The organism is Streptomyces sp. NPDC026575, from assembly GCF_055567415.1.
In genome coordinates this window covers 222,525-277,984 of record NZ_JBVHQM010000001.1, presented here as the reverse complement: position 1 = coordinate 277,984, position 55,460 = coordinate 222,525, and the positions used below count along the sequence as shown (strand labels likewise).

The window sequence follows — 55,460 nt, the reverse complement described above, 5'->3', positions numbered from 1 at the left end:
GGCCCGCGCCATGGTGCAGTGCCGCGAGACCGGGTCGTAGACCGCGTACAGGCAGGTCACGCCGGTGGCGACATCGTCCGGGGCGGCAGCGGTGCCGACCCGGTCCGCCCGGTCCTCGGCCGTCTGCCCCACCAGGTCGTCGAGCCGGCTCAGCAGCTCGTCGGGGGAGAGGTCGAGCCGGGCCAGGGCGCGTACGGTCGTCCTCAGCCGCCCCATGGTGGCGGCCGCCTCCAGGCCGTGGCCGACCACGTCCCCGACGACCAGCCCGACCCGGGTGCCGGAGAGCTCGATGACGTCGAACCAGTCGCCGCCGACGCCGGTCCGTTCGTCGCTGGGCAGATAGCGGTAGGCCAGATCGACCGCGGACTGCTCGGGCAGATGCTTCGGCAGCAGATTGCGCTGGAGGGTCAGTGCGGCGGTGTGCTCCCGGGTGAAGCGGCGGGCGTTGTCCAGGCACACCGCCGTTCGGGTGACCAGCTCGTCGGCCAGCTCGACCTCGCCCTTGTCGAAGAGCGACGGCGGCTCCCGGCGGCTGAAGGCCACCAGGCCCATCGGAGCCCCGCCGGACCGCAGCGGCACGACCATACTGCTGTCCCCGCGCACCATCCCGCCCGAGGACAGGCTGCGGTACGGCAGCGAACCGGGCGGGTAGGCGACGCGGTACGGCGGGTGCGGCGTGGCGCCGGGCGGGTCGTCGGCGCAGCGCGTGGCGACCCGGGTCAGCTGGGGCAGGGTGCCGTTGCCCGGAACCGGTTCCGCACCCTCCAGCACGGACTGCACCAGGTCGACGGTGACCACGTCGGCGAAGTCCGGCACCGCCACCTCGGTCATCTCCCGAGCGGTGACGGCCATGTCGAGCGTGGTGCCGATCCGGGTGCCGGCCGCCACCAGGAGGTTCAGCCGGCGCTGCGCCCGATAGCGGTCGGTGATGTCGAAGGCGTCCTCACACACCCCGATCACCTGCCCGCGGGCGTCCTGGAGCCGGTAGTAGGAGCACGACCAGACGTGATCGGGGCCCGGGTCGGAGGGCTGCTGGCCGACGAAGTGCAGGTCGAGGATCGGTTCGCCGGTGTCGAGGACGTTGTTCATCACCGCTTCGAGGGTGCGCGGATACCCCTCGGTCACGAACTCGCCGTCGGGGTACAGATCGTCGGCGCGGGTGCCCAGGAACTCCCGCAGCGGCTGCCCGATCTCCCGCACAAACGCGCTGTTCGCCCAGGTCAGCCGCAGGTCGGTGGCGTAGATGCCCAGGCCGACCGGGGACTGGGTGGCGAGCCCGTGCAGCATCGACTGCTGGGAGTCCCACACCAGTTGTTCGTCCATCGCGGCCGCCACCAGGATGCGGGCCGGGGCGGCACCCGCGTCGGCGGGGGCGCTCAGCGAGCAGCTGGTGATCGCCACCGGCAGCAGCCGGCCGTCCCGGTGCCGCGCCGTACGGGGCTCGCTCCCGCTGAGCGACGCCTCCGGGGCACGTTCGGCCCACGCGGGACCGGCCGCCTCGGCGGCCGGCAGGAAGGTCTCCAAGGGGCGGCCGATGATCTCGTCCGGCCCGTACCCCAGGAGCCGCCGGGCCGCCGGACTCCAGCCGATGACCAGGTCCCGGGCATCCAGAACCACTGTGGCCGCCCTGGTGACGTCGAGGGGACCACGGAAGTCGGCGCTCTCGGCCGCGTTCCATGCGTTCATGGCATCAACCCAGCCCGGTTCAATACCTACAGCATCGAGCCTGATCAAGACCGGCACAACCGCGCTGCCCGACGGGATGCGCCCTTGGTGCGGCCCCGCGGAGTCGCTGGCACAGTGGGAGAGGGTGCGAGCGACAGGAGGCAGATGTCATGTCGGCCCATCGGCCCACGCCCCCGGTACGGGGCGCTCCGTGCTGGGTCAGCCTGCTGGCCCGCGATCTGGAGGCAGCGCAGGGTTTCTACTCCGCGGTCCTGGACTGGCGGTTCCGCCCGGCCAGCCTCGGCGACGAGTTCTCCATCGCCCTGCTGGACGGTGAGCCGGTGGCCGGTATCGGCGCCCTCGCCCAGAGCCTCCAGATCGGCGTGGCCTGGACCGCGTACTTCGCGGTGGAGGACGCCGACGACACCGCGGGCCGGATCCGCGAACGCGGTGCGACCGTCGCGGTCGGCCCGATCAAGATCGGCCCCGGACGGGCCGCGCTCGCCGCCGACCGGGACGGCGCCACCTTCGGCTTCTGGGAGGGCCAGACGCTGGCCTGGTCGGTCGGACAGGGCAACGCGCCCGCCTCTCTGGAACTGCGCACCCGGGACGCCTTCGAAGCCGCCATCTTCTACGCGGAGGTCTTCGGCTGGGCCTCGAAGGAGCCCGGCGGCTGCGATGTGACCTACGAACACGACCAGGTGATCGTCCGCGACGGTGCGCACACCGTCGCCACCCTGCACGGCGGTGCCGTGGAGTCCGCCCCGGACCCGCGGGTGCGCCCCCGCTGGCACGTCCACTTCCCGGTCCGCGACATCGAGAAGGTGACGGCCGCCGCGGTCGCCGCCGGCGGCACCGTCACCCCCGTGGCCCCGGGCGTCGAGGGCGCGGGCCGGCAGGCGGTGATCCGCGACCCCGACGGCGGCATCTTCACCGTCACCGCGGCCTGACGCCGGCACCTCAGCGGCCCTGCTCGGGCTCCAGCGGCGGGCACCACGCCGACTGCCGCTTTCCGCCGACCCGGCCGCAGAACCCGGCCTGGGTCGGCCGGCCCACGCCGTCGATGCGCTGCACCGACAGCAGCTTGTCCAACGGCACCTGGCGGTCCACATCGCCGCCGAAGCTGATGATCCCGCTCTCCCCGTCCAGCGCCGCGTCGCCGTGGACGCCGCTGATCGCATGCCACACCGCGGGCGGTGTCAGCGGCATCTGGGCGGCCTCCTCGCGCAGCTGCTTGACCGCGTTGACGTACAGCTTGACGGCGTCGAAGCCGAGCGCCGCATGGCCGTCCAGGGAGGAGTTGGGGACCTTCGCGCACTCGTCGGGGAAGAGCCGGCCCATCTCCGCGTACAGCTCGCTGGTGCCGTCGCAGTGCGCCGAGCCGAGGGTGAAGTCCAGGAAGTCGTAGGGGATTCCGGGGTAGTGCTCGCGCCGCTCCGCGTCGGCGGCCAGCCGCGCCACGTCGTCGCCGCCGATGAGCGTGGGCGGATCCGAGTTGCAGGACTCGTTGATTCCGCCGAGCAGCGCCTCGAAGTCCTCCGAGCGCCCCGCGTAGAACACCACCCCCTGGTAGGAGCAGCTCCGCTGGCCCACCGCCCCGGGGCCGGGGGCGTCGGACGAGGGCTCCGCGCCCGGTGGCGGGGGCGGGGTGAACACCGTCTTCTCGACCTGGAATCCGCGGGCCCGGAAGCGCTTGGCGACATCGTCGCTGAGCGTCCGGCTGTAGGTGTCGCTGGGATCGGCGGAGGCGATGATCCGCACCTGCCGGGCCGGCTTGTCCGTGCCCGGTCCCACGAGGTGGTCGAGGTACGCGGCGGCGACCTGAGCCTCACGGGAGTTCTGCGGCGACACCTGGAAGTACATGGGGGACTGCCGCACCAGCGTGTCCGCGGACAGCGTGGTGGCCACCATCGGCAGCCCCACCGCGGTCAGCCGCCGAATCGTCCGGTTGGTCGCCTCCCGGCTCTGGTCGAGCCCGGTGACGCCGACGAGGGAGGGGTCCTGCTCCTTGAGCCGCTCCAGGATGTCCACCACCCGCGTGCCGAAGCGCATCCCCGATCCGGCGTTGGCGGGGAAGATCCGCAGGATCGGCTCGGTGGCGCCGGTGCTGCGCAGCTGCCGGGACTGGGCGCTCGCCGCGCCCTGCAGCGCCTCGCGCCCGTAGGCGAGCTGCCCGGAGGACTTGCCCGAGACGCTGAGCAGCGCGGAGAGATGGACGAGGGTGACGAAGGGGCGTTCCGGCGCCGCCTTGTGCGCCTCCTCGGCGCGGGTGTTCTGGGCGTAGATGGTCTGCAGGGTCCGGTCGAGCGACGGGTCGGGGGAGTGGAAGGTGAAGCCGTGTCGGGCGACTCCGATGCACTCGCCGGTCTCCGCGGTGAGCAGCGTGTCGGCGTCGTCGTCGAACCGGTTCAGACCGCAGTGCGTCTGGCGGTAGCCGCTCTCGGTGCCCAGCACCAGCGCGCCCGCCCCCAGCAGCGCCAGGGCCGTCGAGCAGGCCGCCACGACGGAGACCACCCGGCGGGCCCACAGCGGTGGTTCGGGGATCCGCAGCCGGGCGTCCTGGGCGACCTCCAGCCGCCGCGTCAGCTCGTAGGTCTCCTCGGTGGGCGGCATCAGCCGGGGCACGCTGACCGGCAGGTACCAGGGCGCGCGGTTGCGGGCCCGGCCCTGGTGCAGAAAGGTGTCCCGCCAGCCGCCGTAGAGCCGGTCGGAGAGCCGCCACAGCTCGCTGCGGCCCCAGTCGGCGCGGACGCCGGTGCCCTCGGCGGGCGGCTCGGCGCCGCAGGCCAGGACCAGCAGCGGGTCGAACGCGCCGGTCTCGTTGCGTACGTCGATGATCGTCCGGAGCAGCGTATAGCCGCAGTTGTCCGGGCCCAGGCCGTCCAGCAGCGCCACGCAGTACGCGGTGCGCCGGGCCGTCCCCGGACGCCAGATGCGGCGGCGGAAGGCGCTGCGCAGATCCTCCAGGAACGCGTTGACCATCAACTTCCGCAGCTGTTCGGGGTCTTCGACCTCGTTGTGGGGCGCGGTCAGCCGCTCGGCGAAGCCGGTGAAGGTGCCCGGGTCGCGCGGTGCGAGATAGGGCTGGTTGAGCAGCCAGCGGTAGTCGCGGCCCAGACCGCGGCGGATCCGGAACCAGGCGAGCGGCAGGACGTGGACCGCGAACAGCCACACCCACCACGGCACCTTGCCGTCCACCGCCAGCTCGGTCTCCGGGGCGCGCAGCAGCCCGAACACCCGCCGGCGCCGGAACTCCCGCTCCCGCAGGCCCTGCAGCAGGGTGAGGTCGTTGCCCTCCACATCGCCCGGGTGGCTCCGGCCGCTGTCGGCGCCGACCTGGACCAGCCAGTTGACCAGTCCGAACCGGCGGAAGCGGACCCGTCCGTCGCTGCCGTTGACGCTGAGGGCGAGGCCCTGCGCCAGCCGCTCCAGGGTGCGGCGCACCGCGTCGACGGACTCCGGGTCGGCGGGCCGCGCGCCGGCCTGCAGATCGTGCAGTACGTGCGGTACCCGGTGCGGGTCGGCGTGGCCGAGGAAGTGGCTGATGCCCCTGGCGAGTTGGGCGTGGTCGTCGCCGCCGACCAGGCAGACCACCGGCAGGCCCTCGCGGCCCTGGGCCACTCCGCGGTGCCGTACCGGCTCCGGGCACTCCCGGCGGCGCGGCCTGCGCACCAGATCGGCTATCAGGCGGAGCAGATGCCCGGCACCGTGGAAGACCGGGATCACGGGGGTGACGGGGGTATGGGAATCGAGTTCGTTCGACGCCATGGTGCCCCTGAGGAAGGGTCGGAGTAGGGCCGGTCATTCTGGCACCGCTCCGTCGGCGGTCGCTATGGTTCCGCCTCGCCCAGGGGTCTCGTGATGCTCAGTGGCCCCGCCCACAGGGGATAAGGGGGGTGGGCGGGGCCGATGCGGAAGGCGAACCTCCGGGAGTGTGTGGTCAGTTCAGGGAATCACCACCGTTCATGCCGGGGTCGGCGCCCGGGTCGTCCATGCCCGCGCCGGGGTCTTCGGTGGCCGTGCCCGGGTCCTGGGCACCGGTACCGGTGCCCGGATCCTCGGTGCCGGTTCCGGGGTCCTGCGCACCCGTGCCGGGGTCCTGCGCACCGCTGCCGGGGTCTTCCGTCCCGGTGCCCGGGTCCTGTGCTCCGGCGTCCGCGGCGCCTCCGCCTCCGGCGCCGATCTCGGCCCCCGTGGCCTCCAGGGCGTCGGTGACCGGCTGGAAGAAGGTCTCGCCGCCCTGGGTGCAGTCGCCGCTGCCCCCGGAGGTCAGTCCGACGGCCGCGTCGCCGGCGAACATCGAGCCGCCGCTGTCGCCGGGCTCCGCGCAGACATCCGTCTGTATGAGGCCGTTGACGATGTCGCCGTTGCCGTAGTTCACCGTGGCGTCCAGACCGGTGACGGTGCCGTCGTGCAGCCCGGTCGTGGAGCCGGAGCGCTGCACCTTCATACCGACGGCGGCCTCCGCGGCCTTGGTGATCTGCTGCGTGCTGCCGTTGCCCAGGTCGACCGCGCTCTGCGGCTGTGCGGCCGTGTCGTCGTAGGTGACCAGCGCGAAGTCGGTCTTGGGGAACTTCGAGTCGGCCACGGTGCCCAGCGGCTGGCCGCCGCCCTGGTCCGCCGACCAGGTCGGCGAGTCGTTGCCGCAGTGCCCCGCCGTGAGGAACGCCGGGGCGCCCTTGACCGTGACGTTGAAGCCCAGGGAGCAGCGGGCGTTGCCGCCGAAGATGGCGCTGCCGCCGACCGGCCCGGCGGCCGCCCCGCCGTCCCCGCCGCCCGCGGCACCACCGGCGTTCCCCCCGCCCGCGTTGCCGCCGCTCGCGGCACCGCCCGCGTTCCCGCCTCCGTTCCCGCCTCCGTTCCCGCCCGCGCCTCCGCTTCCCGCGGCGCCGCTCGCGCCCTCGCCGTCGTACCGCTGGAACTCGCCCTGGGACCGCTTGACGGTGACCAGCTCGCGCATCCCGCCGGCGGCCTTGGCCAGCCGGGCCATCTTTGCGCCGGTGACCGTTCTGTCGGCCAGCACCACGATCTTGTTCGTCTTCGGGTCGATCGACCACGCCGTGCCGGGCACCGAGGCCGTCTCGCGCAGGGTCCGCGTGCCGGACTTCAGGGCGGTCATGCTGTTGCGGACGACCTTGGCGACCGCGCCCTTGGCCCGGACGCTCTCGGCGTCGTCCTCCGACAGGACGTTCATGACGAGGTGGCCGTTCGCACCGTCCAGGTACCAGCCGGCGGTCTGGTCCCCGAGGTCCGCCTTGAGGGACGTCGCCAGCTGGGTGGCCGCGTGGGCGCCGAACGTCCGGGGGACCACTGGCCGGTCCGTGCTCGCATTGGCGTCGGGGAGCAGGATCGCCGCGGCCGCGATGGCGGCCGCGGCCGCCCCGGCGACGGCGCCCGTCCGCTTGTTCACATGTCGGTGGCTCAATTCACTGACCTCCAGGGACGCACAGGGACGAAGCACACGGGAGGCCGCGGTGCGTCGCGTCAGCACCCGTGCGAGTTGCTCACCCAGTCCTACGTAGCGCCGCCCACCCCGGTCTCACGGCCACTCAAGCTGTGATGAATTCCGCCGTTCGCGGTGGCGAACCCCTACACTCCCCGGGCTCCGCGACCGCCGGGAGCCCTGGGACCACCGGGGCGTAAAGGGCAGCTGTGGCCACGCTTAAGAAAACCTCGATGGACCAGAAGCCCGGCATACGGAAGGTTTCTCGATCGAGACCGGGTGGCCGATATACGCCTCCCGGCAGGTCACAGCACTCTTACCTACCCACGGGAGCCGGCGCGGTGAAGGCACTGGTCAAGCAGAAGGCGGAGCCGGGACTGTGGCTCACGGAGGTCCCCGAGCCGGACTGTGGGCCGGGTGACGTACTGATCAAGGTCCTGCGCACCGGTATTTGCGGCACCGACCTGCACATCCGGGCCTGGGACGGCTGGGCGCAGCAGTCGATCGCCACCCCGCTGACCATCGGCCATGAATTCGTCGGCGAGGTGGTGCGGACCGGCCGCGAGGTGGCCGACATCAAGCCGGGCGACCTGGTCAGCGGCGAGGGCCACCTCGTCTGCGGCAAGTGCCGCAACTGCCTGGCCGGCCGCCGCCATCTGTGCCGCGCCACCGTCGGCCTCGGCGTCGGCCGGGACGGCGCCTTCGCCGAGTACGTGGCGCTGCCCGCCGGCAACGTGTGGGTGCACCGCAGCCCCGTCGACCTCGATATCGCCGCCGTCTTCGACCCGTTCGGCAACGCCGTGCACACCGCGCTGTCGTTCCCGCTGGTCGGCGAGGACGTGCTGATCACCGGCGCCGGGCCGATCGGCATCATGGCCGCGGCCGTCGCCCGGCACGCCGGCGCCCGCAATGTCATGATCACGGACGTCAGCGAGTCCCGCCTGGCGCTCGCCCGCAAGGTCGGCGTCAGCCTCGCCCTCAACGTCGCCGACGCGACCATCGCCGAGGGACAGCGCGCGCTGGGCCTGCGCGAGGGCTTCGACATCGGCCTGGAGATGTCCGGCCGCCCCGAGGCGATGCGCGACATGATCGCCAACATGACGCACGGCGGCCGGATCGCCGTACTCGGCCTGCCCGCCCAGGACTTCCCCGTCGACTGGGCCCGGATCGTCACCTCCATGATCACGATCAAGGGCATCTACGGCCGGGAGATGTTCGAGACCTGGTACGCGATGTCGGTGCTGCTGGAGGGCGGTCTCGACCTCGCGCCCGTGATCACCGGCCGCTACCCGTACCAGGACTTCGACGCCGCCTTCGACGACGCCGCGAGCGGCCGCAGCGGCAAGATCATCCTCGACTGGACTGCCTGAGTTCTTGGCTCGGTTCGCCTCCGGGGCGCAGAGCCGGTGTCGAGAGACCGGCGCGCCCCTCTGGCTCACTCGCCCACCGCACCCTCAAGGAGCACCCTGATGTTCGACTCCGTACGCGACGAACTGCGCGGCACCCTCGACGAGATCCGCGCCGCCGGACTGCACAAGCCCGAGCGCGTCATCGGCACCCCGCAGTCCGCCACCGTCGCGGTCACTGCAGGCGGCAACCCCGGCGAGGTCCTCAACTTCTGCGCCAACAACTACCTCGGCCTCGCCGACCACCCCGAGGTCGTCGCGGCCGCCCACGGAGCGCTCGACCGCTGGGGCTACGGCCTCGCCTCGGTCCGCTTCATCTGCGGCACCCAGGAGGTCCACAAGGAGCTGGAGCAGCGGATCTCCGGCTTCCTCGGCCAGGAGGACACCATCTTGTACTCCTCCTGCTTCGACGCCAACGGCGGCGTCTTCGAGACCCTGCTCGGCCCGGACGACGCGGTCATCTCCGACGCCCTCAACCACGCCTCCATCATCGACGGCATCCGGCTGAGCAAGGCCCGCCGCTTCCGCTACGCCAACCGCGACATGGCCGATCTGGAGCGCCAGCTGAAGGAGGCCGAGGACGCCGGTCGCAAGCTGATCGTCACCGACGGTGTCTTCTCCATGGACGGCTATGTCGCGCCGCTGCGCGAGATCTGCGACCTGGCCGACCGCTACGGCGCCATGGTGATGGTCGACGACTCCCACGCGGTGGGCTTCGTGGGCCCCGGCGGCCGCGGCACCCCCGAACTCCACGACGTGATGGACCGCGTCGACATCATCACCGGCACCCTGGGCAAGGCCCTGGGCGGTGCCTCCGGCGGCTATGTCGCGGCCCGCGCCGAGATCGTCGCGCTGCTGCGCCAGCGCTCCCGCCCGTACCTCTTCTCCAACTCGCTCGCCCCGGTCATCGCCGCCGCCTCGCTCAAGGTCCTCGACCTGCTGGAGTCGGCCGGCGACCTGCGCGAACGGCTGCACGCCAACACCGCGCTGTTCCGCTCCCGGATGACCGAGGAGGGCTTCGACGTCCTCCCCGGCGACCACGCCATCGCCCCCGTCATGATCGGTGACGCGGCCGAGGCGGCCCGGCTGGCGGAGCTGCTCCTGGAGCGCGGGGTGTACGTCATCGGCTTCTCCTACCCCGTGGTCCCGCAGGGTCAGGCGCGCATCCGCGTACAGCTGTCGGCCGCCCACTCCACCGAGGACGTCCACCGCGCCGTGGACGCTTTCGTGGCGGCGCGGTCCGACCTGGCGGCCGAGGCGGAGCCCGCCTCCGGCGTGTGAAGACCAGGGGGCGCGGCCTGCGAAAATAGCCCCATGATCGAAGCACGACGGCTGCACATCCTGCGGGCGGTGGCCGACCACCGCACGGTCACCGCCGCGGCCGCCGCGCTCTATCTCACGCCCTCGGCGGTCTCCCAGCAGCTGGCCGCCCTGGAGCAGGAGACCGGCCACCGCCTGGTGGAGCGCGGCGCCCGCGGCGTACGGCTGACCGCCGCGGGCGACATCCTCCTCACCCACGCCAACGCGGTCCTGGCCCAGCTGGAGCGCGCCGAGTCCGAGCTGGCCGCGTACGGCTCGGGCGCGGCGGGCACGGTGACCGTCGCGGCCTTCGCCACCGGCATCGGCCTGGTCGTCGCGCCCGCGCTCACCGCGCTCGCCCGCTCCGCGCCCGGCATACAGGTCCGCGTCCAAGACGCCGAGGGCGACGCCAGCCTGCGGATGGTCCTCGACCGGCAGGTCGATGTGGCGGTGGCCGTCGAATACCGGGGCGCGCCCCGCGCGGACGATCCACGGCTGACCCGCCTGCCGCTGTACGCCGAGCCGTTCGACGCCGTACTGCCGACCGGCCACCGCCTCGCACAGGCCGAACAGGTGGCGGTCGCCGAACTCGCCGAGGACCCCTGGATCGGCCCGTACCAGGGCAACCCCTGCCATGACGTGGTCGTCCTGGCCTGCGAGTACGCCGGATTCCAGCCGCGCCTGGAGCACTCCTCCGACGACTTCCGGGCGGTGGTCGCCCTCGCCTCCGCCGCGGCCGGCGTGGCCCTCGTGCCCCGCTCGGCGCTGCGCGACGTGGACCTGACGGGGGTGGTGGTCCGGCCGGTCGACGGGGTGGTGCCCACCCGCCGGGTCTTCGCCGCGGTACGCCGCGGAGCCGAGGAGCACCCGCTGTTCCGCCCGGTCCTGGCCGCCCTCCAGGAGGCGGCGGCCGCGCAGGGGTGACATCGCGGCGTTCGGGTGTCCGGCCCCGCGTCGTTCGCGGTCAGGGGGGCGGGCCGTGGCAGGCTCGTCGCGGCGGCGGCGAGGAGGCGAGGCGATGTCGGTCGGCCCCACCGGCCCGGTCGGCGAGGCGCCGGCCACGGTGCCGCAGGACCCCTACGCGCTGCTGCGCACCCGCGGATATCTGAAGCTTCTGCTGGTGGCGGCGGTGATCGGCGTCCCGGTGTGCGCCGCCTCCTTCGGCTTTCTCGCGCTGATCCATGCGCTGGAGCCGCTGATCGAGCACGATCTGCCGCGGGCGCTGGGCTTCGCCGGGACACCGCTGTGGTGGCCGGTGCCGATGCTCGCGGTGGCCGGTCTGCTGGTCGGGCCGGTCGTCCGCTACCTCCCCGGCAACGGCGGCCATGAGCCGGCCGACGGACTGGCGCTCGGCGGCGCACCGCCGCCCTCCGCCCTGCCCGGCATCGTGCTCGCCGCCCTGGCGTCCCTCAGCTTCGGCGTGGTGCTGGGCCCGGAGGCGCCGCTGATCGCCCTCGGCGGCGGGCTGGCCATGTGCGCCGTACGGCTGATGAACCTGGGTCTGCCGAAGCGGGCGCTGCCCGTGGTGGGCGCCGCCGGCAGTTTCGCGGCGATCAGCGCCCTGCTCGGCTCCCCGCTCCTGGGCGCCTTCCTGCTGATGGAGGTGGTGGGGCTGGGCGGTCCGATGCTGGGGATGGTGCTGCTGCCCGGCCTGCTGGCGTCCGGCCTGGGGGCGCTGATCTTCACCGGGCTGGGGGACTGGACCGGCCTCGGTACGTACTCGCTCGCGCTGGACGACGTCCCCACGGCCGCGGAGCCGATGGTCGGGGAGTTCGGCTGGGCCGTGGTGATCGGGCTGGCGGCCGCGTTCCTCGGGACCGGTGTACGGCGGCTCGCGCAGTCGCTGAAGGCGCGCGTCGCGCGGCACCGGGTGCCCGCGACGGTGCTGATGGGCCTGGTGGTCGGCGCGCTGGCGGTCGGATTCCAGGCGGTCAGCGGCAAGCCCGCCACCGAGGTGCTCTATTCGGGGCAGTCGGCGCTGGGGTCGCTGGTGCACGGCGGCGCCGGCTATTCGGCGGCGGCGCTGGTGCTGCTCGTGGTGTGCAAGAGCCTGGCGTACTGCGCCTCGCTCAGCGCCTTCCGGGGCGGCCCGATCTTTCCGGCGCTGTTCATCGGGGAGGCGGGCGGGGTGGCGCTGTCGCATCTGCCGGGTCTGTCGCTGACCCCGGCGTTCGCGATGGGGGTCGGGGCGATGGCGGTGGCGATGCTCCGGCTTCCGATGAGCTCGGTGCTGCTGGCCACGCTGCTGATGGGCACCAACGGGCTCACGGTCATACCGCTGGTGATCGTCGCGGTGGTCGTGGCATACGTCGTGGTGCTGCGGCTCAGTCCAGTCGTACCCGCCGCGCCCGCCGCCGCGCCGTCGACCGCCTGACCGGCCGTCGGCTCACCGGCGCGGGGTGCGGCCGGTCGTGGTCCAGGTGGCCAACTGGCGCCGTGTCCAGGTGTTGATGACCCGGTCCGCCGGGACGCCGCACTCCTCGGCGCGGGCGCAGCCGTAGATCTGCCAGTCCAGTTGGCCCGGTGCGTGCGCGTCGCTGTCGACGGCGAACAGGGTCCCGGCCGCCAGCGCCTGGCGGAGCAGCCGGCGCGGGGGATCGAAGCGGTCGGGACGGCAGTTGATCTCCACGGCCGTGTGGTGCTCGGCGCAGGCCGCGAACACCGCCTCGGCGTCGAACTGCGACTCCGGGCGCAGCTTGCCGGTGATCTGCCGCCCGGTGCAGTGGCCGAGGACGTCCACCAGCGGATTGCGGACCGCGGCCAGCAGCCGCCGGGTCATCGGCGCCCTGTCCATGCGCAGCTTGGAGTGCACCGAGGCGACCACCACATCGAGCCGGTCCAGCAGCTCCGGCTCCTGGTCGAGGGTGCCGTCGTCGAGGATGTCGCACTCGATCCCGGTCAGCAGCCGGAACGGCGCCAGCCGCTCGTTGACCTCCGCCACCAGCGCCAATTGCCGGCGCAGCCGCTCGGCGGTCAGCCCGCGGGCCACGGTGAGCCGGGGGGAGTGGTCGGTCAGCGCACACCACTCGTGGCCGAGGTCCCGGGCGGCCCTGGCCATCGCCTCGACCGGGCTGCCGCCGTCGGACCAGTCCGAATGCAGATGGCAGTCGCCGCGCAGCGCCTGCCGCAGCCGCTGTCCCCCTTCCCCCTCGACCAGCGGGCCGCCCACCTCGTCCTCCAGGTGGGCGAGATATTGGGGCCGCACGCCCACGAGGGCCTCTTCGACCACCCGGGTGGTTTTGGGCCCGAGCCCCTTCAGGCGCCCCAGCGAGTGGTCGTGCGCGCGGGTGCGCACCTCGTCGTCCGGCAGGGCGGCGATCGCCGTGGCGGCCGTGCGGAATGCCTGTACGCGGTAGGTCCCCGCCCCCTGGCGCTCCAGGAGGAAGGCGATGCGCTCCAGCGCCTCGACGGGCTCCACGTCTGCGGCTCCTTCCCGGCGTGCCCGGCCCTCAGGTCCCCGTCGCCGGGTCCCCTTCACGGTGCCCCACCCCGAGGCGGGCTGCCACCGGGGTGATACCGGCGGTAAATCGCCCTTTTCCGCCGAGTCGGAAGCCGTGCCGTTATGCGGTTATGTCCGTTCTCGGTGCGGTCGATCCGATTGCTTCGGAATGGCGTACGGATAGTGCTGATATTCCGTTCAATACGTTCTACAGCCTCGATACCGGACCGAGAAATCTGGGTGAATCGGGCGCAGTTAAAGCTCTTGCAACATTCGGCGGGGTTCGTTGGAGGTGTGCCCTGGAGTTCTCGATCTGGCGGGTGGTCAAGTGCCGTAAAAATTGACCGCCTTCAAGGAATCTGCACACCGAATGTGCAGTCGGCACACGGACTGAGGCGCCAGGAACCCGTGCTGACCTGCACGTAAGCGGTTTGATGGGGGAATGTCCCGTTCGTCGAACGAGGTCCCGGCGAATCTCCGGAGAGGAAACTGCAGGAGTTGTGAAGAAGCTGCCACCGATTCATGGATGTGCGTGCACGACACGTAATTTGGCGGAGCTTCGACGTCCGGTTCGGCGGCCTTCGGATTAGCCGCACAACGCGCCTGCATGCTTTGATCCTTCGCACTGCGGGAGTCACACCAACGGTTCCCGATTTCGGGCCCCGGACTCCTGCTGCCGTGGTCGGACCAGCCCACCGGACGGTTCGGCCGCAGCTTTTTCGAGATATTCATCCGAAGGGAAACATCATGAACTCCACCCCCCAGGTTCAGACCCAGGAAATCTCCGACGCCGACCTGGACAACGTGTCCGGTGGCCTCGTCGGCGGCGTCGTCGGTTCCGTGACCGGCACCGTTGACTCCGTTGCCCCGGTCTCCCCCCTCGTCGGCGAGGTCACCGGCCTGGTCCAGGGCACCACCGGCGTGAACACCGGCGCCGTCACGGGCCTCGTCTCCGGTCTCTGAGCCCCTCTGTGCCGCTGAGCGGCACGGCCGGCTTTGAACGGTGACAACGGCAGGTCGGCGCCCCCTCCTTGCCGACCTGCCGGGCCGTGTGCCCCGGACCCGCCCGGTTCGTCCGGGCTCCCGGGGCACCCGGCCGCCATCCGTCTGACAGCACACCGCAGTTGAGGGAAGAGTGTCGTGCAGTTCCGCCAACAGGCCCTTTCCAAGCTGCAGTCGCCCGAGGAGATCGATCTGCCGGTGCGCTTCGCCCGGCCCCAGGGCTGGCTCGTGCTCATCGTCACGGTCCTCGTCGTGATCGCCGCGGCCGTCTGGGCGGTGACCGGAACCGTCTCCGCCACCCTCAACGCCCCCGGAATCCTCACCCACGGCCAGGGCAGCTACATCCTGCAGAGCCCCGTCGCGGGCCAGGTCACCGCCGTGTTCGCCGAGGAAGGCCGGCAAGTGGCCGCCGGCAGCCCCGTCCTGAAGGTCCGTACCGCACAGGGCACCACCGTCGTACGCTCCCTCGCCGCCGGACGGCTGACCACGATGGTCGCCGCGATCGGCTCGGTCGTCACCACCGGCGCGGACGTGGCCTCCGTGGAACGCGTCGCGCACACCGGCGACCCCCTGACGGCGACGCTGTACGTACCGGCCGAGAGCGGCGCCACCGTCCCCGTCGGCGCCCCGGTGGACCTCACCGTCCAGTCCGTGCCCAACCAGCGGTACGGCGTACTGCGCGGCCGGGTCAAGGCCGTCGGCCGGATGGCCCAGACCCGCCAGCGGATCGGCGCCTACCTGGGCAGCAGCCAGCTCGGCGAGCAGTTCTCGAAATCCGGCCCGCCCGTCGCGGTCCTGGTGCAGCTCGACGCCGCCCCGCAGAACAAGTCCGGCTACGCCTGGTCGACCTCCGACGGCCCGCCCTACGCCGTCGACTCCATGACGCTGGCCACCGGAGCGGTCCACCTGACCGCGCAGCACCCGATCGATTGGCTGCTGCCATGACCGCACTCCACGACTCCGCGCCCGCCCCGCAGCAGCAACTCCCGCCGCCCGGCCGCGGCCGGCACCGCCCCGAGCCCGCGCCCGGCGCCCGCCGTACCCGGCGCGCCGCGCCGCCCGCACCGAAGACCAAGAAGCCCGGGTCCGTCCGCACGCCCACCGTGCTGCAGATGGAGGCCGTGGAGTGCGGGGCCGCCTCGCTGGCCATGGTCCTCGCCCACTACGGAAAGCACGTCCCGCTCGAAGAGCTGCGGATCGCCTGCGGCGTCTCCCGCGACGGCTCCCGCGCCAGCAACCTGCTCAAGGCGGCCCGCTCCTACGGCCTGACGGCCAAGGGCATGCAGATGGAACCGGCCGCGCTCGCCGAGGTCACGGCACCGGCCATCCTCTTCTGGGAGTTCAACCACTACGTCGTCTACGACGGCATGGGCCGCCGCCTCGGCCGCCGCGGCGTCCACATCAACGACCCCGACAAGGGCCGCCGCTTCGTGGCGACGGAGGACTTCGACACCAGCTTCACCGGCGTCGCCCTGGTCTTCGAGCCGTCCGAGTCCTTCCGCAAGGGCGGCCGCAGACCCGGCGTCCTGAGCGCCGTGCCCGCCCGGTTGCGCGGTACCACCGGCACCCTGCTGGCCGCGCTGCTCGCCAGCCTGCTGCTGGTCGCGGTCGGCGCCGCGGTGCCCGCGCTGAGCCGTACGTACATCGACATGTTCCTGATCGGCAACCAGACCTCGCTGCTGGGGCCGCTGTTCGCGTCGATGGCGGCGATGGTGGCGCTGACCGCCGTACTGACCGGGCTGCAGCAGGCGAACCTGCTGCGCGGCCGGATCATCTCCGGAGCCCTCACCAGCGCCCGCTTCCTGCGCCATCTGCTCAGGCTGCCGGTCACCTTCTTCGCCCAGCGCAGCCCCGCCGACCTGGTCCAGCGGCTGCAGTCCAACGACGCGGTCGCCGAGACCCTGGCCCGTGACCTCGCCGCCGCCGGCGTGGACGGCATCGTCGTCGTCCTCTACGCGGTCCTGCTGTGGAGCTACGACCCCCAGCTGACCGTCATCGGCATCGGGATCGCGCTGCTCAACGTCGTCGCGATGCGGATCGTCGTCCGGCTGCGCGCCACCCACACCCAGAAGCTGCGCGCCGACACCGCCCGGCTCACCAACACCTCCTACACCGGCCTGCAGCTCATCGAGACGATGAAGGCCACCGGCGGGGAGAACGGTTACTTCCGCCGCTGGGCCGGCCAGCACGCCGCCACGCTGGAGGTGCAGCAGCGGCTCGGGGTGCCGAGCGCCTGGCTGGCCGTCGTCGCCCCCACCCTCGCCACCCTCAACAGCGCGCTGATCCTGTGGATCGGCGGCATGCGGGCCGTCGAGGGCCATATCTCCATCGGCCTGCTGGTCGCCTTCCAGGCGCTGGTCACCCGCTTCACCGCGCCCCTCACCCGGCTCAACGGCGTGGCCGGCCGGATCCAGGACTTCGCCGCCGACGTGGCCCGCCTCAAGGACGTCGAGTCCTTCCCCGCCGACACCCTCTACTCGCGCCCGGGCACGGCGGGCGGCACCCGCCGGCTCACCGGCCACGTGGAGCTCTCGGACATCACCTTCGGCTACAGCCCGCTGGACAAACCGCTGCTCACCGGCTTCTCCCTCGCGGTGGGCCCCGGCCGGCAGGTCGCCCTCGTCGGCGGCTCCGGCAGCGGCAAGTCCACCGTCTCCCGGCTGATCTCCGGCCTCTACAGCCCCTGGGAAGGCACCATCCGCATCGACGGACAGCGCCTGGAGGACCTCTCCCGCAGCGCGCTGGCCGCCTCCGTCTCCTTCGTCGACCAGGACGTCTTCCTCTTCGAGGGCACCGTCCGCGACAACGTGGCGCTGTGGGACCCCTCCATCCCCGACGACGCGGTCATCGCCGCCTTGAAGGACGCCGCCCTCTACGACGACGTCATCGCCCGGCGCCCCGACGGCATCCACAGCCGCGTCGAACAGGACGGCCGCAACTTCTCCGGCGGGCAGCGGCAGCGGCTGGAGATCGCCCGCGCCCTGGTCCGGCGCCCCAGCATCCTGGTCCTCGACGAGGTCACCAGCGCCCTGGACGCCCGGACCGAGCAGATCATCATGGACAACCTGCGACGCCGCGGCTGCGCCTGCGTCGTCATCGCCCACCGGCTGAGCACCGTCCGCGACAGCGACGAGATCGTGGTCCTCGACCACGGCGTGGTCGTCGAACGAGGCCGGCACGAGGACCTGGTCGCCGCCGGGGGCGCGTACGCCGAGCTGGTCAAGGAGCACTGACGTGTCAGCCATGCCCCCGCCCGTCTCCTCGTCCCCGGCCGCGGAACCGGGCGCGACCGACGCGGTGACCCAGGCGCTGGGCGGCCTCGGCGCGCCCGTCGACTGCACCGGCCTGCGCAGCGTCCCGCTCGAAGGGCCGCAGGTGCTGTGGCTGGTCACCGGCGGTGCGCTGGACCTCTTCGCGGTCGACGCCGCCGCGGCCGGGCACTGGCACTTCCTCGGCCGGCTCGAAGCCGGCACCCTGCTGCTCGGCCCCGTCGCGGGCCCCCAGCACACCCTGCTCGGCCGGCCCTCGCAGGACTGCTCGCTGCGCCGGATCCCGCTGCGCGAACTGCCCCGGTACGACCACGCGGCGTATGGCGAGTACCAGGACACCGGGGCCTTCGCGCAGTACGGCGCGCAGGGAGGGTACGGCCACGAGGCGCCCTCTCCGCTGGAGCACGCCTTCGCACTGGGCACGGCCCGCAGTTCGGGCGTGCTCTTCGAGGCACCGCTCGACGGCCGGCCCGGTGACGACGCGGTGGCCGACGACGACGTCCTGTGGATGCCGGTGCCGCCCGGCAGCGTGCAGTACGGCGCCTCCTACAGCGCGGAGGCGGCCGGTGATCTGCTGGTGGACCCCGAGCTGTGGCAGCAGATGGTCAACCAGCAGTACCGGTTGCTGTCCGCCGTCGACCGCTGGATCGAGCAGCTGGAGCGCGCCCACGAGGACCGCACCGCGGCCGGTATCAAAGCCGGTGAGGCCGTCCGCGAGCGGGCCGACCAGGCGCTGCTGGCCTCCATCGGCCGGCCGGAGCGCTCCGGGCGGGGCGCCGACGGACCGGGCCGGGCCGGCGACGACGCCACCTTCGCGGTGTGCCGGACGGTCGCCGAGGCGGCCGGCATCACGCTGACCGAGCCCCCGAAGGGCGGCCAGGTCAACGACCGGATCTCCCCGGTCGAGCGGATCGCGGTCGCCTCCCGGATCCGCACCCGGGCGGTCAAGCTCGCCGGCAGCTGGTGGCGGACGGACACCGGCCCACTTGTGGGGCAGCGCGCCAAGTCCGGCGCCCCGGTGGCGCTGCTGTGGCGCCGCGGCCGCTACGAGGCCGTCAACCCGGCCTCCGGACTGCGGCTGCGCATCGGCAAGGACAACGCCGGGGAGTTCGAGCCGCGCGCCGTGATGTTCTACCGCCCGCTGCCGGAGCGGCCGCTGACGATGTGGCGGCTGATGCTCTTCAGCCTGCGCGGGACCCGTATGGACGTCCGCAACCTCGCCCTCAGCGGACTGGTGACGGTCGGCCTCGGCGCGCTCGTCCCCCTCGCGACCGGCCAGGTGCTCGGGGTGTACGTCCCCGCCGCGGAGCGCAGCCTGATCGTGCAGGTCTCCCTGGCGGTCATCGTCACCGGCGTCGTCTCGGCCGCCTTCATGCTGCTGCAGAACCTCACCGTGCTGCGGCTGGAGGGCCGGATCGAGAGCGCGCTGCAGCCGGCGGTCTGGGACCGGCTGCTGCGGCTGCCGACGAAGTTCTTCGCCGAGCGCTCCACCGGCGAGCTGGCCAGTGCCGCGATGGGCATCAGCGCCGTCCGGCGGGTGCTGTCCGGTGTCGGACCGGTGGCGGTGCAGTCCACGACGGTCGGCGCGATGAACCTGGTCCTGCTGCTGGTCTACAGCGTGCCGCTGGCGCTCGCCGCGATCGGGATGCTCCTGGTCATCGCGGCCGTCTTCCTCGCCATGGGCCTGTGGGAGCTGCGCTGGCAGCGGCGGCTGGTCAAGCTCGGCAACAAGCTCAACAACCAGGCGTTCCAGACCCTGCGCGGGCTGCCCAAGCTGCGGGTCGCGGCGGCCGAGAGCTTCGCGTACGCGGCCTGGGCCCGGGAGTTCGCCCGCTCCCGGGAGCTCCAGCAGAAGGCCGGCCGGATCAAGAACCTGACCACGGTCCTGAACGCGGTCTATCTGCCGCTGTGCTCGCTGACCCTGTTCATGCTGCTGGCCGGACCGGCCCGCGGCACCATGTCCGCCGCGTCGTTCCTCACCTTCAACACCGCGGTGACCATGCTGCTGACCTCCGTCACCCAGATCACCGGCGCCTTCGTCGCGGCCGCCGCCGCGCTGCCGATGTTCGAGCAGATCAAGCCGGTGCTGGACGAGGCGCCCGAGGTCCGTGGCGCCAGCGCCCAGCCCGGCACGCTCTCCGGCGGCATCGAGGCCAAGAAGCTCTCCTTCCGCTACACCGACGACGGCCCGCTCGTCCTCGACGACGTCTCGCTCCAGGTCCGGCCCGGAGAGTTCGTCGCGGTGGTGGGGCCCAGCGGATGCGGCAAGTCGACCCTGCTGCGGCTCCTGATCGGCTTCGAGGCGCCCTCCTCGGGCAGCGTCCTGTACGACGGGCAGGACCTCGCCGCCCTGGACCAGGCCGCGGTCCGCCGCCAGTGCGGGGTCGTCCTGCAGAACGCCCAGCCGCTGACCGGCTCCATCCTGGACTGCATCTGCGGTGCGGAGCCCTTCACCCAGGAGGAGGCATGGGCGGCCGCCGAGATGGCGGGCCTGGCCGAGGACATCAAGCGGATGCCGATGGGCCTGCACACCATGATCTCCGGCGGTGGCGCGATCTCCGGCGGTCAGCGCCAGCGCCTGATGATCGCGCAGGCGCTGGTCCGCCGCCCCCGGATCCTCTTCTTCGACGAGGCCACCAGCGCCCTGGACAACGAGACCCAGCGCATCGTCATCGACAGCACCCGCAAGCTCAGCGCCAGCCGGCTGGTGATCGCCCACCGGCTGACCACGGTCATGGACGCGGACCGCGTGCTCGTGATGGAGGACGGCCGGATCGTCGAACAGGGCGCACCGGACCAGCTGCTCGCCGACACCGGCGGCCGGCTGCACGATCTGGTGCGGCGCCAGCTGGCCTGATGCGCGCCCCGGCGGCGTCCCGGAGGGGCGTACGGCCCCGCCCGGCCGAGCCGTTCCCCGATTCCCCGCAGAACACCGCATATCGTGCAGTGCAGCGGACGGAGGATGAGATGGCCACAGCGCGCAGCCTGTTCGAGGCGCTGCCACCGGACCGGCGCCGGCGGCTGACCGACGTCGCACGGGAGGTGTCGCTGCCGCGCGCCACCCGGGTGTTCGAGGAGGGGCACCGGGCGGACCGGTTCTGGATCATCCGCAGCGGACAGGTCGTGCTCGACCAGCACGTCCCCGGACGCCGGGCCATGGTGGTCGAGACCCTCGGCCGCGATGACCTGCTCGGCTGGTCCTGGCTGTTCCCGCCCTACCTGTGGCATCTGGGAGCGGAGACCGCCGGCCCGGTGGAGGCGGTGGAGTTCGACGCGAGCGTGGTCCGCGCCCTGTGCGAGTCCGATCCGATCCTGGGCCGGGAGATGTACCGCTATGTCGCCGAGACGGTCGCCGACCGGCTGCACGGCACCCGCACCCGGCTGCTCGACCTCTACGGCCCCCAGGGCAGCCGACCGGACGAGGTGTGAGCCCGGCGGCGGCCACCGGGTCGTGACCGGTGACCGCCGCCTGTGTACCGGATGGCGGAACCCCTCCCACGGGCGCCGCACGGGCCCCGGTCAGGCGCCGACGTAGGCCGCGAGGTGCTCGCCGGTGAGGGTGGAGCGGGCGGCGACGAGGTCGGCCGGGGTGCCCTCGAAGACGACCGTGCCGCCGTCGTGGCCGGCGCCGGGGCCGAGGTCGATGATCCAGTCGGCGTGCGCCATGACCGCCTGGTGGTGCTCGATGACGATGACCGACTTGCCGGCGTCGACGAGCCCGTCGAGCAGCCCGAGCAGCTGCTCGACATCGGCGAGGTGCAGCCCGGCGGTCGGCTCGTCGAGGACGTAGACACCGCCCTTCTCGGCCATGTGGGTGGCCAGCTTGAGCCGCTGCCGCTCGCCGCCGGACAGCGTGGTCAGCGGCTGGCCGATGGTGAGGTAGCCGAGCCCGACATCGGCCAGCCGCCGCAGGATCCGGTGGGCGGCCGGTGTGTGCGCCGCGCCGTCGCCGAAGAACTCCTCGGCCTCGGTCACCGACATTGCCAGCACCTCGCTGATGTCGCGGCCGCCGAGGTGGTGGTCGAGCACCGACGCCTGGAACCGCTTGCCCTCGCAGTCCTCGCAGGGGCTGGCGACGCCGGCCATCATCGCCAGGTCGGTGTAGACCACGCCCGCGCCGTTGCACGTGGGGCAGGCGCCCTCGGAGTTGGCGCTGAACAGCGCCGGCTTCACGCCGTTGGCCTTCGCGAACGCCTTGCGGATCGGGTCGAGGAGCCCGGTGTACGTCGCCGGGTTGCTGCGCCGCGAACCGCGGATCGGGGCCTGGTCGACCGACACCACACCGCGGTCGGCCGGGATCGACCCGTGCAGCAGCGAGCTCTTGCCGGAGCCCGCGACGCCGGTGACGACGGTGAGCACCCCGAGCGGGATGTCGACGTCCACATCGCGCAGGTTGTTCGCCGTCGCGCCGTGGATCCGCAGGGAGCCGGTGGGCTTGCGCACCGACTCCTTGAGGGCGGCCCGGTCGTCGAAGTGGCGGCCGGTGACCGTGCCGCCGGCCCGCAGCCCCTCGACGGTGCCCTCGAAGCAGACGGTGCCGCCCGCAGCGCCGGCGCCGGGGCCGAGGTCGACGATGTGGTCGGCGATCGCGATCACCTCGGGCTTGTGCTCCACGACGAGCACCGTGTTGCCCTTGTCCCGCAGCCGCAGCAGCAAGGCGTTCATCCGCTGGATGTCATGCGGGTGCAGGCCCGACGTGGGTTCGTCGAAGACGTAGGTGACGTCGGTGAGCGAGGAGCCGAGGTGCCGGATCATCTTGACGCGCTGCGCCTCGCCGCCCGACAGCGTGCCCGCGGGCCGGTCGAGCGCGAGATAGCCGAGCCCGATCTCCACGAACGAGTCGAGGGTCTGCCGGAGCGCGGTGAGCAGCGGCGCCACCGAGGGCTCCTTGAGGCCCCGGACCCATTCGGCCAGGTCCCTGATCTCCATCGCGCAGGCGTCCGCGATGCTGATGCGCTTGATCTTCGACGACCGGGCCCCCTCGCTCAGCCGGGTGCCGTCGCAGTCGGGGCAGGTGGTGAAGGTGACCGCGCGGTCGACGAACTCCCGGATGTGCGGCTGCATCGCCTCCCTGTCCTTGGACAGCATCGACTTCTGGACCCGGGGGACCAGCCCCTCGTAGGTCATGTTGATGCCCGCGATCTTCATCCTGGTCGGCTCGCGGTGCAGGAGGTCGTGCAGCTCCTTCTCGGTGAACCTGCGAATCGGCTTGTCCGGGTCGAAGAAGCCCGACTCGATGTAGAGCCGGGAGTTCCAGCCGCCCCCGGTGTAGCCGGGGATCGTGAACGCGCCCTCGTTGAGCGACTTGGCGTCGTCGTACAGCTGCGCCAGGTCGATGTCGGTGACCGAGCCCCGGCCCTCGCAGCCCGTGCACATCCCGCCGGTGCGCTCATAGGTCGCCTTCACCGCCTTCTTGGCGCCGCGCTCGACGGTGATCGCACCGCTCGCCCGGACCGAGGCGGTGTTGAAGGAGTACGCGCTGGGCGGGCCGATGTGGGGCTTGCCGAGCCGGCTGAAGAGGATGCGCAGCATCGCGTTGGCGTCGGTGGCGGTGCCGACCGTCGAGCGGGGGTCGCCGCCCATCCGCTGCTGGTCGACGGAGATGGCGGTGGTCAGCCCGTCGAGGACGTCCACCTCGGGCCGCGCCGTGGTCGGCATGAAGCCCTGCACGAAGGCGCTGTAGGTCTCGTTGATCAGCCGCTGCGACTCCGCGGCGATCGTGTCGAACACCAGCGAGCTCTTGCCCGAGCCGGAGACACCGGTGAACACCGTCAGCCGCCGCTTGGGGATCTCGATGCTGACGTCCTTGAGGTTGTTCTCGCGGGCACCGTGCACGCGGATCATCTCGTGGCTGTCGGCGATATGCGGCGCGGACGACCGGGTGTCCGTCCTCTTGGCCATGGTCATCGTCTCTCTCTGTCGTGGGCGGTCGGTGGAGCCGTTGTGACCCGGCCACGCGCGCGCACGGCCATGACGGTCAGGCTAATTCGGCATACGTGATCGACGCTTCTCGATTCCTGATCGGTCCGGCCGGCCCTGTGGGAAAATCGGCGGATGAAACGGCAGGACCTCGACGACCTCGTCCGGCTGCGGCGGGCCCGCGACCGGATGGACCGCGACTACGCCGAGCCGCTCGACGTCCCGGCGCTGGCGCGCGGCGCCCTGATGTCGGCGGGCCACTTCTCCCGCAGCTTCCGCGCCGCCTTCGGCGAGACGCCCTACAGCTACCTGATGACCCGCCGCATCGAGCGGGCCAAGGCGCTGCTGCGGCGCGGCGACCTCACGGTGACCGAGGTCTGCTTCGCGGTCGGCTGTACGTCGCTGGGGTCCTTCAGCTCCCGCTTCACCCAGCTGGTCGGGGAGAGCCCGAGCGCCTACCGCGCCCGGAGCCATGATCACAGCGCGGCCATCCCGGCCTGTATCGCCAAGATCCACACGAGACCGGTCAGGAACGGAGAAGCGCCTCCCGCGGCCGGGCCGTAGCGTGAGCGGCATGGACATCACCCTTTCCCAGTGCTTCATCGCCGTCGACGACCATGACAAGGCGATCCCCTTCTACCGGGATGTGCTCGGCCTTGAGGTACGCAATGACGTCGGGTTCGAGGGGATGCGCTGGGTGACCGTCGGGGCGCCCGCGCAGCCGGACGTGAACATCGTCCTGGAACCGCCGCTCGCCGACCCGAACGCCTCACCGGCCGACAAGCAGGCCATGGCGGAGCTGATGGCCAAGGGCCTGCTGCGCGGCGTCATCTTCGCGACCAAGGACTGCGACGCCACCTTCGAGCGGATCAGCGCCGCGGGCGGCGAGGTGCTCCAGGAGCCGATGGACCAGCCCTACGGCGTCCGCGACTGCGCCTTCCGCGACCCCGCCGGCAACCTCCTGCGCTTCACCCAGCCGCTGCGGAAGTGAGCCCTCGGCGGGCCCCGCGGGCAAGGCCGCGCGCCCGACGCGGGGCGCCGGTCACCGGGGCCGGGCCTGGGTGACCCGCCACAGGCGGCGGGGCAGATCGCCCTCGTCGAAGGCGTGGACCTCTTCCAGGGTCCAGTCCTCGGCGAGGGCGTCGACGAGGTCGCGGCCGAAGAAGTGCACGGCGAAGCCGCCGTGCTCGTAGACGTCGTCGCCGTGGGCGGTGCCGGTGCCGTAGTGGGCGTCGCCGGTGTGGCGGACGGTGTAGACGAAGACGCCGCCGGGCCGCAGCACCCGGCGGACCTCGTCGACCAGCCCGTGGATCTCCTCGGTGGACAGCGCCATGCACAGCAGCATGTGCGCGAAGACCGCGTCCACGGTGGCGTCGGGCAGCGGCAGCGGCTCGCGTACGTCGTGCACCGCGGTGGTCACCCGCTCGTCGACGTGCTGTGCGCGGGCGGCGGCCCGGAGCTGCTCCAGTCCGTGCGCGCTGAAGTCGGTGGCCTGGACGGTGAAGCCCTCGCGGGCGAAGAACAGGGCGTCGCGGCCCTGCCCGGCCCCCAGCTCCAGCACATCGCGCGCACCGGCCGCGCGGAACACCGCGGCGGCGTGGACGGCGGGCGCGGAGGGCTGCTCGCCGTACATGCCGGGGTGGGCGGTGTAGGTGCTCTGCCAGTGCCGGAGCTGCCCGGCGGCCAGCTCCTGCCCGTTGTCGCTCACGTCGTACGCCTTCCTCGTTCCCGGCCGGTGCCGGACTCGCCGGACAGCCTAGGGCGCTTCGGACGGATCGCCGGGGAGGAAGGAGCGGCGTCCGGGAACCGTCCCCGTGCCCCCGCCGACTACCTGTGCCGGGTCGTGTCCGCGGCCCGCCGGCCGGCATCCGCGGCCGGGTGGACGGCCGGGGGAACCGGCTGGTGACGGGTAGGAGAGAAACACCATGCGTCGTGGGAAGCTGTGCGGTCTGGCGGTGGTCGTCGCGCTGGTCGCCACCGCGTGCGGCGGCGAGGGCGCGGACACCGGCGGGGAGGCAACCGGACGCGGCGGCCCGGGTTTTCCGGTGCGGGTCGCCGACTGCAAGGGCGCGACGACCACCTTCTCGTCCGCCCCGCGCAAGATCGTCACCAGTAACGCCGCAGCGCTGGAGATACTGCTGCGGCTCGGCGCGGGCGACCGGGTCGTCGGGACCGGCTTCCCGCCCGGCAAGGGCGCCCTGCCCGGCGAACTCGGGGCGCAGGCCCGGAAGGTGCCGGTGCTGGGCAAGCACATCATCCCCAAGGAGAAGCTGCTCGGGTCGGGCGCCGACCTCTATGTCGACGCCTTCGCCTCGATGAACAACATGGGCGGCGCGGGCGACGCCCCGAGCGCCGAGGAGTTCCGGGCGGCGGGCATCAAGCACATCTACCTCGCCTCCACCGCCTGCGCCCCGATGTCCGGGAAGCCGCAGCGGGATCTGTCCGGGGTGGAGGGCGACATCAAGCGGCTGGGCGCGGTGACCGGCACGTCCCGGAAGGCGGACGAACTCGTGCGCGGCATGCGGGCGAAGCTCGCCGAGGTGCACAAGGCCGTGGGCGACCTCCCGCCCGGCAAGCGGCCGACGTACTTCTTCTTCGACTTCGACGCCGGCACCAAGCAGCCGATGGCCGTCTGCCGCAACCAGGTCGCCAACGCGGTGATCGGCCAGGCCGGGGCGCGCAATGTCTTCGAGGGCTGTGACGGGGACTTCAAGCCGGTCTCCTGGGAGGACGTGGTCGCCAAGAACCCGGACTTCATCCAGCTCGGGGTCCGCAACCGCGGCGATGCGGCGGCCACGAAGAAGGCGTTCGACCAGGCCGAGGCGTTCTTGAAGAGCTTCCCCGCCACCAAGGGGCTCGCGGCCGTGCGCAACGGGCGTCTGCTGCGGATCGGCTCGGAGCGTACGACGATCGCCGGCGTCGGCAATGCCGACACCGTCGAGGAGATCGCGCACACCGTCCACCCGGCACGGTTCACGGCGGAGCGGTAGTGGCACCCGTGCTCGACGGCCCGCCCGGACAGCGGCAGTCGCCCGGCCCGTCCGGGCGGCGCACCCCGCGCGCCGGGCTGCTCGCCCTGACGCTGGGCCTGGCGCTGGCGGCGGCGCTGACGGCCGCGGTCTCGCTCGGCGCCACCGACATCGCGCCGGCACACGTGTGGTCGGTGGTGCTGCGCCGGCTGGGCGGCGGGTCGCCCCGGCCGGGCACCGACGACCTGATCGTGTGGCAACTGCGCGTCCCCCGCGCCCTGTTGGCGGCGCTGGTGGGCGCCGGACTGGGCCTGGTGGGGACGGCGACCCAGGCGCTGGTGCGCAATCCGCTGGCGGACCCGTATCTGCTGGGCATCTCCAACGGCGCCTCGCTCGGCGCGGTCGCCGCGATCGTGCTGGGGGCGAGCGCCGGCGGGGTGCTGGGACTGGGGCTGTCGGCGGCCGCGTTCGCCGGTGCGCTGGGCGCCTTCGCGCTGGTGTGGTGGATGGCGCGGCGCGGTGGCGGGTTCTCACCGCTGCGGCTGGTGCTGGCCGGGGTGGGGATCGGGCAGTTCCTGTCCGGGTTCACCAGCTATCTGGTGCTGCAGGCCGGCGATGAGCAGCAGACCCGCAGCGTGCTGTTCTGGCTGATGGGGAGCCTGAGCGGGGCGACCTGGAGCGTGCTGTGGCCGCCGGCGGCCGCGGTCGCCGCCGGGCTGCTGGCGCTCCAGGCGCGGGCCCGCCCGATGAACGCGCTCGTCATGGGCGACGAGACCGCGGCCGGGGTGGGCGTGGACGTCACCCGGCTGCGCCGGGAACTGTTCGTGGTGACCAGCCTGCTGACCGGCGTCCTGGTCGCGGTCTCCGGGGCGATCGCCTTCGTGGGGCTGATGGTGCCGCATCTGTGCCGGATGGTCGTCGGCGGCGACCACCGCCGGCTGCTGCCGCTGTCCGCGCTCACCGGGGCCCTGCTGCTGGTGGTCGTGGACATCGTGTGCCGTACGGCCATGGACACCCAGGAGCTGCCGGTGGGCGTGGTGACGGCGATGATCGGCGCGCCCGCGCTGCTGTTCATCCTGGACCGGCGGATGGCGGTGGGCCGGTGAACGTCGAGATCGAGGATCTGCACGTCGGCTACGCGGGCCGCGATGTGGTCGCCGGGGTCCGTCTGATGGCCGCGGCCGGGGAGATCGCCGGGCTGGTCGGGCCCAACGGCAGCGGCAAGTCCACCGTGCTGCGGACCGTCTACCGCCATCTGCGGCCCACCGCGGGACGGGTACTGCTGGCCGGGACCGACCTCGGCGCGCTGTCGGCCGGGCGGACCGCGCGGCATATCGCCGCGCTGCCGCAGGAGCGCGGCAGCGACTTCGAGCTGACCGTGCGCGAGGTGGTGGCGATGGGCCGGACGCCCTACAAGCGGGCGTTCGCGGGCGAGGACCACACCGACCGGGAGACCGTGGCGGCCGCCCTGGCCGCCGTGGGCCTGGCCGGGCAGGGCGCCCGCCGGTTCTCCGCACTGTCCGGCGGGGAGCGCCAACGCGCCCTGCTGGCACGGGCGTTCGCCCAGGACCCGGACGTACTGGTGCTGGACGAGCCCACCAACCACCTCGACGTCCGGCACCAGGTCGAACTGCTCGCGCTGCTGCGCGCACAGCGCCGTACGACGCTGATCTCGCTGCACGATCTGAACGCCGCGGCGTCGCTGTGCGACCGGCTGCATGTGCTGCACGGCGGGCGGGTGGTGGCCTCCGGCACGCCCCGCGAGGTGCTGACGCCGGAGCTGCTGGCCGAGGTGTTCGGGGTGCGCGCCGCGGTGGCCGAACACCCGCTCACCGGCGACCCGTTGATCGCCTTCGACCACCGCGAGCCGCTGCCCGCCGGCGACGGATGAGGGGCGCCGGGCGGGCTCGACGAGGGTGCGGGGTTCTGGGGCCCCGCATCCTCACCCCGCCACGAAGTGGCTCGGCCGCCCCTCGCGCAGCACCGGCCGGCCGAGCCGCTCGGCCTCCGCCCGGTGCATCAACTCCCGGCGGCCGTCGGCGTGTTCGAGCACGCAGGAGTGCCACGGCGTCAGCCACACATCGGGCGATTCGAGCAATCGGATCCCGAACTTGGCCGAGCCCCGAGGCTGCGGATGGATCGAGAGCCGGACGGCCTCCGGGTGGTGTACGGCGACCAGCTCGCCCCAGGCACGGCTGCGCCGCATCACGCCGTACGCCCGCCGGCGGCAGTCGCGCTGGAGCGCCGAACGGGTACCGGGGAAGTGGGCGGTGTCCTCGAACAGGAAGCGGGTGATGCCCTGGTACAGCCGTCGGGCCGGCTCGTCGCCGCGGGTCAGCGACCGCAGTTCCGCCAGGGACGGGGCGTGCTGCTCCTCGACCAGCCGGCGCTTGTCGCCGTGCGTCGGCCCGTCGCCGTACACCTGCCGCAGGTCGAAGACGTCCAGCCGGGTCAGGCCCTCGGCGCGGATCAGGGCGCGCAGCGCGTCGCTGTAGGCGTCGATGTCGCGGTCCGGCACCCCGATGAGATCGCTGAAGACATGCCCGTCCGAGCAGATGGCCACCCGCGCACCGGGCGGATACACGGCCTCGATGCGCGCGCACAGCGCGTCCAGGAAGCGCAGCGCCAGCCGTTCGCCCTCGTCGGGGAGGGGCCCCAGGACCTTGGCGGGGTTGGGCGACTTGCAGGGGAAGCCGGGCAGGGTGAACAGGATCGGCTCGCCCGCCGCCACCGGAGCGGCGAGCTGCCGCAGCTGGGCGGGGAAGCCGTCGGGGGAGTCGCCGTGGGTGGCGTCCAGCGTGCGCCGGTACGGCAGCAGCGTGGCGAGCACCGCCGCGCAGACGGCCTGCTGGTCGGCGGGCGCGCCGGTGTGCGGTCGGGTGGGGCTGGTCAGCACGCGGAGACCGCCCCGCCGGACACCGGACAGCCGCCGGCCGCGCCGTAGGCGACCGGCAGCCGCTCGACCCCGCGCGCCAGCACCGCGGGTATCCACCGCAGTTCGCCGTCCGCGACGGCCAGGCGGAGGTCCGGCAGCCGCCGCAGCAGCGCGCCCAGGGCGATCTGGAGTTCGAGCCGGGCGAGTGCGGCACCGGGGCAGAAGTGGATGCCGTGGCCGAAGGCGAGGTGCGGGTTGGGGGAGCGGTCGAAGTCGAGGGTGTCCGCGTCGGCGAACCGCTCGGGGTCGCGGTTGGCCGCGCACAACGACACGATCACCGAGTCGCCCGCCGGGATCCGGGTTCCGTGCAGCTCGGCGTCCTCGGCGAAGAACCGCCAGGTCGTCAGCTCGAAGGCGCTGTCGTACCGCAGGAGTTCCTCGACGGCGCGGGGCAGCAGCTCCGGGCGGCCGGCCAGCTCGGCCAGGCGCTCGGGGTGCCGCAGCAGGGCCACCAGGGCCGTGCTGATCTGGTGGGTGACCGGCTCCTGGCCCGCGACCAGCAGCTGGAAGATCATCGAGTCCAGCTCCTCCTGGCCGATCCCGCCGGCGTCGCGGGCGGCCACCAGCCGGGAGAGCAGGTCCTCGCCGGGCTCACGGCGCTTGTGGACGACCAGATCGGCGATGTACTGCTGCAGTCCGCGCAGCCGCGCCTCGTAGGCGGGACGGCCCGGATCCTCGGGCCCCACGGGCTGGACCACCTTCCCCCAGTCCCGGTCGAAGCGGTCGGAGAACTCCTCGGGCAGGCCGATGACATGGGCGAGCACCTGGAAGGGGAAGTGCGCGGCGAAGACCTCGACGAGATCGGCCGCGCCGCGCTCCGGAAGCCGGTCGAGCAGCGCCTCGGCCATCGCCCGGAAGCGGGGTTCGAGCGCCGCCACCCGCTGCGGGGCGAAGGCGTCGGTGATCAGTCGGCGCAGCGCGGTGTGCCGGGGCGGGTCCTGATGGAGCAGATGCACCTGCAACTGGGAGTGCTGGGGCTCGGGCATGATCGAGGCGCGGGCCCGCCAGGCCGCGTTGCCGCGCGAGTGGTGCTTGCCCAGCCGGGCGTCGGTCAGCGCCTGGTGCGCGGCCTCGTACCCGGTGACGAGCCAGGCGCACACCCCGCTGGGGAAGCGCACCCGGTGGACCGGACCGCGCGCCCGCAGCTCGGCGTACAGGGGATAGGGATCCCGGGTGTACTCCGCTCCGTACAGCGGGACGGGATCGGGCAACGTGGACATGGCGTCCTCCTCAACGGCGCTGGTTTGCGACAACCGCACCCGCACGGCACGGCGTGGGAGAGGTCGGGCGCGGGGTGCGCCGAGTTCCCGCGATCCGCGAGGAATTCGGCGGATGACGGACGGAGGGCGACCTACGGGCGGTGAAGCGGCGCGCCGGCCAAACCCAGGTAGTCGGTCCGCGACACCCCCGGGTTCCGGCCGGCGAACGGGACGAACCTCACGCACCGACGGGCCCCCGAACGGCCGCTCCGCACCGCTCGCGGCTGCCACCATGACGCGATGTCCACCTCTCCGGCCGACCGCAGTCGGCCCGCACTCCCTTCGGCCGTGGGGCGGCTGCTGCCCGCACGGCCGGTCATCGGATTCATCGCCCTGCTGGCGGTGCTCTTCGCACTGTCGTACGCCGCCGGTGCCCTCGCCGGCCCGGTGGCACCGGGCCTGCACCCGGCCGGCGGCACCCGCCCGCCCGGCACCGCGCCCGCCGACGACGGGGACATGGGCGGGATGCACGGCATGGGCGCCGGGGCACCCCGCCCGGTGCCGGTGGGAGCCCCCCGATGACGGGGCGGCCGGTGCGGCCCGCGCCCCGGTCGGCCGGCGACCGGACACCGCCCGGCACGGGGAGCGGCGGCCAACTGCCCGACCGCACCACCACCCTCACCATCGGCGGGATGACCTGCGCCGCTTGCGTGGGGCGGGTCGAGAAGAAGCTCGGCCGGCTGGACGGCGTCGCCGCCTCGGTGAACCTGGCCACCGGACGGGCCACGGTCAGCCACCCCGCGGCCCTCCCCGTCGGCGAACTGATCAGCACCGTCGAGGCGGCCGGATTCACCGCGCGGCTGCCCGAGCCGGTCGCCCCGGAGCCGGGCGACGAGGACCGGCCGCCGTCCGCCGGGCGCCCCGACGACGCGGACGACGACCACGCCACCCGCGCCGAGCGCCGCCGGCTGCTGCTGACCGCTCTGCTCTCGCTGCCCGTGCTGGCCCTGTCGATGGTGCCCGGCTGGCAGTTCCGCAACTGGCAGTGGCTGTGCTTCGTGCTCGCCGCACCCGTCGCCGTATGGGGCGCCGCGCCCTTCCACGCACGGGCGCTGCGCGGCCTGCGGCACGGGGCGGCGACGATGGACACCCTGGTCTCCCTCGGCGTCGTCGCGTCCTTCGCCTGGTCCGGCTATGCGCTGTTCCTCGGGGGAGCCGGCGCGCCCGGTATGACGATGCCGTTCAGCCTGCTGCCCACGGCGGGCGACGGCAGCGCGCACCTCTATCTGGAAGCCGCCGTCGGCGTACCGCTGTTCGTGCTGGCCGGGCGCCGGATGGAGGCCAGGGCCCGGCGCGGCACCGGCTCCGCACTGCGCGCGCTGGCCGAACTCGCCGTCAAGGACGTCACCGTACGGGCGCCCGGCGGCGAGCCGGGGCGCCCCGCGCAGGAGGGGGACGGGCAGTGGCGCAGCGTTCCGGTGGACCGGCTGCGCTCCGGTGACCGCTTCCTGGTGCGCCCCGGCGAGCGGGTCGCCACCGACGGCACCGTCGTCGAGGGCAACTCCGCCCTGGACCTGTCCCTGATCACCGGGGAGAGCCGCCCGGTCGAGGTCGGCGCGGGCTCGGCCGTCGTCGGCGGCGCGGTCAACTCGGGCGGCCTGCTGGAGGTACGGGCCGACGCGGTCGGCGCCGACACCCAACTCGCCCGGATCACCCGGCTCGTCGAGGACGCCCAGACCGGCAAGACCCACATCCAGCGGCTCGCCGACGCGGTGGCGGCCGTCTTCGTCCCCGCCGTACTGACCGTGTCGGTCAGCGTCCTGGGCTTCTGGCTCGGCGCCGGAGCCGATCCGCAGGCCGCGATCACCGCCGCGGTCGCCGTCCTCGTCGTGGCCTGCCCGTGCGCCCTGGGGCTGGCCACCCCGACCGCGCTGCTGGCCGCCACCGGCCGCGGCGCCCAGCTCGGGATCCTGGTCCGCGGCCCGCAGGCGCTGGAGCGGCTGCGCCGGATCGACACCGTGGTCCTCGACAAGACCGGCACCCTGACCACCGGGCGGATGAGCGTCACCGACCTCACCGCCCGCGACGACGGCCTCGGCGCCGCCACCGCGCTGCGCCTGGCCGCCGCCGTGGAGCAGGGCTCCGAGCACCCGCTGGGCCGCGCGATCACCGCCCACGCCCGCGCCGGCCGGCAGCAGGGCGAGCAACCCCTCCCCGCGGTAGGCGACTTCAGCGCCACACCCGGGTACGGCGTGTCCGGCACGGCCGACGGGCGCCGGGTGGAGGTCGTCCGCCCCGGCGATCTCACCGGACTGCCGAAGCCCCTCCCGGACGCGGTGCGGGCGGCCGAGACCGCCGGCCACACCCCGGTGCTGGTCGTCGTCGACGGCACACCGGAGGCCGTCCTCGCCGTCGGCGACGCGCTGCGCCCCGACTGCTACCGCGCCGTGGACCATCTGCGGCGCCTGGGCCTGCGGCCCGTCCTGGCCACCGGCGACCGCGCCGCCACCGCCCGCGCGGTGGCCGACCGGCTCGCCCTCACCGAGATCCACGCCGAGGCCCGCCCCGAGGACAAGGCCGCCCTCGTCACGGCGCTGAAGGAGCAGGGCGGTCGGGTCGCCGTCGTCGGCGACGGCGTCAACGACGCGGCGGCCCTGGCGCTCGCCGACCTCGGCATCGCCATGGGCGGCGGCACCGACGCGGCGATCGGCGCCGCCGATGTCACCCTCGTCCGCGAGGACCTCCAGGCCATCGCCGACGCGGTACGCCTCGCCCGCCGCACCCTGGCGACCATCCGCGCCAACCTCGTCTGGGCCTTCGGCTACAACCTCCTCACCGTGCCGCTCGCCGCCGTCGGCCTGCTCAACCCGATGCTGGCGGCCGCCGCGATGTCCGCCAGCTCCCTGCTGGTCGTGGGCAACAGCCTGCGGCTGCGCGCCTGGCAGCCGGGCGGCGGCGCACGCAGGCCGGCCCGTCGGCCCGAACGCGCCCGCACCCCAGCCCCTGGAGGGATCGCATGAACCGACTGCCCGTAGCGGCCGTCGCCGTACCGCTGCTCACCTGCCTGGCGACCCTCGGCACGCTCACGGTGTGGACCGCGACCGGCAACGCCGGGACCCCCGCGCGGCTGAGCGTCGCCGAGGGCCGGGTGCTGGTCCCCACCGGCTCCGAGGCCACCGCCGCGTTCTTCACCGTCCGCAACACCGGCGGCGCGGACGACGTCCTGACGGGCGTCACCGGACCCACCGGGCACCGGACGATGCTCAGCCGCACCGTCGACATCGGCCACAACGCCCGGCGCATGGCGATGGTCCGGGCCGCCACCGTCCCGGCCGGCGGCACACTGCGGATGACGCCGACGGAACTGGACATCATGGTCAGCCCGCCGCCGGCGCTCGTACCCGGCGACCGGCTCACCTTCACCCTCCACTTCCGCGACAGCCCGCCGCGGACCGTACGGGCCCTGGCGGTGCGTCCCGGCGAGTGACGCCCGGTGAAGGACGCGGGAGGGAAAGCAGGGGGCTCATGGACGAGCGGCAGCGCCGTCCATGAGCCCCCTTCGCCGCACCGGGCGCGGACCGTCAGGCCACCGCGCCCGCGAGCGCGCGCGGCCGGTCGGCCGCCTCCGGCCGCTCCGCCTCCGCCAGCAGCGCCACCAGCGTCTCCCGGGCGCGCGCCACCCGGGACCGTACGGTCCCCACGGGAGTGCCCATCACCCCGGCGGCCGCCGCGTACGGCAGCCCCAGCAGCTGGGTGAGGACGAACGCCTCCCGCCGCCGCGGCGCCAGCGCCGCCAGCAGCTCGGACAGCGCGACGCCCTCGTCGAAGCCCGGCACCCCGCGCGGCTGCACCCGCTCCGCCGCCGACTGCCAGTCGTCGGTCGCGGCCAGCCGCGGCCGGACCGCATGGGACCGGATCCGATCCGCCACCACCCGCCGGGCGATGGTCAGCAGCCAGGTACGTGCCGAGGACCGGCCCTCGAACCGCGGCAGGCTGCGCAACGCCCGTACGTAGGTGTCCTGCACCAGGTCGTCGGTCGCCTGCGGATCGCCGCTCAGATGCGTCACATAGCGCCGCACATCGAGCTGGGTGGCCCGTACGAACTGCTCCACGGCCCGCTCGTCACCGGTCCGGGCGGCCAGCGCCCACCCGGTCACCGCCTCGTCATCGCGCATATCGCGACCGCCCCTCACCGCACCGCGGCGCTTCGGGGAGGATGGACCCATGCACTGCTCGCGCATCCGTACGGCCCTCTCCGCCCGCCTCGACGGGGAGGAGGCGCCACCCGGCGTCACTCCCGCCGGGCTCGCCGCGCACCTCGCCGACTGCCGCGACTGCCGGCAGTGGGAAGCGCGGGCTCGGGTCCTGACGGCGCGTCTCGACCGCGCCGCGGACCGCACCGAGGACGACCCGGCGGCCGTCGACGCGCTGCTCGCCGGTCTGCGCCCGGTGTCCGCGGATCCGGCGCCGGTACGACCCGGTGCGGTGGACACGGACGGCGGACGGGCCGGCTGAGCGGGCGGTGCGCGGGCGTCCGCGCCCGCTGACCGATGTGCCGGCGTCGGACACCGGCAGCGGCGCCACCGGCATCCGGACAGGATTCATCATCTGGAGTCCTTCGCATGATCCGGTCGCCGCGCACGGGCGGCGACCGGTGAAATCGGAGCCGGGACCCGGGCGCGCGCTCAGCGCTCAGCGCCCGTCCGCCCCTCGGCTCGGGAATTCGACCGTGCTGTCAGCCGACAGCCGGCTCATACGGCGGACCCCGCAGCGACATCGCATGGGCCAGCAGCAGCTTCTGCACCGGGCGCCGCGGCTCCTGCCGGGCGGCGCGCACGGCGGGCGGCGCCTTCGGCAGCACCCCGCGCAGGACGAGTACCAGCGGGGCGAACAGCCAGGACGACACGCTCCGCACGAGCCGGAACGCCGCCCGCTCACCGCCCCACAGCCACCACGCGCTGAGCAGCGCGACCAGCAGGTGGGCCGCCAGCATGCCGGTGGCACCGCCGTGCATCCCGGCCGTCTGACCGGACGGATCCAGGTGCGGCAGCTGACCGGCGTGCTCCGCCGGGGACATCCCCGGCATCCCGGAGGCGCCGTGCGTCCCATGCACGGCGGCCATCTGCCGCTGCATCAGCTGCGTCATCTGCGCGGTGGCGCCGTCGGAGAGCCGCATGCCCTGCGCGCCGCACATCCAGGAGTCCGCCCACTGCCGCGCGAGCGACAGCGGCTCGCCGCCCCCGCCGGAGCGGGCCACCGCCTGGCCGAACGAGAAGGCGCTGTGCAGGGCCGCCTGGGTGCCGACGGTCAGCAACCCGACCAGCAGCGGGCCGCGTTCCCGGCCCGCGAAGCACCAGGCGCCGGCCGCGGTTCCCACACCGGCCGAGAGCAGCATCCACGCGGGCACCGCGGCATCCGACATCACCGCGTGTCCCAGCGCAGCGAGCAGCACACACACCGCGGCGAACACCGCGGCCCGTAGCCCCCTGAGAACCTGCCCCGCATCCATGACAGGCCCATCGTCGCACCCCGCCTCCGGCGCGGATCACCAGGGGCCCGGAGGCCGGGCGTACGTTTGGGTGAAGCCGGTGGCGAGGCGGGTGAGCCGAGGTTAGAAGTCGGCGCCCGAACACACGTATAGATGCTGTGACAGACCCTTTTGACGTGGCGATGCTGATGCTTGCCCGCTCAGAGCCTGTTTCTGACCTGACGTGCGACGGCGCGGCCGCGGAGCCGACGACCGTGCGCCCGTGTCCATGGGGGGGGAGAGGCCCACGGCGGTGTCACCGCGGCATCGCGCGCAGACGCTCGCGGAAGGCTCTGACGCGGGGATGCCTCTGATAGGGGGCGAGCCGCTGGACGAGACGGGGGAGCGTGCCGTGCACGGACCCCGTGGCGAGCTGCTGGTAGTGCCGCAGCGCGTGGAAGCAGTGCTCGACGGCCGCCTCCACCTCGTGCGTGCCCAGCAGGATCTGCGCGAGCTGGGCGTGCAGCAGCGTACGGGCCTTGTGGTGGTCGGCCGGTCGGCCGGCCAGGGAGCGGGCCAGTTCGGCCGCCGCGCCGTTGTGGTCGCCCAGCCGCGCGAGCACCTCGGCCCGCTGGTAGCGCAGGGCGGTCTCGGGATAGCTGGTGAAGGGGCCCTCCGGGCCCGTGGCCAGGGTGAGCTGGCGTTCCGCCGCCACGAGATCCCTGGCCGCCGGGCGGTGCCCGCCGGCGCCGGCGAGCACGACGGCCCGACCGGCGTGCAGGAAGGCGCGGGTCGCGTGGGGCACGGCGGTGCCGGCGACGCCGAGTGCCGCCTCGCCGAGCTCGACGGCCTGGCGGTGGTCGCCCAGCCGGTGCGCCTGCACGCTCAGACAGCGCAGGGTGATCGCGTAGGCGCCGCGGTCCGCGGCCGCATGGGCGAGGGAGAGGGCGACGTTGTAGTAGTGCAGCGCGAGGGCGGTGTGCCCGACGTCGGACGTCATGGCGGCGAGCAGCAGCGTCAGATGGGCCGCGCCGGTGAGCAGGCAGGAGCGGACCGCCGGATCGGCGGGTGCGGTCAGCAGCGGCACCACGTCGTCGGCCAGGTACAGCGCCAGTGCGGGCCGGCCGTGGGCGCCGCCGTATCTCTCCCCCATCAGCGCGCTGTAGGACGCCGTGGTCGTCAGCCGTGCCGCGTCCGCCGAGGTCGCCTGCCGCCCGCCGTCGCTGGTCCCCACGACCGGCGGCGGGCTCGTGTCCCAGCCGCGGAGCACGGGTGGCGGGGCGGAGACGACCGAGCGGGCCAGCGGCGCCCGGCGGGTGGGGTCGGCGTCCGCCCGGCACAGCGCGGCCAGCCGCCGCACCGGATCGTCGCTGCGCAGCACGGCCGCCACCGTGTCACCGCCCGCACCCGGCTCGTCGAACCCGGTGTCGGCGGGCGTCAGCCGCCGGCCGACCCGGCGGCTCAGCGCCTGCCCCACCAGCTCGTCGGCCGGGGACCGGGGGCGCGATCCGTTGAGCCAGTGAGCCACTGAGGTCCGGTCGTAGCGCAGGGTCAGGCCGTGGGCCGTGCCCAGGAGGTTGACGGCGCGGGCGAGATCGCCGGCGGACCAGTCGGCTTCGGCCAGCAGAGCGGCCAGCAGACGATTCGGCCGCCGGCCCTTCATGATCCGTCTTTCATGATCCGTCGTCCTTCTCCGAGTCTACGGGCCGGCCCTTACGCACCGCGACGAGGCGCGGGGACTTTCAACACGTTCACGGACCCACCGCAGGCCCGACGTTCCCATCCGACCGGATTCATGGTTCCGTTAAGAGGCGGACGTCGGCTAGGCCCGAGGTTCTGGAAGGCGGATTTCCGGACACTGGCCGGCTCGCGCGCCGGTGAATTCTGCGCCGAATGCGTTGCGGAGGTCCGCACCAGGACCCTCACGCACAACTGCAACACCAGGCGCGGTATATGGCACCTCCAGAAACCTTTCGGCAGCAGTATTCCCGCAGTTCCTCCCCCTGCTTCACTCGCGGCCCATCCGCGGAATTGGCCAGGAACGAGCGGCCCACCCCCCTTGGCCGTCCGGTCGACTCTCCGCCCGGGAGCGAAAAGTGCCGCAGACACGACGCCGCAACGAAACCCTGCGGGCCCTGCTGGCGGAGGCCCGCTGGACCCAGGCCGCGCTCGCCCGGTCGGTCAACGCGCTCGCCGCGGAAATCGACCTGGACCTGAACTACGACCGCACGGCCGTCTCCCATTGGCTGAGCGGTACGCGGCCGGCTCCGCCGGTGCCCGAACTGATAGCGGAAGCGCTGACCCGGCGTCTCGGCCGGTCCGTCTCCCCGAGTGCGGCAGGACTCGGCTGCGCCCCTTCCGGGCCGCCGGGCGGGCGGCTGCCCGACCATGTCTCACCGGCCGAATCGGCGCTCACCGATCTGTGCAGCATGGAGAACGACCCCGCCCGCCGGGTGTCCGCGCGACTCCAGCCGTACCGGGAATCGGACCTCGCGGGCGCGCAGACCGCACCCCGGTCCTTGACGATGCGCGCAAGGGTGCGGCGGGAGGAGCACGAGGACGAACTCGCCGTCGTCCGGCTCGCGGTGCGCTTCTACGCGGCGTCCTTCGACGCGTACGGCGGCCGGCGGGCCCGCTCGACCCTGGCCACCTACCTGGCGGACGACATCGTTCCCCGGCTGCGGGAGACGACGGACCAGGACACGCACCGCGGCCTGCTGGTGGAGACCTCCCGGCTCACCTTTCTGCTCGCGCGGATGTACCAGGACGCGGCCGTCCACGGACTCGCCCAACGCCACTTCCACACCGCCCTGCGACTCGCCGCCGAGTCCGGGGACGCCACCGCCTGGGCCGTCGTCCTGCGGGGGCTGAGCGCCCAGGGACTCGCACTGGGCCACCGGCGGATGGCGCTGCGGGCCGCCGAGGCCGCCGCGTCCACCGCCGTCGCGCCGGGCGGCGGTACCCGGGCGTTCCTGCTGTCCCAACTCGCGGTCGCCCAGGCTGCCAGCGGTCTGCGCCATGCGGCGCTCACCTCCCTGGGCACGGCCGAGCGCGCGGCCGACTCGGGCGCGCGGCGCGGGGGCGCGCCGGGCCCGTTCCACACCTACGCACCCGCGGCGCTGGAGTTCCAGAGCGCCGAGGTCTTCCGGCATCTGGGAGATCTGCCGGCCGCGCAGGCGGCCATGCACCGCTCCCTGGCGCGGCGTTCGGGCGACGACCACCGAGGGCTGGCGCTGAGCCATGCCGGGCACGCCGAGATCCTGGTCGGTCTCGGCCATGTGGAGGAGGCATGCGCCGCCTGGGGTTCCTTTCTCGATCAGTACGTCCATGTGCGGTCGGGTGCGGCGGATCTCGCGGTGAGCCGGCTACGGCAACTCCTCGCCCCCTTTCGCCCGCTCCCCGCGGTGACCGCGATTCTGCACCGGACATCGGCCCTGACATCTGTTTATCCCAGGCCCTGAACCATTCGACCAGCTGTGCGCTTTCACGCCTTTCAACATCTTTGTGTATCGCGGCATCGCCATCCCCGCCAAAGTTCGCTGTTCAATCAAGGGGAGGTCACCGCGGAATGGAAAGGAGCGGTGAATATGCGCCATGCCATCGGCGTTTACCCGAGAGAAAGCGAGACGTCATCTCGCCAGATCGTCCATCTCTTTCCGGGACAGGGCGACTTCGCCGTCAGCCCGCTCGTCCGGGCCGCCCGCGCACACGACTGCGTACGCACGGCGGTCGCCGAGGTGTTCGGCGAAGTGGCGGAAGCGGGCCGGGAGTTCGGCATCGCGCCCCTTGCGCGGCCGCTGCTCGGCGACTCGCCCCCCAGCGGCCGCGACCTCGCCGCCGCCCCCGTCGGCACCGCCCAACTCGCCCTGTTCTGCTCCTCGATGGCGGTCCACCGCGCACTGTGCGCCATCGGGAGGGCGCCCGACCAGGTCCTCGGGGTGAGTTTCGGGGAGATCGCGGCGCTGACCGCGGCCGGCGTCTTCGACCTCGCCGCCGGAGCCCGGATCGCCTGCCTGCTGGCACAGCAGCTGACGCGCTGCCCGGGCGGGCTGACGCTGATCGGCGCCGCGGAGTGCCGCACCCATGCGCTGCTGCGCGAGGCCGGGTCCCCGGAACTGGCCCTGGCCTGCGTGAACGACCCCGGCGAGTGCGTGGTCAGCGGCTCCCTGCCGGCCCTTGCGGCCCTGGAGGAACTCGCCCGGCGGCAGGGGCTGCCGGCCTCCCGGCTGCGGCTGCCGTTCTCCTCCCACCACCCGTCGCTGACCGGACCGGCGGACGCCTTCGCGGCCGCCATCCGGCAATTCGCCGCCCGACCCGCCCGGATGCCGGTGCTCTCCGCCGTCCACGGCGGCCCCTACGGGCCCGGCGACGATGTGCACCGCGGACTGGCGAACTGCCTGATCCGCCCCGCACGGCTGCCCAAGGTGCTGCACCAACTCGCCACCCGCCGCCCCGCCTTGCTCCTGGAGGCGGGAACCGGTCGCGCGCTGACCCGCAACGCCCGGCACACCCTGCCGCCCGCCGCGGCGACCGCCCACGCACCCCTCGCCGATCCCGAATTCCCCTGGCCGCCCGCCGCCCAGGCCACCACACCGACCGGCGGTCCCCCCACCGCCACTTGGAGCCGTCCCGATGGCCACACGCCTGCCGCCACGCGGTGAACTGCACGACCTGATCAACGGGACGTCCCCGGACCCGCTGCGCGGCCGACTGCGCGCCGCCCTGACGGCCCCCGACGAACCCCCGCCCGCGGACTCCGAGGAGCGCGCCCACCGCATCCACCGGCGGCTGCGCCGGCTCGCCGACACCCTGCCGCCACCCGCCGAGCTGCTGTCCGACCCCCGGCGGCTGGCGCTGCTCAGCGAATGCGTCGCGGTCGCCGACCCGCCGCTGTACATGGCCACCCTCTCCCACTACGCGCTCTGCCTGGGCTCGGTCATCGCGCTGTCGGACGACCCGGCCCGCCTCGGAAGCCAGTGGGAGGCGCTGGCGAGCGCCCGCGCCAAGGGCGTGTTCTTGGTGACGGAGATCGGCGACGCCAGCAGCCACCTGGGCATCCGCACCACCGCCCAATTCGACCCGCACACCAGGGAGTTCCGGCTCAGCACGCCCGACGCGGGGGCGGCCAAGTTCTCCGGTGTCGGCTCCTCGCGGATGCCGCAGACGGCCGTGGTGTGCGCACGGGTGCTGGCCGGCGGGGCGGACCGCGGGGTGTTCTCCTTCGTGGTGGACCTCACCGACGAGCACGGTCCGCTGCCGGGGGTGGAGATCTCCCGCAGCGTCGAGCTGCCCGCCCTGCCGATGGACTACGCGCTGGTGCGCTTCCACGGCGTACGGCTGCGCCACGAGCAGTGGCTCAGGGACCGCGCCCGTATCGACGCCGCGGGAGCGTTCCACGATCCGCTCGGCAGCGCGGACGCCCGGCTCCAGCGGACCCTGTGCGTGGGGCAGGTCCTGTGGGCCACGCTGCCCTCGGCGATGGCCGCCATGGCCCGGGAGTGCGCGGTACAGGCGCTGCGCTTCTCCACGCACCGGCGGGCCCACGGCCGGCTGGCCCCGGGCGCGAGCGTGCTGACCTATCGCAACCAGCAGCACGCGCTGCTCGGTTCCCTGGCCGAGTCCTTCGCCCTGACCTGCGCCGGCCGGACCGCCCGCGAGATCTGGACCAGATCGCGCGCAGTTGCCGCCCGCCACACCGCGACCGGGGGCCGGGTGGACGGGATGACCTTCGCACCGTGGACCGCGGTCGACCGCCCCCTCGCGGTCCTCAAGGCGCTCACCGTGAGCGGCACCGCCCGGGTGGCCGCCGAGTGCCAGCACCGCTGCGGGGTCGCGGGCTTTCTGCAGCCCAACCTGCTGGCGGGGTACCACGGCTTCGCCCACGCCTTCGACAGCGCCGGCGGCGACAGCCAGCTGATCCTGCTGGACGCCGGCCGGGCCCTCGCGGCGGAGGGCGCCCATCACGTCCGGTACGCCGCCGGCCGCGGCGGGGGCACCGCACCGGCCCCCGCCGTCCCCGCGGACCACCCCGCGTGGTGGCCGGCGGTCACCCGGGCCCAGGAGGCCCGGCTGGCAGGGGACTTGCACCGGACGCTGGAACAGCGGACCCAGGCCGGACGCGCGGGCCTGGAGCTGTGGAACCCGTTGCTGGACGCGGCCCGCGAACTCGGCGAGGCGTACGGGAGCCGGCTCGTCGCCGAGAGCCTGGCCGGTGCCCTCGGGGCGGTCGACGACCCCGGACTGCTGGCGGTGCTGCGCCCGCTGGCGGCGCTGTACGGGGCGGTCGAGGCGCGCCGCCTGGCCGGCCGCCTCCAGGCCACCGGTGTACTGAGCGCCGCCGCGGTGCGGGCGCTGCCCGGGGTGCTGGACGGCCTGTGCGACCGGCTGCTGCCCCATCTCCCCCTGCTGGAGGAGGCCATGAGCGCCGAGGGCGGTGCGCCGCCCGCCCCTCTGGGTGCGGACGACTACGCCGCGGCCCTGACCGAGTCCCTCCACCCGCGATCGGAAAGGCCGTCATGAGCCACACCTGCCCGAAGGCGCCCCGTATCGGTGTGGTGGGCATGGGCACCTATCTGCCCCGCACCACCCGGACCAACGAGGAGGTCGCGGCGGCGGCGGGCGTCACACCCGAGTGGATCAGCCGGCGCACCGGTGTGCACACCCGGCATGTGGCCGACCCGGCAGAGGCCGCCTCCGATCTCGCGGCGGCCGCGGTGCGGGCCGCCGTGGCCGCCGCCGACATCGACATCGACCAGGTCGACGTGCTGATCGTGGCCACCTCCACCCCCGACGAGCTGGGCCCCTCCACCGCCTGCCGGGTCCAGGCCCTGACCGGCGCCCGCCACGCGGTGGCGCTGGACGTCAGCGCGGCCTGCGCCGGCTGGCTGTTCGCGGCCCGGGTCGCCCACGACTGGCTCCGTGGCAACCGCCTCGCCCGGTACGCGGCCGTCGTCGGCGTCGAGGCGTACTCCAAGTTCATCGACCCCGCGGACCGCGGCACCGCGGTGCTCTTCGCCGACGGTGCGGCCGCCGCGATCCTGGGCCCGGTCCCGGACGGCGGCGGATTCGCCGACTTCCGCCTCGGCTCCGACGGCACCGGCGCCCACCACGTGCTCATCCCCGCCGGCGGCAGCCGCATCCCCGCCAGCCCCGCCACGCTCGGCGCGCACCGGCACCACATCCACATGGACGGCCGAGCGGTCCGCGACTTCATCGCCCGGATCTTTCCGCAGCTGGTCGGCGAGGCCCTGGTCCGCAACCGGCTCCGGCTGGAGGACATCGACGCCTACATCACCCACCAGCCCAACCCGGTACTGCTGCGCGGCCTCGGCGAGCGCATCGGCATCCCGCCGGAGCGGCTGGTCATCGTCGGCGACGAGGTGGGCAACATCGGTGCCGCCAGCGCCCCGTACGCCCTGGCCACCGCCGCCTCCCGCGGTCTGCTGCCGCGCGGCGGCCGGATCCTGCTCGCCGTCTTCGGCGCCGGAGTGACCTGGGGCAGCGCCCTGCTGACCTGGACCGGAGCCCCGGCCATCCGGATAGCGCCGGCCCGTACCCCGCACACCGCCGCACCGCCCGCCCCTACCCCCGCTGTGCAAAGGAGTTCCTGATGACCTCACTCGCCCCCTTCCGGCTGGACGGCGCCCGCACCCTGGTGACCGGCGCCTCCCGAGGCATCGGCAAGGCCGTGGCCGTCGCGCTCGCCCAGGCCGGCGCCGACCTGGCGCTGTCCGCCCGGACCTCGGCCGCGCTGAAGGAGACCGCCCAACTCGTCGCGGAGGAGGGGCGCACCGTGGCCCTCGTACCGGGCGACCTCGCCGAGCCGGGGGCCGCGGACACCGTGGTGGACGACGCCGCGGCCCAGCTCGGCGGGCTCGACGTCGTGGTCCACAACGCGGGCATCCTCCCCTCCCGGCCCGACGGCAGCCCCACCCTGGACCCGCTGGAGGACTCCGACCAGGACGACTGGAACCGGGTGCTGTCGGTCAACCTCAACGCCAGCGCCGCCCTGTGCCGGCGCGCGCACCGCCACCTGGCCGCCTCGCCGCGCGCCGCCGTGGTGCTGATGTCGTCCCTCGCCGGTGTGGTGGGGGCACCGAGGATGGAGGCGTACGCGGCGTCCAAGGCGGCGCAGATCTCGCTGGCCCGCAGCCTCGCGGTCGGCTGGGCCCGCGAGGGCATCCGGGTCAACGCGCTGTGCCCGGGCTGGACCCGTACGGACATGACCGCGTTCGCCTACTCCACGGGGCCGCTGTCCGACTGGCTGATGGCCCATGTCCCGCTGGGCCGTTGGGCCGAGCCGCACGAGGTGGCCTGCGCCGCGCTCTTCCTCGCCTCGCCCGCCGCGTCCTACCTCACCGGCCAGGCGCTGGTGCTCGACGGCGGCGCCTGCGTCCCCGACGGCGGGCTGGCCGGAATCCCCAAGCCCCCCTCCCCGTTCGCCGCCTGACCCGACCATCCCGCGACCTGAGGACTGCCGACCATGACCAAGGTGAGCCCCACCGCCGTGATCCACGGCATCGGGACCTGTCTGCCCCCACGCGTGCTCTCCAACGAAGACGTCAAGCGACGTGGTGTGCTGGACACCACCGACGAGTGGATCCGCTCCCGCACCGGCATCGTCCGACGCCGGGCCGCCGAGGACGGTACGAGCACCGGCGACCTGGCGGTGGCCGCCGGCCGGGCCGCGCAGGCCTCCGCGCGTGCCCGTCCGGACCTGGTCCTGGTCGCCACCACCACCCCGGACCGCCGCTGCCCGGCCACCGCCCCCGAGGTCGCCCACCGGCTCGGCCTGGGCACGGTCCCCGCCTTCGACCTGGCGGCCGTGTGCTCCGGCTTCGTCTACGGCGTCACCGTCGCCACCGCACTGGTCCGCACCGGGGTCTGCGCCCGGCCGCTGGTGATCGGCGCCGAGAAGTACTCCAGCATCATCGACCCGCTGGACCGGGACACCGCGGTGATCTTCGGCGACGGTGCGGGGGCGGTCCTGCTGCGTGCCGGGGACCGTGCCGAGCCGGGCGCGGTCGCCGCCGTCGACTGGGGCTCCGACGGCGGGGGCAGCGACCTCATCGCCATCGCCGCCGGCGGCTGCCGCCAGCCCGACACCTCGCGCCATCTCTGCCGCGAGGACCGCTACTTCCGGATGAGCGGGCGCGAGGTGTACGGGCAGGCCGTCCGCCGGATGACCGAATCGTCGCTGGCGGTGCTGGGTCGGGCCGGCTGGCCGCCCGACAGCGTCGGGGCGTTCATCGGCCACCAGGCCAACCAGCGCATCCTCGACTCGGTCGCCGACCGGGTGGGCATCGCCCGGCGGCACCGCTTCGGCAACATCCGCGACGTCGGCAACACCGCCGCCGCCTCCATCCCGCTGGCCCTCGCCGACACCGCCCGCCGCAGGCTCGTCCGCCCCGGGACGCGCACCCTGCTGACCGCCTTCGGCGGCGGACTGACCTGGGGCTCGATCGCGCTGAACTGGCCCTCCTCGCTGCCCTGGGCGCATGAACCCGAACCTCGTACCACCACCCGCACCACCACCCACCCCGCGCACCGGAGGAAGCAGCCATGGAAAGTGTCTACGACCACCTCGTGACCGTACTGGCGGACAAGTTCGAGGTCGACGCCGACGCCATGCGGCCCGACAGCACACTGGCCGGCCTCGAACTCGACTCGCTCGCCGTCGTCGAGCTGTACGTCACGCTCCAGGAGCACTTCCAGATCCCCCTGGACGAGGACGACGCAGCCGCCGGCCTGACGCTGGAACAGCTCGCCCGGAGCGTCGACGCACAGCTGTCCGCGGCCGGCGCACCGTCCGACTGCGGAGACCCCCGGTGAGCGGTCGCACCGGGAACGAGGAACTCGCCGTCACCGGCATCGGGCTGGTCACGCCCGCCGGCGCCGGCACCGCGCAGACCTGGGCCGGCGTCTGCGCGGGGCGGGGCACCGCGGCGGAGGACCCCGCACTGGCCGGCCTCCCGGTCTCCTTCTCCTGCCGGGTGCCCGGCTTCGATCCGCGGATACGGGTGCCCGGAGCCCGGCCCTGGAGGTACGACCGGTTCACCCAGTTCGCGCTGGCGGCCGCCGGGGAAGCCGTCGCCGACGCCGGACTGGACCCGGCCGTATGGGACGGCTCCCGGGTCGCGGTCGTCCTCGGCTCGGCGGCCGGGGGAGTGCGGACCTACGAGGAGCAGTCGCGCAAGCTGCTGCACACCGGCCCCCGGTCGGTCTCACCGCTCACCCTGCCCGGCTTCCTGCCCAACATGGCCGCGGGGCAACTGGCGATCGAGCTGCGGGCCCACGGCGCGGTGCTGCACACCGCCACGGCCTGTGCGTCCGGCGCCACCGCCATCGCCCTGGCGGCGGTGCTGCTGCGCACCGGCGCCTGCGATATCGCGGTCGCCGGCGGGTCCGACGCCATGGTCACACCGCTGTGTGCCACCGCCTTCGCCAGGATGGGCGCGCTCTCCCGGCGCCAGGGCTGCCCGGCCGCCGCCTCCCGGCCCTTCGACGCCGCCCGCGACGGCTTCGTCCTGGCCGAAGGGGCGGGCATCCTGGTCATGGAGCGGGACACCGACGCGGCCGCCCGGCGCGCCCCGGTGCATGGCTGGCTCGCGGGTTACGGCCTGACCGCCGACGCCCACCACCAGGTGGCCCCCGACCCCGAGGGGCACGGGCTCCGGCGGGCCATGGAGCAGGCGGTACGGACCGCCGGGGCGGCCCCGCACGAGGTCGACCACCTCAACGCGCACGGGACCGGCACTCCCCTCAACGACCGCACCGAAGCCGCCGCCGTGCACAAGCTGTTCGGCGCCGACTCCCCGTCGGTGACCTCCGCCAAGGGCGTCATCGGCCACACCATGGGGGCGGCGGGCGCCATCGAGGCCGCCCTGACCGTGCTGACGGCCAAGCACCGACTCGTCCCGCCCATCGCCAACCTCCAGCGGCCCGAACCGGAGTCCCGCGGGCTGGACCTGGTCAGCGGCGGGCCCCGCCGGCAGGAGATCCGCCTGGCGCTCAGCAACTCCGCGGGCTTCGGCGGACACAACGCGGTGCTCGCCTTCCGGCCGGGACCGCCGCCGGGCGATCCCTCCCCCGACGGAGCCCGCTCCGCTCACCACCCCTCCCACGCCTGTGACCGCGGAGATTGAATGCCGTACCGCGCACCCGTCGCCACGTCCCCCGACAGCCGAATTCCGCACCTCGAAAGGCTCTATGACACCGTCCGGCAACGCAATCCCGGGGAAGGGGAATTCCATCAGGCGGTGCGCGAGGTCCTGGATTCCCTCGCACCGGCCCTGGCCGCCCATCCGGAGTTCGCCGAGCCGGGCCTGATCGAGCGCATCACCGAACCCGAACGGCAGGTGATGTTCCGGGTCCCCTGGCAGGACGACTTCGGCACCACCCTCGTCCACCGGGGATTCCGGGTGGAGTTCAGCAGCACGCTGGGCCCCTATAAGGGCGGTCTGCGCTTCCACCCTTCCGTGAACCTCGGCATCGTCAAATTCCTGGGCTTTGAGCAGGTGTTCAAGAACTCCCTCACCGGACTCGGTCTCGGCGGTGCCAAGGGCGGCAGCGACTTCGACCCACGAGGCCGCTCCGACCGCGAGGTCATGCGCTTCTGCCAGTCCTTCATGACCGAACTCCACCGCCATATCGGCGAGCACACCGACATCCCGGCCGGCGACATCGGGGTGGGCACCAGGGAGATCGGCTTCCTCTTCGGCCAGTACCGGCGCCTCACCAACCGCTGGGAGTCCGGCGTGCTCACCGGCAAGGGCCGCGAATGGGGCGGATCCGCGCTGCGTGCGCAGGCCACCGGATACGGGAACGTGCTGTTCGCCGCCGAACTGCTGCACACCCTGGGCGAGGATCTGGACGGCCGGCGGGTCGCGGTGTCCGGCTCGGGCAATGTGGCCCTGCACGCCATCGCCAAGGCCCAGGACCTGGGAGCCCAGGTGGTCACCGCCTCCGACTCCGAAGGCTGCGTGGTGGACGAGAAGGGCATCGACGTCGGACTCCTGCGCCAGATCAAGGAGATCGAACGCGGCCGGATCAGTGCGTACGCACAGCGCCGGGGCAGCTGCGCGGTCTATGTCCCCGGCGGCCGGGTCTGGGACGTCCCCTGCGATGTCGCGCTGCCCTCGGCCACCCAGAACGAACTGGACGCCGATGCCGCGGCGACGCTGGTGCGCAACGGCGTCGCAGTGGTGTCCGAGGGCGCCAACATGCCCACCACCCCCGACGCCGTCCGCGTGCTGCACGGTGCCGGAGTGGCCTTCGGCCCGGGGAAGGCCGCCAACGCCGGCGGTGTGGTCACCAGCGCCTTCGAGATGCAGCAGAACTCCCGTCGGGAGAGCTGGAGTTCCCCTCACGTGGCCGAGCGGCTCGCCCTCGCCATGCGCACGATCCACGACACCTGCCGGCAGACCGCGGAGCGCTACGGCGCCCCCGGCAACTATGTGCTCGGTGCCAACATCGCCGGCTTCACCCGCCTGGCCACCGCGATGCTCGCCCAGGGCGTGGTGTGAACACCCGGCCCCGCCCGACGCACCGGGCGGGGCCGCGAGATCCGACACCTCATCAATCGATCGTGTCCATGAAGTGCAGCATCCGCTGGTTGACCTCCTCCGCATGGTCGATCTGCGGTCCGTGGCCGGTGGCGGAGACGATCTCGGCGCGGGCTCCCGGTATCAGGCGGGGCACGCGCTCCAGCTGCCGCTGCGGGTGCACCAGCAGGCTGCGCTTGCCGAGCACCAGGTAGAGCGGGGTGCGGATGGTGCGCAGTTCGTCCTCGGACAGCGGGAGCGGAGCCGGGCGGCGGATGCGGTAGGCGCGCACCCCCGTCCGGACCATCGCGCGCAGCTCCGGCACGACGAGGACCGGCTGCTCCAGCCAGGCCGCCAGCCGCGGGCGCCACGCCTTGGGCGCGAAGGTCGCGAAGAGGCTGACGAAGATCCAGGTGAAGAAGCGCAGGCCGACCTTCTCCAGCCCGCCCGGGTCGAGCGGGATGACCGAGGCGAGGCGGCCGGGCCTGCGGTGCGCCTGGTTCAGCACGAGCCATCCGCCGTAGGAGGAGCCGACCAGATGCACCCGGTCGAGGCCGAGTCCGGCGAGCGCCTCGTCCAACCACTGTGCGGCGCGCTCGGGTTGGTGGAGGGACTCGCGCTGCTCGCTGCGCCCGGGGTCGCCCGGGGTGTCGAGTGCGTAGACCGGCCGTTCGGCGCTGAGCGCGGCGGTGTTCGGGTACCACATGGCGGAGCAGGAGCCCGCCCCGTGCACCAGCACCACCGGGGTGCGCGAGGCGGCGACGGGGTCCGCGGGGGTGTAGCGGTAGACGTGCGTGGTGCCGAAGGCGGTCTCCACGTCCAACTCCTCGCTGGCGGGCGCCCCCAGGGCGAAGACCGCGTCGCAGGCCGCGAAGTAGCGGTCACGCAAGGCATCGCTCACATAGCGGCCGACATCGGTCCGGGCGCGGGTCATGGTCTCGGGCACGGCGACTACCTCCTGGAGCGTCCATCTTTATGGTACGACGGTATCACCATGATGGTACGGCCGTACCATGAAGGTGCCCGACCGGGCCCAGACCGAGCGAACCCAGAGCGGAGAAGCGGCCGATGCCGAAGCGGGTGGACCACGAAGAACGACGTACCGAGATCGCCGAGGCGCTCGTCCGGGTCGCCGGGCGGTGCGGACTCCACGCCGTGGGGATGCGCGATGTGGCGGCGGAGGCGGGGGTGTCGCTGCGGCTGGTGCAGTACTACTTCCAGACCAAGGAGAAGCTGCTGCTCTACGGGCTGCAGCACCTGACCGAGCGGTTCGGCGAACGGGTCACCGCCCGGGTGCGCGCCGCCGGGGACGATCCCGGGCCGCGGGTGGCGATCGAGGCCGTGCTGAAGGCGTCGCTGCCGACCGACGAGGCAGGCATCGGCTTCCACCTCGTCTACACGTCGTACGCCATCCTGTCCGTCACCGACCAGGCGCTCGCCGGGCAGCCCTTCACCGACAACCCCGCAGCGGCCGAGGACGCCGTGACCGGCCTGCTCCAACAGGCGCAGCAGGCCCACCTCACCCCGCCCGGCATGGACGCACGCATCGAAGCGATCGGTCTGCTCGCCATGGCCGCCGGCCTCGGCACCAGCATCCTGGTCGGCCACCGCACACCGGAGTCCGCCGCCGCGGTCCTGGACCACCACCTCGACCGGCTCTTCCCGCCCCGCCGCGACGCACCGCCACGCAAGGCCGAGGAGTGAGTACCCGCCCCCACGCGGCTGAGTACGCCGCCCGATGGCGGCGGGCGTCATGGACGCGTTGACTCGCTGCCATGACCGATGCGACCGCTCCACCACCGCAACGCGCCCCGCACGCCGCGGCATCGGAGCCCTTCGCCCGGCAGTACGCGGCAACCGCCACCGCGTTCCGGGCGCCGAGCGTTCCCCCGCCGATGCGGCGGGCCCGCGATCCGCAGTGGTGGTGCCCGTCCGCGATCGCGGTGGCCTACCTCGCGTCGCTCTGGATTCCCGGCTTCTTCCTCTACTGCTTCGCGACGATGGCCACGGACTCCTGCGGCCCGGACCACTGCCCTGCCGGCATCACCGTCCCGCTGGTGAGCGCCCCCTACCTCTACCTCGCCGGTGCGGGCCTGGCCCTGCTCTCCGGCGCTCTCCCCTGGACCCTGCGCTGGCGCACCGTGCGCCGCGCACTCGCATCGGCCGGCGCGGTCGCCGCCACCCTGGTGCTCCCTCTGCTGCTCGCCGTCCTCGTCTGACGGCCGCTTCCGTGGCGGGGCCCGCCGTGTTCGGCCCCTTCCCGGGCCGGGCGAGCCTGCGCAGGGCGAGGCAGCCGCCGATGCCGGGGACCAGCGACACGGCGATCGTGCGCGGTGTGCGCCGCGGGGCACGGGCCACGGCGACGGCGGTGAACAGATAGGCGCAGCCGTGCGTGGGGCCGGTCAGGGAGGAGACCGCCGGCAGATGCGCGGTGGCGAGGTTGGCCACCATCACCGCGAGGGTGCCCAGTTCGACGGCGGCGGCGATCCGCAGTGCCTGGTGCGGACGCTCCACGCTCACACCCCCGTCGTCGAACCGGGACGGATGATCATCAACACGGTCACCGCGGCCCACAGCAGATTGAAGACCCCGGTGAGCATGGCCAGCCGGCCCGTGGCACCGGCCGCGACCGAGTCGGCCGCCCCGCCGAGCTGTTCCAGGAGCGCGTCCTGGCGGGGCAGGACGAGCAGTGCGAGGACGCCGGCCGCCGCCGCGGTCAACACGATCGACGCGATGAGCCAGGCGTCCCCGAGGACGCCGAGGCTGCCGGCCGTGGCGAACCCGAACACCGGGACCGCCAGGCCGACTCCGGCGTAGACCCGGCAGATGCGATGCAGCAGCCGGACCGTACCGAGCGCCGCGGCGTCGGGACCGGTCGCCCGGGCGTGCCGGACGGTGGGGGGAAACATGCTGGCGGCGACGGTCACCGGTCCGACGGCGACGAGGGCGGCCAGGACGTGCAGGGAGAGCAGGAGCTTGGTCATGGCGCGCCCTCAGAGGGCGACGGGCGCGGGGCCGCGGTCGCTCCACACCACGCCTCGGCGCTCATGGGCGAACAACTGCTCAACGGCGTGGGCGACTTGGGGCCCAATCTCGCGCTCCAGCAGATACAGGCCGAGGTCCAGCCCGGAGGTGACGCCCGCACCGGTGACCAGGTCGCCGTCGTCGACGACCCGGGCCGCCACCGCGGTCGCGCCGGCCGCCTCCAGCAGGTCCGTCCCCTGGTGGTGGGTGGTGGCGCGGCGCCCCTCCAGGAGCCCGGCCAGGGCCAGTACGAGCGAGCCGCCGCATACGGTGGCCACCGTCACCCCGGAGTCGTCCATCGCCGCCTTGAGCAGACGGGGCAACCCGGTCGCCACGGCACGGGCCAGCACCGGCCGGATGCTGTCGCCGCCGGGCGCGTCACCCGCGTCGCCCACCCGGCCCGCCGCGCCCGGGACCAGGACCAAGTCGGCCCGCTCCGGCGCCAGATGGGCGGTCGCCTTCAGCGTCAGGCCGCCGATACCGCTGACGACCTCGCGCGGACCTTCCGCCGATACGAGTTCGACGGTCACGGCACCGCCGGACGCGATACCGCCGGCGTAGAGGACCTCGTAGGGGGCTATGACGTCGAGCGGATCGAAGCCGTCGAACAGGACGAGCTGAGCATGCATGTCATTCCCTTTTGCCGCTTAACGGGTGGTCTCACCCCTGATCGCCCTCGACGGTAGTCAGTGCCCTCGTACGCCCCCAGTAGCGAGATCGACAACCTTCAACGGGATATCGCCAACCGTTCCGCCGCCGACCACCGGGAATGCCGTCACAGCGCGCGACCGGCACACGGGCCGACCACGGGGCCGGCTCCGATCCCTACCCCGCCGCACCTCATGACGCCTCACCCGCCCCGGCGAGAACCCGGCGGCCCGGTACATTGCCGCCATGCACACCATCGCCGTCCTCGCCCTGGATCAGGTGATCCCCTTCGACCTCTCCACCCCCATCGAGGTCTTCACCCGCAGCCGGCTGCCCGACGGCCGGGCCGGCTACCGGGTGCGGGTCTGCGCCGAGCGGCCCGAGGTCGACGCGGGGGCGTTCACCCTGCGCGCGCCCTGGGGCCTGGAAGCGCTGCGCGACGCCGACACGATCGTCGTCCCCGGCACGACCGACGAATCCGGCTCCCTGTCACCCGCCGTCCGGCAGGCCCTCGTGCAGGCCGCCGCCGACGGCACCCGAATCGCCTCGATCTGCGTGGGCACCTTCGTCCTCGCCGCCGCCGGACTCCTCGACGGGCTGCGTGCCACCACCCACTGGATCGGCGCGGCCCGGCTCGCCGCCGCCTACCCGGACATCGAGGTCGACCCGGACGTGCTGTACGTCGACAACGGGCAGATCCTGACCTCCGCCGGCGGGGCCGCGGGCCTGGACCTGTGCCTGCACATGATCCGCCGGGACTACGGCTCCGCGGTCGCCGCCGACGCCGCCCGGCTGTCGGTCATGCCGCTGGAACGCGAGGGCGGCCAGGCCCAGTTCATCGTCCAGCAGCACCCGCCCACACCCCGCGGCGCCACCCTCGAACCCCTCCTGGCCTGGCTCCAGGACAACATCGCCCGCGACCTCACCCTGGCGGACATCGCCACCCGCGCCGGTCTGAGCACCCGCACCCTGCTGCGGCACTTCAGCGAGCAGACCGGCAGCACACCGCTCCAGTGGCTGCACCGCGCCCGCGTCCGGCAGGCCCAGCACCTGCTGGAGACCACCGACCACTCCGTCGAGCGGATCGGCACCCAGGTCGGCTTCGGCTCGCCCACCACCTTCCGCGACCGCTTCAAACGCACCACCGGCGTCAGCCCCCACACCTACCGCAGAACGTTCCGCTAAGGGCTGTCCGGCGCGGCGCCCCCTCGCCCGTCCCGGCCTCAGACCTGACCGGCGTCGGCGTCGTCCAGCAGATGGGGGCCGTTGTTGCGTACGTTGTTGACCGCGGTGGACACCGCCCGGGCGTCCAGGTGCCCGGCGGCCGGGGCCGCCAGCAGCGCGCGGAGCTCATCGGCGTCGTGGTGGGCGGGGTCGAGCCAGGTGCTCCAGTCGTCGGGGGCGATGGCCAGCGGCATGCGCGGGTGGACGCGTCCGGCGGCGTCGGTGGCCTCGGTCGTGATGAGGGTGCAGGTCGTCCACCATGCCCCGGGGGCCTCGTCGTCGCCGGCGTCGGGGTCGCGCCAGAATTCGTAGAGGCCGGCGAGCGCCATGACCTGCCCGTCCTCGGGGCTGATGAAGTACGGCTGCTTGCGGGCCTTGGCGGTCCCGGTCGCGGCGATCGCCTGCCACTCGTAGAAGCCGTCGGCCGGCAGCAGACACCGTCGCTTGGCGAAGGCCCGGCGGTAGGCCGGCTTCTCCGCGACGGTCTCCACCCTGGCGTTGATCATCTTCGCGCCGACGTTCGGGCTCTTCGCCCATGACGGCACCAGGCCCCAGCGCAGCGGTCGCAGCTGCCGGGTGATCTCGCCGGTGTCGCGCTCGACGCGCTCCAGCACCGACCACACCTGGTCGGTCGGGGCGACGTTCCAGCTCGGATCCAGCGCCTGGTCGGGATCCCAGCGGGCGACGTCGAACGTGGCCGCGAGATCCTGCGGACGCCGGGTGGAGACGTATCTTCCGCACATGCCTCCACCCTGCCACGCGGGCGCCGCCCGACCGGCACCGAGGCCGGCCGGCGCCCGCCTTGATAGGCAAGTCTCCGCTTGCCTATGGTGGGGTCATGTCGGAGGATGTCTTCAAGGCGCTGGCCGACCCCACCCGTCGGCGCATCCTTGACGAGCTGGTGGAACGGGACGGCCAGACCCTGTTCGAGATATGCACACGGCTGGTGACCAAGCACGGCCTGGGGCTGTCCCGCCAGGCGGTCAGCCAGCATCTGGCCGTACTCGAATCCGCGGATCTGGTCCGTTCGCGGCGTGAAGGCCGCTACAAGTTCCACGACCTGAACATCGAACCCCTTGAGCGCGTCATGACCCGATGGCGCAGGCCCGACGCACCGGAGAGCAGCCCATGAGAATCCATGTGACCAGCGTCTTCGTCGACGACCAGGCCAAGGCCCTGGGCTTCTACACCGACGTCCTGGGCTTCGTGAAGAAGCACGACATCCCGCTGGGCGGTGGGGCCCGATGGCTGACCGTGGTCTCTCCGGAGGCCCCCGACGGGACCGAACTGCTGCTGGAGCCCTCCGGCCACCCCGCCGTGCCGCCATACAAGTCGGCGCTGGTCCAGGACGGCATCCCGGCCGCCTCCTTCGCCGTGGACGACGTCCAGTCGGAGTTCGACCGGCTGCGCGGGCTCGGGGTGCGCTTCACCCAGGAGCCGCTGGCGATGGGCACGGTCAAGACCGCGGTTCTGGACGACACCTGCGGCAACCTGATCCAGCTCGTGCACAAGCTGTAAGACGCCCCCCGCGACTGGCAGGGCGCCCCCCCGTGACGGGCAGGGCGCCCCCCGCGGCCTGCCGGACCTGCCGGGAAGCGGCACTCCCTAGTAGTCCAGCGCGGCGAACCAGTCGCCCCGGCCCTTGCGGGTGAGGTCGAGGAGGTGCCATACGGGGCTGAGCAGGTCGATGCCTCGCTGGTCGATGTCGTCGGACATCCGGGGGTGCGCCGAGTAGAAGTGGCGCACCGCCCCGTCGTCGTCGCGGGTGAACACCGACACCGTCGAGTCCTGGTTGCCCTCGGCGTCCTCACTGCCCAGGTCGTACTTGAAGGTGCCGGACCCGGCGCTGAGCAGCCGCAGATTCGTCCACTTCCGATTGCGGGCGTGCGCGCGGAGCGTGGGCAGGTCGGCTGCGGCGACGATCGCCAGGTCGACGTTCTGCGCCAGGTGGCGGGCCACTCCGTTGAACCCGTCGCACCACATCGTGCACATGGGGCACGGTTCGGTCTG

50 protein-coding genes (2 of these 50 cut by a window edge) are annotated in these 55,460 nt (G+C 73.4%); 34 read left to right on the top strand and 16 right to left on the bottom strand.

The window, feature by feature from the left end:
* Window positions 1-1,686: the 5' portion of a SpoIIE family protein phosphatase gene (locus ACZ4NB_RS01275; protein ID WP_467657512.1), read on the bottom strand. The gene continues 750 nt to the left of window position 1, outside the view; only the first 1,686 of its 2,436 coding nucleotides appear in the window; it begins with the start codon at window positions 1,684-1,686; the stop codon falls past the left edge of the window.
* 149 nt (window positions 1,687-1,835) lie between these two features.
* Here ACZ4NB_RS01275 and ACZ4NB_RS01270 point away from each other — a divergent pair, with 149 nt between their 5' ends.
* Window positions 1,836-2,615, top strand: a complete 780-nt coding sequence (locus ACZ4NB_RS01270; RefSeq protein WP_467657511.1) for a VOC family protein — start codon at window positions 1,836-1,838, stop codon at window positions 2,613-2,615.
* A gap of 10 nt (window positions 2,616-2,625) precedes the next feature.
* On the opposite strand, the gene ACZ4NB_RS01265 is transcribed toward ACZ4NB_RS01270, so the two are convergent.
* Window positions 2,626-5,433, bottom strand: a complete 2,808-nt coding sequence (locus ACZ4NB_RS01265) for an ABC transporter substrate-binding protein (RefSeq protein ID WP_467657510.1) — start codon at window positions 5,431-5,433, stop codon at window positions 2,626-2,628.
* A gap of 172 nt (window positions 5,434-5,605) precedes the next feature.
* A complete protein-coding gene (locus ACZ4NB_RS01260) occupies window positions 5,606-7,075 on the bottom strand; it encodes a S1 family peptidase (RefSeq protein ID WP_467657508.1) in 1,470 nt (489 codons plus the stop codon).
* A gap of 374 nt (window positions 7,076-7,449) precedes the next feature.
* Here ACZ4NB_RS01260 and tdh point away from each other — a divergent pair, with 374 nt between their 5' ends.
* From tdh to ACZ4NB_RS01240, 4 genes are all read left to right on the top strand, one after another.
* Window positions 7,450-8,478: an L-threonine 3-dehydrogenase gene (gene tdh / locus ACZ4NB_RS01255; RefSeq protein WP_467657507.1), complete on the top strand. Its 1,029-nt coding sequence runs from the start codon at window positions 7,450-7,452 to the stop codon at window positions 8,476-8,478.
* A gap of 99 nt (window positions 8,479-8,577) precedes the next feature.
* Window positions 8,578-9,795 carry a glycine C-acetyltransferase gene (locus ACZ4NB_RS01250; RefSeq protein WP_467657506.1) on the top strand — a complete coding sequence of 406 codons (1,218 nt, stop codon included), beginning with the start codon at window positions 8,578-8,580 and terminating at the stop codon, window positions 9,793-9,795.
* Window positions 9,796-9,828: 33 nt separating this feature from the next.
* Window positions 9,829-10,737 carry a LysR family transcriptional regulator gene (locus ACZ4NB_RS01245; protein ID WP_467657504.1) on the top strand — a complete coding sequence of 303 codons (909 nt, stop codon included), beginning with the start codon at window positions 9,829-9,831 and terminating at the stop codon, window positions 10,735-10,737.
* Window positions 10,738-10,831: 94 nt separating this feature from the next.
* Complete coding sequence (locus tag ACZ4NB_RS01240; RefSeq protein ID WP_467657503.1) at window positions 10,832-12,187, top strand: chloride channel protein; 1,356 nt, start codon at window positions 10,832-10,834, stop codon at window positions 12,185-12,187.
* 12 nt (window positions 12,188-12,199) lie between these two features.
* Here the strand turns inward: ACZ4NB_RS01240 and ACZ4NB_RS01235 are convergent, their stop codons facing one another.
* The gene (locus tag ACZ4NB_RS01235) at window positions 12,200-13,231 is read right to left on the bottom strand and encodes a PHP domain-containing protein (protein WP_467657502.1); all 1,032 of its coding nucleotides are present in this window, start codon (window positions 13,229-13,231) and stop codon (window positions 12,200-12,202) included.
* A gap of 152 nt (window positions 13,232-13,383) precedes the next feature.
* Here ACZ4NB_RS01235 and ACZ4NB_RS01230 point away from each other — a divergent pair, with 152 nt between their 5' ends.
* The 6 genes from ACZ4NB_RS01230 (at window position 13,384) to ACZ4NB_RS01205 (ending at window position 20,952) form a co-directional block, all read left to right on the top strand.
* Complete coding sequence (locus ACZ4NB_RS01230; RefSeq protein ID WP_467657500.1) at window positions 13,384-13,596, top strand: hypothetical protein; 213 nt, start codon at window positions 13,384-13,386, stop codon at window positions 13,594-13,596.
* Window positions 13,597-13,999: 403 nt separating this feature from the next.
* Complete coding sequence (locus tag ACZ4NB_RS01225; RefSeq protein ID WP_467657499.1) at window positions 14,000-14,215, top strand: type A2 lantipeptide; 216 nt, start codon at window positions 14,000-14,002, stop codon at window positions 14,213-14,215.
* Between the two features lie 177 nt (window positions 14,216-14,392).
* Complete coding sequence (locus tag ACZ4NB_RS01220; protein ID WP_467657498.1) at window positions 14,393-15,199, top strand: hypothetical protein; 807 nt, start codon at window positions 14,393-14,395, stop codon at window positions 15,197-15,199.
* Window positions 15,196-17,487: an NHLP family bacteriocin export ABC transporter peptidase/permease/ATPase subunit gene (locus ACZ4NB_RS01215; RefSeq protein ID WP_467657497.1), complete on the top strand. Its 2,292-nt coding sequence runs from the start codon at window positions 15,196-15,198 to the stop codon at window positions 17,485-17,487. The genes ACZ4NB_RS01220 and ACZ4NB_RS01215 overlap by 4 nt, the downstream gene beginning before the upstream one ends.
* Window positions 17,488-17,497: 10 nt before the next feature.
* The gene (locus ACZ4NB_RS01210; RefSeq protein ID WP_467657748.1) at window positions 17,498-20,380 is read left to right on the top strand and encodes an NHLP bacteriocin export ABC transporter permease/ATPase subunit; all 2,883 of its coding nucleotides are present in this window, start codon (window positions 17,498-17,500) and stop codon (window positions 20,378-20,380) included.
* Window positions 20,381-20,490: 110 nt separating this feature from the next.
* Complete coding sequence (locus tag ACZ4NB_RS01205; RefSeq protein ID WP_467657495.1) at window positions 20,491-20,952, top strand: cyclic nucleotide-binding domain-containing protein; 462 nt, start codon at window positions 20,491-20,493, stop codon at window positions 20,950-20,952.
* A 90-nt stretch (window positions 20,953-21,042) separates the two neighbouring features.
* On the opposite strand, the gene ACZ4NB_RS01200 is transcribed toward ACZ4NB_RS01205, so the two are convergent.
* On the bottom strand, window positions 21,043-23,430 hold the full coding sequence (locus ACZ4NB_RS01200) for an ATP-binding cassette domain-containing protein (protein ID WP_467657494.1): 2,388 nt from the start codon (window positions 23,428-23,430) through the stop codon (window positions 21,043-21,045).
* A gap of 147 nt (window positions 23,431-23,577) precedes the next feature.
* Between ACZ4NB_RS01200 and ACZ4NB_RS01195 the strand changes: the two genes are divergently transcribed.
* Together ACZ4NB_RS01195 and ACZ4NB_RS01190 are read left to right on the top strand one after the other, a co-directional pair.
* Window positions 23,578-24,006, top strand: coding sequence for a helix-turn-helix transcriptional regulator (locus ACZ4NB_RS01195; RefSeq protein WP_467657492.1), 429 nt, complete (start codon window positions 23,578-23,580; stop codon window positions 24,004-24,006).
* A 10-nt stretch (window positions 24,007-24,016) separates the two neighbouring features.
* The gene (locus ACZ4NB_RS01190) at window positions 24,017-24,433 is read left to right on the top strand and encodes a VOC family protein (protein ID WP_467657491.1); all 417 of its coding nucleotides are present in this window, start codon (window positions 24,017-24,019) and stop codon (window positions 24,431-24,433) included.
* Between the two features lie 51 nt (window positions 24,434-24,484).
* Here the strand turns inward: ACZ4NB_RS01190 and ACZ4NB_RS01185 are convergent, their stop codons facing one another.
* Complete coding sequence (locus tag ACZ4NB_RS01185) at window positions 24,485-25,150, bottom strand: class I SAM-dependent methyltransferase (protein ID WP_467657490.1); 666 nt, start codon at window positions 25,148-25,150, stop codon at window positions 24,485-24,487.
* A gap of 217 nt (window positions 25,151-25,367) precedes the next feature.
* On the opposite strand from ACZ4NB_RS01185, the gene ACZ4NB_RS01180 reads away from it, so the two are divergent.
* The 3 genes from ACZ4NB_RS01180 to ACZ4NB_RS01170 are packed head-to-tail and all read left to right on the top strand — an operon-like array spanning window position 25,368 to window position 28,302.
* The gene (locus ACZ4NB_RS01180; protein ID WP_467657488.1) at window positions 25,368-26,432 is read left to right on the top strand and encodes an ABC transporter substrate-binding protein; all 1,065 of its coding nucleotides are present in this window, start codon (window positions 25,368-25,370) and stop codon (window positions 26,430-26,432) included.
* A gap of 8 nt (window positions 26,433-26,440) precedes the next feature.
* Window positions 26,441-27,517 carry a FecCD family ABC transporter permease gene (locus tag ACZ4NB_RS01175; RefSeq protein ID WP_467657747.1) on the top strand — a complete coding sequence of 359 codons (1,077 nt, stop codon included), beginning with the start codon at window positions 26,441-26,443 and terminating at the stop codon, window positions 27,515-27,517.
* Window positions 27,514-28,302: an ABC transporter ATP-binding protein gene (locus ACZ4NB_RS01170; RefSeq protein ID WP_467657487.1), complete on the top strand. Its 789-nt coding sequence runs from the start codon at window positions 27,514-27,516 to the stop codon at window positions 28,300-28,302. Before ACZ4NB_RS01175 ends, ACZ4NB_RS01170 begins: the two co-directional genes overlap by 4 nt.
* Window positions 28,303-28,353: 51 nt before the next feature.
* Here the strand turns inward: ACZ4NB_RS01170 and ACZ4NB_RS01165 are convergent, their stop codons facing one another.
* Window positions 28,354-29,307 carry an L-tyrosine/L-tryptophan isonitrile synthase family protein gene (locus tag ACZ4NB_RS01165; RefSeq protein WP_467657486.1) on the bottom strand — a complete coding sequence of 318 codons (954 nt, stop codon included), beginning with the start codon at window positions 29,305-29,307 and terminating at the stop codon, window positions 28,354-28,356.
* Window positions 29,301-30,566 (bottom strand): cytochrome P450 family protein, encoded by a 1,266-nt coding sequence (locus tag ACZ4NB_RS01160; protein ID WP_467657485.1) that lies wholly within the window; start codon window positions 30,564-30,566, stop codon window positions 29,301-29,303. The genes ACZ4NB_RS01165 and ACZ4NB_RS01160 overlap by 7 nt, the downstream gene beginning before the upstream one ends.
* 279 nt (window positions 30,567-30,845) lie before the next feature.
* Here ACZ4NB_RS01160 and ACZ4NB_RS01155 point away from each other — a divergent pair, with 279 nt between their 5' ends.
* From ACZ4NB_RS01155 to ACZ4NB_RS01145, 3 genes are all read left to right on the top strand, one after another.
* Window positions 30,846-31,127, top strand: coding sequence for a hypothetical protein (locus ACZ4NB_RS01155; RefSeq protein ID WP_467657484.1), 282 nt, complete (start codon window positions 30,846-30,848; stop codon window positions 31,125-31,127).
* Window positions 31,128-31,237: 110 nt separating this feature from the next.
* Entirely contained in the window at window positions 31,238-33,565 is a 2,328-nt protein-coding gene (locus tag ACZ4NB_RS01150) for a heavy metal translocating P-type ATPase (protein WP_467657746.1), read from the top strand.
* Window positions 33,562-34,032: a copper chaperone PCu(A)C gene (locus tag ACZ4NB_RS01145; RefSeq protein WP_467657483.1), complete on the top strand. Its 471-nt coding sequence runs from the start codon at window positions 33,562-33,564 to the stop codon at window positions 34,030-34,032. Before ACZ4NB_RS01150 ends, ACZ4NB_RS01145 begins: the two co-directional genes overlap by 4 nt.
* A gap of 94 nt (window positions 34,033-34,126) precedes the next feature.
* Here ACZ4NB_RS01145 and ACZ4NB_RS01140 read toward each other — a convergent pair whose 3' ends face one another.
* Entirely contained in the window at window positions 34,127-34,720 is a 594-nt protein-coding gene (locus ACZ4NB_RS01140; RefSeq protein WP_467657482.1) for a sigma-70 family RNA polymerase sigma factor, read from the bottom strand.
* A gap of 49 nt (window positions 34,721-34,769) precedes the next feature.
* On the opposite strand from ACZ4NB_RS01140, the gene ACZ4NB_RS01135 reads away from it, so the two are divergent.
* On the top strand, window positions 34,770-35,060 hold the full coding sequence (locus ACZ4NB_RS01135; protein ID WP_467657480.1) for a zf-HC2 domain-containing protein: 291 nt from the start codon (window positions 34,770-34,772) through the stop codon (window positions 35,058-35,060).
* Window positions 35,061-35,280: 220 nt separating this feature from the next.
* On the opposite strand, the gene ACZ4NB_RS01130 is transcribed toward ACZ4NB_RS01135, so the two are convergent.
* Window positions 35,281-36,054, bottom strand: coding sequence for a PE-PGRS family protein (locus ACZ4NB_RS01130; RefSeq protein WP_467657479.1), 774 nt, complete (start codon window positions 36,052-36,054; stop codon window positions 35,281-35,283).
* 274 nt (window positions 36,055-36,328) lie between these two features.
* Entirely contained in the window at window positions 36,329-37,675 is a 1,347-nt protein-coding gene (locus ACZ4NB_RS01125; RefSeq protein WP_467657478.1) for a hypothetical protein, read from the bottom strand.
* Between the two features lie 433 nt (window positions 37,676-38,108).
* On the opposite strand from ACZ4NB_RS01125, the gene ACZ4NB_RS01120 reads away from it, so the two are divergent.
* From ACZ4NB_RS01120 to gdhA, 9 genes are all read left to right on the top strand, one after another.
* On the top strand, window positions 38,109-39,473 hold the full coding sequence (locus tag ACZ4NB_RS01120; RefSeq protein ID WP_467657476.1) for a tetratricopeptide repeat protein: 1,365 nt from the start codon (window positions 38,109-38,111) through the stop codon (window positions 39,471-39,473).
* A gap of 126 nt (window positions 39,474-39,599) precedes the next feature.
* Window positions 39,600-40,673, top strand: a complete 1,074-nt coding sequence (locus ACZ4NB_RS01115; RefSeq protein WP_467657475.1) for an ACP S-malonyltransferase — start codon at window positions 39,600-39,602, stop codon at window positions 40,671-40,673.
* Complete coding sequence (locus tag ACZ4NB_RS01110; protein WP_467657474.1) at window positions 40,645-42,531, top strand: acyl-CoA dehydrogenase family protein; 1,887 nt, start codon at window positions 40,645-40,647, stop codon at window positions 42,529-42,531. The genes ACZ4NB_RS01115 and ACZ4NB_RS01110 overlap by 29 nt, the downstream gene beginning before the upstream one ends.
* A complete protein-coding gene (locus ACZ4NB_RS01105; protein WP_467657472.1) occupies window positions 42,528-43,622 on the top strand; it encodes a 3-oxoacyl-ACP synthase III family protein in 1,095 nt (364 codons plus the stop codon). The genes ACZ4NB_RS01110 and ACZ4NB_RS01105 overlap by 4 nt, the downstream gene beginning before the upstream one ends.
* Window positions 43,622-44,461: an SDR family NAD(P)-dependent oxidoreductase gene (locus ACZ4NB_RS01100; protein ID WP_467657471.1), complete on the top strand. Its 840-nt coding sequence runs from the start codon at window positions 43,622-43,624 to the stop codon at window positions 44,459-44,461. The genes ACZ4NB_RS01105 and ACZ4NB_RS01100 overlap by 1 nt, the downstream gene beginning before the upstream one ends.
* Window positions 44,462-44,494: 33 nt before the next feature.
* Complete coding sequence (locus tag ACZ4NB_RS01095) at window positions 44,495-45,601, top strand: beta-ketoacyl-ACP synthase III (RefSeq protein ID WP_467657470.1); 1,107 nt, start codon at window positions 44,495-44,497, stop codon at window positions 45,599-45,601.
* Window positions 45,574-45,843 carry an acyl carrier protein gene (locus ACZ4NB_RS01090; protein ID WP_467657468.1) on the top strand — a complete coding sequence of 90 codons (270 nt, stop codon included), beginning with the start codon at window positions 45,574-45,576 and terminating at the stop codon, window positions 45,841-45,843. The genes ACZ4NB_RS01095 and ACZ4NB_RS01090 overlap by 28 nt, the downstream gene beginning before the upstream one ends.
* Window positions 45,840-47,156 (top strand): beta-ketoacyl-[acyl-carrier-protein] synthase family protein, encoded by a 1,317-nt coding sequence (locus ACZ4NB_RS01085; protein ID WP_467657467.1) that lies wholly within the window; start codon window positions 45,840-45,842, stop codon window positions 47,154-47,156. The genes ACZ4NB_RS01090 and ACZ4NB_RS01085 overlap by 4 nt, the downstream gene beginning before the upstream one ends.
* Complete coding sequence (gene gdhA / locus ACZ4NB_RS01080; RefSeq protein ID WP_467657466.1) at window positions 47,157-48,536, top strand: NADP-specific glutamate dehydrogenase; 1,380 nt, start codon at window positions 47,157-47,159, stop codon at window positions 48,534-48,536.
* A 52-nt stretch (window positions 48,537-48,588) separates the two neighbouring features.
* On the opposite strand, the gene ACZ4NB_RS01075 is transcribed toward gdhA, so the two are convergent.
* A complete protein-coding gene (locus ACZ4NB_RS01075; protein ID WP_467657465.1) occupies window positions 48,589-49,500 on the bottom strand; it encodes an alpha/beta fold hydrolase in 912 nt (303 codons plus the stop codon).
* A gap of 122 nt (window positions 49,501-49,622) precedes the next feature.
* On the opposite strand from ACZ4NB_RS01075, the gene ACZ4NB_RS01070 reads away from it, so the two are divergent.
* Complete coding sequence (locus tag ACZ4NB_RS01070) at window positions 49,623-50,258, top strand: TetR/AcrR family transcriptional regulator (protein WP_467657463.1); 636 nt, start codon at window positions 49,623-49,625, stop codon at window positions 50,256-50,258.
* A gap of 71 nt (window positions 50,259-50,329) precedes the next feature.
* Window positions 50,330-50,773, top strand: a complete 444-nt coding sequence (locus ACZ4NB_RS01065; protein WP_467657462.1) for a hypothetical protein — start codon at window positions 50,330-50,332, stop codon at window positions 50,771-50,773.
* A gap of 297 nt (window positions 50,774-51,070) precedes the next feature.
* On the opposite strand, the gene ACZ4NB_RS01060 is transcribed toward ACZ4NB_RS01065, so the two are convergent.
* Both ACZ4NB_RS01060 and ACZ4NB_RS01055 read right to left on the bottom strand, forming a co-directional pair.
* The gene (locus ACZ4NB_RS01060) at window positions 51,071-51,538 is read right to left on the bottom strand and encodes a hypothetical protein (RefSeq protein WP_467657461.1); all 468 of its coding nucleotides are present in this window, start codon (window positions 51,536-51,538) and stop codon (window positions 51,071-51,073) included.
* 9 nt (window positions 51,539-51,547) lie between these two features.
* Complete coding sequence (locus tag ACZ4NB_RS01055) at window positions 51,548-52,207, bottom strand: DJ-1/PfpI family protein (RefSeq protein ID WP_467657459.1); 660 nt, start codon at window positions 52,205-52,207, stop codon at window positions 51,548-51,550.
* Window positions 52,208-52,472: 265 nt separating this feature from the next.
* Here ACZ4NB_RS01055 and ACZ4NB_RS01050 point away from each other — a divergent pair, with 265 nt between their 5' ends.
* Window positions 52,473-53,411 carry a GlxA family transcriptional regulator gene (locus ACZ4NB_RS01050; RefSeq protein ID WP_467657458.1) on the top strand — a complete coding sequence of 313 codons (939 nt, stop codon included), beginning with the start codon at window positions 52,473-52,475 and terminating at the stop codon, window positions 53,409-53,411.
* Between the two features lie 38 nt (window positions 53,412-53,449).
* On the opposite strand, the gene ACZ4NB_RS01045 is transcribed toward ACZ4NB_RS01050, so the two are convergent.
* Window positions 53,450-54,193 carry an SOS response-associated peptidase gene (locus tag ACZ4NB_RS01045; protein WP_467657457.1) on the bottom strand — a complete coding sequence of 248 codons (744 nt, stop codon included), beginning with the start codon at window positions 54,191-54,193 and terminating at the stop codon, window positions 53,450-53,452.
* A gap of 95 nt (window positions 54,194-54,288) precedes the next feature.
* Here ACZ4NB_RS01045 and ACZ4NB_RS01040 point away from each other — a divergent pair, with 95 nt between their 5' ends.
* The gene (locus ACZ4NB_RS01040; protein WP_467657455.1) at window positions 54,289-54,582 is read left to right on the top strand and encodes an ArsR/SmtB family transcription factor; all 294 of its coding nucleotides are present in this window, start codon (window positions 54,289-54,291) and stop codon (window positions 54,580-54,582) included.
* Window positions 54,579-54,968: a VOC family protein gene (locus tag ACZ4NB_RS01035; protein WP_467657454.1), complete on the top strand. Its 390-nt coding sequence runs from the start codon at window positions 54,579-54,581 to the stop codon at window positions 54,966-54,968. Before ACZ4NB_RS01040 ends, ACZ4NB_RS01035 begins: the two co-directional genes overlap by 4 nt.
* Window positions 54,969-55,055: 87 nt before the next feature.
* Here the strand turns inward: ACZ4NB_RS01035 and ACZ4NB_RS01030 are convergent, their stop codons facing one another.
* Window positions 55,056-55,460, bottom strand: the 3' portion of a protein-coding gene (locus tag ACZ4NB_RS01030) for a DUF899 family protein (RefSeq protein ID WP_467657453.1). 276 nt of this gene lie beyond the right edge of the window; the window shows 405 of its 681 coding nt (coding positions 277-681); the start codon falls outside the window, past its right edge; the stop codon is at window positions 55,056-55,058.

Excerpts from the sequence above, each read along its gene's own strand:
- ACZ4NB_RS01270 (WP_467657511.1), top strand. The coding sequence starts at position 1,836 with ATGTCGGCCCATCGGCCCACGCCCCCGGTACGGGGCGCTCCGTGCTGG.
- ACZ4NB_RS01265 (WP_467657510.1), bottom strand. The coding sequence starts at position 5,433 with ATGGCGTCGAACGAACTCGATTCCCATACCCCCGTCACCCCCGTGATC.
- ACZ4NB_RS01250 (WP_467657506.1), top strand. The coding sequence starts at position 8,578 with ATGTTCGACTCCGTACGCGACGAACTGCGCGGCACCCTCGACGAGATC.
- ACZ4NB_RS01245 (WP_467657504.1), top strand. The coding sequence starts at position 9,829 with ATGATCGAAGCACGACGGCTGCACATCCTGCGGGCGGTGGCCGACCAC.
- ACZ4NB_RS01240 (WP_467657503.1), top strand. The coding sequence starts at position 10,832 with ATGTCGGTCGGCCCCACCGGCCCGGTCGGCGAGGCGCCGGCCACGGTG.
- ACZ4NB_RS01230 (WP_467657500.1), top strand. The coding sequence starts at position 13,384 with ATGTCCGTTCTCGGTGCGGTCGATCCGATTGCTTCGGAATGGCGTACG.
- ACZ4NB_RS01225 (WP_467657499.1), top strand. The coding sequence starts at position 14,000 with ATGAACTCCACCCCCCAGGTTCAGACCCAGGAAATCTCCGACGCCGAC.
- ACZ4NB_RS01215 (WP_467657497.1), top strand. The coding sequence starts at position 15,196 with ATGACCGCACTCCACGACTCCGCGCCCGCCCCGCAGCAGCAACTCCCG.
- ACZ4NB_RS01210 (WP_467657748.1), top strand. The coding sequence starts at position 17,498 with ATGCCCCCGCCCGTCTCCTCGTCCCCGGCCGCGGAACCGGGCGCGACC.
- ACZ4NB_RS01205 (WP_467657495.1), top strand. The coding sequence starts at position 20,491 with ATGGCCACAGCGCGCAGCCTGTTCGAGGCGCTGCCACCGGACCGGCGC.
- ACZ4NB_RS01200 (WP_467657494.1), bottom strand. The coding sequence starts at position 23,430 with ATGACCATGGCCAAGAGGACGGACACCCGGTCGTCCGCGCCGCATATC.
- ACZ4NB_RS01195 (WP_467657492.1), top strand. The coding sequence starts at position 23,578 with ATGAAACGGCAGGACCTCGACGACCTCGTCCGGCTGCGGCGGGCCCGC.
- ACZ4NB_RS01190 (WP_467657491.1), top strand. The coding sequence starts at position 24,017 with ATGGACATCACCCTTTCCCAGTGCTTCATCGCCGTCGACGACCATGAC.
- ACZ4NB_RS01180 (WP_467657488.1), top strand. The coding sequence starts at position 25,368 with ATGCGTCGTGGGAAGCTGTGCGGTCTGGCGGTGGTCGTCGCGCTGGTC.
- ACZ4NB_RS01160 (WP_467657485.1), bottom strand. The coding sequence starts at position 30,566 with ATGTCCACGTTGCCCGATCCCGTCCCGCTGTACGGAGCGGAGTACACC.
- ACZ4NB_RS01155 (WP_467657484.1), top strand. The coding sequence starts at position 30,846 with ATGTCCACCTCTCCGGCCGACCGCAGTCGGCCCGCACTCCCTTCGGCC.
- ACZ4NB_RS01150 (WP_467657746.1), top strand. The coding sequence starts at position 31,238 with ATGACCTGCGCCGCTTGCGTGGGGCGGGTCGAGAAGAAGCTCGGCCGG.
- ACZ4NB_RS01145 (WP_467657483.1), top strand. The coding sequence starts at position 33,562 with ATGAACCGACTGCCCGTAGCGGCCGTCGCCGTACCGCTGCTCACCTGC.
- ACZ4NB_RS01140 (WP_467657482.1), bottom strand. The coding sequence starts at position 34,720 with ATGCGCGATGACGAGGCGGTGACCGGGTGGGCGCTGGCCGCCCGGACC.
- ACZ4NB_RS01135 (WP_467657480.1), top strand. The coding sequence starts at position 34,770 with ATGCACTGCTCGCGCATCCGTACGGCCCTCTCCGCCCGCCTCGACGGG.
- ACZ4NB_RS01130 (WP_467657479.1), bottom strand. The coding sequence starts at position 36,054 with ATGGATGCGGGGCAGGTTCTCAGGGGGCTACGGGCCGCGGTGTTCGCC.
- ACZ4NB_RS01125 (WP_467657478.1), bottom strand. The coding sequence starts at position 37,675 with ATGAAGGGCCGGCGGCCGAATCGTCTGCTGGCCGCTCTGCTGGCCGAA.
- ACZ4NB_RS01115 (WP_467657475.1), top strand. The coding sequence starts at position 39,600 with ATGCGCCATGCCATCGGCGTTTACCCGAGAGAAAGCGAGACGTCATCT.
- ACZ4NB_RS01110 (WP_467657474.1), top strand. The coding sequence starts at position 40,645 with ATGGCCACACGCCTGCCGCCACGCGGTGAACTGCACGACCTGATCAAC.
- ACZ4NB_RS01105 (WP_467657472.1), top strand. The coding sequence starts at position 42,528 with ATGAGCCACACCTGCCCGAAGGCGCCCCGTATCGGTGTGGTGGGCATG.
- ACZ4NB_RS01100 (WP_467657471.1), top strand. The coding sequence starts at position 43,622 with ATGACCTCACTCGCCCCCTTCCGGCTGGACGGCGCCCGCACCCTGGTG.
- ACZ4NB_RS01095 (WP_467657470.1), top strand. The coding sequence starts at position 44,495 with ATGACCAAGGTGAGCCCCACCGCCGTGATCCACGGCATCGGGACCTGT.
- ACZ4NB_RS01090 (WP_467657468.1), top strand. The coding sequence starts at position 45,574 with ATGGAAAGTGTCTACGACCACCTCGTGACCGTACTGGCGGACAAGTTC.
- gdhA (WP_467657466.1), top strand. The coding sequence starts at position 47,157 with ATGCCGTACCGCGCACCCGTCGCCACGTCCCCCGACAGCCGAATTCCG.
- ACZ4NB_RS01070 (WP_467657463.1), top strand. The coding sequence starts at position 49,623 with ATGCCGAAGCGGGTGGACCACGAAGAACGACGTACCGAGATCGCCGAG.
- ACZ4NB_RS01065 (WP_467657462.1), top strand. The coding sequence starts at position 50,330 with ATGACCGATGCGACCGCTCCACCACCGCAACGCGCCCCGCACGCCGCG.
- ACZ4NB_RS01060 (WP_467657461.1), bottom strand. The coding sequence starts at position 51,538 with ATGACCAAGCTCCTGCTCTCCCTGCACGTCCTGGCCGCCCTCGTCGCC.
- ACZ4NB_RS01055 (WP_467657459.1), bottom strand. The coding sequence starts at position 52,207 with ATGCATGCTCAGCTCGTCCTGTTCGACGGCTTCGATCCGCTCGACGTC.
- ACZ4NB_RS01050 (WP_467657458.1), top strand. The coding sequence starts at position 52,473 with ATGCACACCATCGCCGTCCTCGCCCTGGATCAGGTGATCCCCTTCGAC.
- ACZ4NB_RS01045 (WP_467657457.1), bottom strand. The coding sequence starts at position 54,193 with ATGTGCGGAAGATACGTCTCCACCCGGCGTCCGCAGGATCTCGCGGCC.
- ACZ4NB_RS01040 (WP_467657455.1), top strand. The coding sequence starts at position 54,289 with ATGTCGGAGGATGTCTTCAAGGCGCTGGCCGACCCCACCCGTCGGCGC.
- ACZ4NB_RS01035 (WP_467657454.1), top strand. The coding sequence starts at position 54,579 with ATGAGAATCCATGTGACCAGCGTCTTCGTCGACGACCAGGCCAAGGCC.